We start from the raw sequence: 56,815 nt of genomic DNA, 5'->3' as shown, positions 1-56,815 counted from the left end.
CTTCACCGTCGAGCTGGAAGAGAATGAAGATGAGTATGTCGTAAAGGCGCTTCTCCCGGGTATAAAAAAAGAGCAAATTGACATCGAGGTGCTGGACAATCAGCTTGCCATCCACGTCTCCCATGCGGAACGCCTCGAATTGGAAAACAAGGAGACCAAAACCTACTCCAGAAGCGAAAAAGCAAAGCGGATGTCCCGTCTTATACCATTTTATAAACCTGTATCGGTCAAAGCGATCAAAGCGAGCTATGACAATGGACTTTTGAAAATCATTGTCCCGAAAAAAAGAGGGAAGAGAATCAATTTCTGAAAAACAATGACTGTTTCATGCAAAAAGCCTTCTGCAAATTCCGACTCCCCTAATGGCGATCGGATTGCAGAAGGCTTTTTCATGGGTATGGCGTCCGGCTGCCATCCTCTTTATACTTTAAAAATGCTTGTCAGTCCCTTTGCCATCGAGCCCACCTGATTCAGGGCGCTCACCATCTGGCCGGCAGTGTTCACCATTTTGCTCAGGTCCAAAGAGCCATCTTGCGATTTGAAGGACTGAAGAATCGAATTTCCAGGCGGCTTAATCGCGCCGGGTTTAGGATACTGGCCACCCGGGACTCCCCCTTGGAACTTCATTGCAAAGGGATGCTCAGGACCGGACTGCAGCGGGTTCTGAAACAGCTGCGGCTTGGATGACGGATAGGCATTGCTGTATGGCACATTCTGCGGAGGATAACCCCCGTACGGCATCACGGCATTGTAATTCCCAATCGGAAACCCCTGCGGATGCTGCGGATACTGCGGGAAGGGATAAGGGCCCGGCTGTGCCTGCATATATGGATTAGGAAAACCAGATCCGTATGGAGGGTTGCCATAGTATTGGTTCAAATAATGCATACGCCCAACCTCCTGACTCATTTAGTACAGCGTATGCCCAATACTGTAACTTTGTGAGGGAGCAGTGTTAATCCTCCAATAAAAGTCCATGCAGGCTTTCGAGTACATACTCCACCGATTGGATATGACTCTGAAATTTTTTCAGACTTGTTTCCGGGTAAAATGCCCTGACGGATACCATTTGAATATTCTCGGCTGTATTATGAATTTGCATCGGATACAAATTTTTCGGCCTTTTTTTCGCCAGCCATAACGAAGCGAGTTGTTCCCATTCATCTGCCGCTTCTTTTACTTTGTCGGCAAATGGCTTGACCTGCGTATAGAAATCACCCTTCTTCCCTGTTTCACGGGCCCTCTCATAATGTTCCCGCGCTTCCGTGTTATAGGAAAGCAGCTGTTCGGTCAGGCTTTTTAATTTTTGCTCTTCCACACTGGTTCACTCCTTTGTTGTTAAATGTACCATAAAATGAAAGCAGCAGCCCGCGAGCAGGCTGCTGAACCATTTCATATTACAACAAAGCGAGTACAGGGGCATCCTTCAGGGGGCGTCCCGCTTTTTGTCCCGCCGACTGTAAATTATTCTCCACTCGAAGTTCACGCTTTCTTATAGCGGAGCGGAGGTGTGCCGCTTCCCCGCCGGCTTTCTCTATAATTGCCATCTCCAGTCTATCCAGTTCGCGTTCAATCGATTCCAGTCTCTCTAAAACGTCTGTTCTTGTCATCGTCTTGCCTCCATTCCGGCTTTTATACTCTAATTCTCCTTGTTTCTCCGGTCTCCTCCCCCCTTGACAAAACTAGAACGGATTCGGCAAACAAAGTGCCCGTTCCCGCTTTATTTTTTCTCCATTCGACAAGGGTTATTTCTCCCGGTTACGGTATTGTTGCCATTCATAGAGAAGCCGGAGCTGCCTTCTCCGCTTTTCATACCATGCTGTTTTCGCAGCAGGTTCTTTCAGCGGCGGCTCCCGGAACCATTGTTCACGGATCCGAGTAGACGCGGACCAGTCATCAGTGCTTTCCATATGATGCTCGATGATCGGCACGGCCACCCGCAAATAAGGGGTGTCTCTCTTGCAGCCAGATTTGTATTTCTCATAGTCATGCCTAGATCCAGTGTGCTCATTCTTCTTGGCAAACGCGAGAAATAGCGGATGGAGAGAAGAATCGAACAGAATGCGGGCGAGCCGAAGCCCGAGATCGATCCGATTTTCTTTGTCGGCAAAACCGGTCACATTCTGGCCGTATAGCTCCCCTCGCATTGTAGGGAAAAGAACGGCATTCCACTGGATTTTTTCCTGGAGGATAAACAGCGGCGAGCGGAACACCTTTCTCTTATAATAAGGATGCTTTAGCACCGGCTCCTCGATTTTATGCTGCTCATTAATAATTAATGCGTTCATGAGCCGATCCTTCCCACCGCTTTTGTAAAAGTGCTGCCACTCCGTGTACATAAAATCGGAAATGTGAAATTTCTTCAGTAAGTGAAACAAATTGCGGTCCATTTTCGTCGAATAGTGATAGAGGAGCAATTGTGGATAGGCATCTTGAAAAATGAGCCAATTTGCCCGTTCATATGTCAGGAGCAGCTGTTTTCTTTTGCTTCGGGGAAGCAGGCTCGTGAACAAGGGAGAATACAAATCACATATATTCCAGCCCGCATTACGCGAGACCATCGAGGCTAGAAATGCCCATTTGATCTCCGGATGACGGAGAAAAAAAGAAAAATAGGCATTTGTCCGTGAAATATTATCGACATTCCGGGCAAACACTTGTTTTTTAATCAGCGAAACAACCTCTTCATCCGACAACTGTTTTCTGGAAAACATTTCCGGCACCTCCCTTGCTTCAATTGTTGCTCAACCATATGTCCGCGGGCAGTTGGACGCAGTTGGCAGACATTATGGAAACTCTTTTGACAGTGCTCTCTTTACTGGCTTATTCAAAAAAGTGGCGTTATCTCGCATAAGCAGTTATTATGTCAAACGGGCGAAACAAGCGAGGCTGGACGAGTTGCTCATTTTAAAACAAACCTAAAGACTCAGAAGGAAACTGCAACGGAGACAAGCAATCGCTCGGTGTCGTGCAGTACAAGGATGCAATGTTGCAAAAGCAAGCGGTATCCTGCATGCAAAGAAAAAAATCCCTGTTTGTTCGTATAGCGTGCGAAGGGAGCCGTTTTTTTATACTCCCCGGATGGTATGATATAATCGATCGTGTGAGGTGGAGCCACTATGGAGTTTCATTATCCGGGCGGCAAAAAATATACCGCTAAACCGGAGAAGGAAAAAAAGAGAGAAAGCAAGCCGTCTTTCGGCAAAAGGGGAATGACCCTGGAGGAGGATTTGAATGAATCGAACGCTTTTTACTTGGCGGCCGGCCTGGCAGTCATCCATAAAAAGCCGACCCCAATCCAAATTGTCCAAGTAGATTATCAGAGTCGGAGCACAGCTGTTATAAGAGAAGCCTATTTCCGCCAAGCATCAACGACGGACTACAATGGCGTATGGAACGGAAAATATATCGATTTTGAAGCGAAGGAAACACAGAGCGGGACCTCTTTCCCGTTGAAGAACTTTCACGAACACCAGATCCGCCATATGGAAAAAGTGCTCGAACAAGAGGGGATCGCTTTTGTCATCATCCGCTTCGCCAAAACAAATGAACTCTACCTCTTGGAGGCAGAAAGGCTGCTTCACTACTGGGTTCGAATGATCAAAGGCGGAAGAAAATCGATTGCAAAGCAGGAACTGGACGAGAACGCCTATCCGCTGAAATACGGCTATCAGCCGCGGATCGATTATTTACAGGCTGTTCAAAGCATCTGGTCCTAATCACAACACAGGAATTTCATAATTGAAAGTGAGGAAAACTGCATATGGCAGATCAATATAAAACGAGAGAAGAAAGGCGAAAGCAGCAGTCCAACCGCGCTCAAAAGCAAAAACCAAAGCCGAAACGCAAACGCGGCGGACTGTTCAAGAAAATTATCCTTGCCCTCTTTATCATCGGGCTTGCCGGAGTCATTGCCGGCGCAGGCGTTTTCGCTTATTATGCGAAAGATGCTCCAGATATTGACGATAAAATGCTCGCCGACCCGATCGCATCCGAAGTGCTTGATATGAACGGCAAACCGTATACGATGCTTGGATCCGAAAACCGGGACTATGTAGACTATGATGACATTCCAAAAGAAGTGGAAGACGCAGTCCTTGCAACAGAGGACGTCCGCTTCTACAAACACGGGGCAATCGATATCAGAAGGCTTGCCGGTGCCGTTCTTGCCAACGTTACGAGAGGCTTCGGCTCGGAGGGTGCCTCTACCCTGACCCAGCAGGTCGTCAAGCGCTCCTTCCTTTCCGATGAAAAGACATTGAAGCGGAAGGCGCAAGAAGCGTGGCTTGCCGTTAAGCTGGAGAAAAAGTATTCAAAACAGCAGATTTTTGAGATCTATGTGAATAAAATTTATTACGGCAACGGCATCCATGGGATCGAAACAGCTTCTAAATACTATTTCAACAAAGAGCTGAAAGACCTGACGCTGACAGAACGGGCATTTTTGGCCGGTCTCCCGCAGCGGCCGAACGGATACGACCCATATGAAAATCCGGAACTCGCCGATAAGCGGAAAGACATCGTCCTCTCTCTCATGAAGCAGCACGGAAAAATTACAGAACAGCAAATGAAAGAGGCAAAGGCCGTTTCCGTCATGGACACCCTCGTACCGGAGGACCAGAACCAGACGATTGCCTCAAAATATGACTCCTTCATTGATCAGGTAATCCGTGAAGTCGAAAAAATGGGCGACTACAATGTTTTTTCCGACGGGCTGAAGATTTATACGACAATCGATCCGGAAGCACAGGAATTTACCGATAAAATGATGCTGACAGATGAAGTGATCCAGTACCCTGATGAAAAAATGCAGGCTGGTATCGTCCTGATGGACACGAAATCCGGCGAAGTCCGTGCCATCGGCGGAAACCGCAACAAAGAAGTTAAGCGCGGACGCAACTTTGCTACCCAGCTGACGGAACGGAATCCGGGCTCGACGATCAAACCGATCCTCGACTATGGCCCGGCAATTGAATATTTGAATTGGTCAACCTATGAGCAGATTGTCGATGAACCATATAAGTACTCAAATGGCACACCGGTAAACAACTTTGACCAGAGACATCTTGGGCAGATGTCGATCAGGGAAGCACTCTACCGTTCAAGAAATATACCGGCACTGAAGGCGTTTGAAGAAGTCGGTTCCGAAAAGGCGATGGAGTTTGCGTCCAATCTCGGATTGGACCTGAAAGCCGGAGGAGATTCAGCTTCCATCGGAAGTGTCACGAATATCTCTCCGATGCAGCTGGCAGCGGCCTATGCAACATTCGGCAATAGCGGCATTTATAATGAGCCGCACACCATCACCAAAATCGTCCTCCGCGATGGGGAGACGGAAGTGAAAAATAAAGTCGCCCAAAAGTCGGCGATGAAGGATTCGACAGCCTATATGATCACCGACATGCTGAAGGACGTCCTGTCGAACAAGCAAGGCGCGACAGGCAAGCAGGCGATCATCCCAGGCCTCCCTGCCGCGGGCAAGACCGGAACGACAAACTACAGTTCCAAGGAAATAGCAGATTATAATCTGAATCAACGAACCGATGTACCGGACTCCTGGTTTGCAGGCTACACAACAAATTACTCAGTGGCCGTCTGGACCGGATACGAAAACAGAAAAACGCCGGTGTCTGGCGATGAGCAAAAAATCGCCCAGCGGATGTATCGAAGCCTGATGGAGAAGGCATCAGCCAATGTCGACACTCCTGACTTCAAGATGCCGTCCAGCGTCGTTAAGGCAGCGGTGGAAAAAGGATCGAATCCGGCAAGCAAACCGAGTGCGCATACACCGAAGGACCAGATCGTCTATGAGTTGTTCGTCGCAGGCACAGAGCCGAAGCAAGTATCGAAAAACTTCGATGAAATCGAAGCCCCTTCTGTCACCGGCGAATTCAGGCAGGCGGAAAATGAAGTGGCGTTTTCCTGGAATTATTCAGGTGATAGCGAAGAATATATTGAGTATGACGTCTCCATCACAGTGAACGGGGAAACCCATTCGCTCGGAAAGACGGATGATACCGAATATACCATCCAGAATGTCCAGCCTGGCGAGACGTATACAATTGAAGTGACCGCCCTCGTAGATGGCCAGAGGAGCAAACCAGGCAGAACGAGCGTAACTGTTCCAGATCTCATCGATGATGAAGACAACGGCAATACACCGGATGACGAAGGCATTGAAGAAGAAGATCCGGATGATGATGAAGGACAGGGAAATCCTGATATGAACAACGGCCAGCAGCCGCCGCAGGATAATAGCGGCCAGCCAAACGGTGATGGCAGTCAAGAACAGCCCGGAAACAATGGCAATCCGAATGGGAACCAAGGTGAAGGCAATTCGGGCAATAATAACGGCGGCTCCGACGCGGGCCAGGACGGAGGGCAAAGCAGCAATTCCTCTCAGAACAATGGTTCAAGGACCGGTAGAGGATCGTAACCGTACTGTGGACTAACAATAAAGCAGGAGGAGAAAAACAGCATGTTTTTCTTCTCCTGCTTTTTTCTTTGATGGGTAGTCGAGGCGGCTTACCCAATCCGTTCAGAGGCCATCGGCAATTTCTAAAATATCCCCCCTCTCTTTCATTTCATGCGAAAAGCGAATACTATATGTATCGCTGACATGGTCTATGGGATTGTCAGGAAGCACTCTTCTCTTTTTTTGCTTATAAAGAAAAACGGAGCTATCCAGACATCAGTTACCACTGACTTTCTGGACAGCCCCGTTCTATTTTAATGCTTGCCGGTTTCTTCTTTGTTTTTCATCCGCTTTTTCCCTTCCCTGCACAGTGTCAGCAAAGGGCAGACTTGGCATTGAGGGTTTTGTGCCTTGCAATGATACCTGCCGAAAAAGATCATTCGGTGGTGCGTGATCGACCATTCCTCTGCAGGAATTTTACGCATCAGCGTCTTCTCCACTTCCAGCACACTGTCCTTCCACCTGCAGAACGCAAGGCGTTTGCTTACCCTTTCCACATGCGTGTCAACGGCGATGGCCGGGACACCGAATGCGACGGAAACGACGACATTTGCCGTCTTTCTGCCGACGCCTGGAAGCTTGACAAGCTCATCCCTCTCAGCGGGAACCTCTCCGCCGTATTCATCGATCAGCATCCGGCAAAGCTTTTGGATATTCTTTGCCTTATTGCGGAACAGGCCGATCGAACGGATATCGTTTTGCAGCTCCTCAAGCGGAACGGCCAAATAATCTTCCGGTGTTTTGTATTTCTGAAAAAGCTGTTTCGTCACTTTGTTGACGAGCGCGTCTGTACATTGCGCCGATAGCGCCACGGCAATCACCAATTCGAATGGATTGCTGTGCACCAGCTCACAGTGAGCATCAGGGAACATCTTCCCCATTTCATCGAGACAAAAGCGGATCTGCTGCTTATTTAACATTTCTTCACCTGCCTTGCCTTTAAGCGATCAGACTTACTGTTCCAGCCAATTATAGAAAGGCGCCTCAGCACGCGCGGTTGTCGGCTGGACCACAGGCTGGGTTTTCTTGCGGAATTTCATACTGTGTACCCTCGCCTGCTCGATTGTCCTGACGCCATTTTTCTTCCACTCGAATAAAATCCGGTCGATATAGCGGAAATTGATTTTACCCGACAAAACCGCTTCTCTGAGGGCTGCTTTGATCAGGAGCGGATCCTGCCCGTCCTGGTCAATCCACATCGCCAGTGATTCGCATTCAATCGGCGATAGCGGCCGGCCGAATTCTTTCTCGAAAATTGTATACAGGTCGCTTTCCTCCGTCATGACAGCCTGAAGATCGGACTCCCGTTTCTCACGGTTTAGCAAATCAATCAGTTTCACCCACAACGGAGTGAGCGAATATTTTTCAAAACGGATTCCCTCTTCCGCCCCTTCTTCGATGCCGACAAGTTCCTGCTGAACCAACTTTCTCAAAATCGCAGAGCATTCTCCCGCCGTAATCGTCATCCGCTCGGAAATCTGTTCGGGGGTCGGGAAGTCCTGGCCTTTTGATTGGAAGGACACGATATGCAGGACAAGGCCCAACTCTTTTTCATTCAAGCCAAGATGCACGTATCTTTCCAGCAGCAATTGCGGAACCTGGACCGTCCCTGCCTCTATCCATGAAAGGATAAACTCCTTATCCATACCCAACACCTCCACTTTCAGTTCAATCGTTCTGACTATCCGATGGGAAAGCCACGCACTGCGCGTACGTGGCCGATGATGTTATGGATATAAGCGATTCAAAAGTCTAGGGAATGGAATTGTTTCGCGGACATGGTCTACTCCTGAAAGCCAGGCAACCGTACGCTCAAGGCCGAGACCGAAGCCCGAATGGGGAACGGCACCGAATTTGGCGATGTCCAAATACCATTGATAAGAATCGAGCGGCAGATTATGCTCTTCGATCCGTGACTTTAACAGTTCATAATCATAAATCCGTTCGGATCCGCCGATGATTTCACCGTATCCTTCCGGCGCGATCATGTCTGCACAAAGCACAACATCATCACGCTCTTTGTCCGGCTGCATGTAAAATGGCTTGATCTTCGTTGGATATTTTGTGATAAACACCGGAAGATCATAATGGTCCGCAATCGCTGTTTCATGCGGCGCCCCAAAGTCATCTCCCCATTCAATATCATTGAATCCTTCCTGATGAAGGAATTCAATCGCCTCGTCATACGAAATTCTCGGGAAAGGAGCCTTGATTTTCTCAAGCTTGGACGTATCGCGTCCAAGGCGCTCGAGTTCCAGCTTGCAATTTTTAAGAACGGACTGGGCAAGATGGGCCACATACTCTTCCTGCACCTTTAAGCTGTCCTCAAATTCATAAAACGCCATTTCCGGCTCAATCATCCAGAACTCGATCAGGTGGCGCCTTGTTTTCGATTTTTCAGCACGGAAAGTCGGTCCGAATGAAAACACTTTGCCCAGCGCCATCGCGGCGGCTTCCATGTAAAGCTGCCCGCTTTGCGACAGGAAGGCATCCTCATCGAAATATTTGGTATGGAACAGCTCAGTCGTTCCTTCAGGCGCACTGCCGGTCAAAATCGGCGGGTCGACCTTGACGAACCCGTTTTCGTTGAAAAACTCATATGTAGCGCGGATGATTTCATTTCTAATTTTCATGACCGCATGCTGGCGGCGGGAACGAAGCCATAGATGGCGGTGGTCCATCAGGAATTCGGTTCCGTGCTCTTTTGGCGTGATCGGGTAATCATGGGATTCATGGATCACTTCCAGGCCGGTTACGAGCAATTCGTATCCGAACGGTGAACGGCTGTCTTCCTGAACAGTTCCTGTCACATACATGGAAGATTCCTGGGTAACGGACTTCGCTGCCTGGAACACTTCTTCCGGCACATCGCTTTTGACGACGACGCCTTGGATAAAGCCTGTACCATCGCGAAGCTGAAGGAAGGCAATCTTCCCGCTCGAACGTTTATTGGCCAGCCAGGCACCAAGCTTTACTTCCTGGCCGACATATTTATGCACTTCTGCTATTGTCGTTTTCACTGTAAACATCCTTTCAACATCTTGCTGTCATTGACCATTATACAGGCAGCCTGTCCGATAAACAACACTTGGAGGGTAGAAGGCGCAGCTTATGGCCCCGCCTCCCTGCGCCTGAAATCCTGTTCATTGCCCGCCCTTTTCCTTTACATACCGGGCGATACGCTCGACCGCTTTCTCAAGCATTTCAAGGGATGCCGCATACGACAGGCGGATGTTATCCGGCGTGCCGAAGCTTGATCCCGGGATGACGGCGACAAGGGCTTCTTCGAGCAGCCCGCTCACGAAGCCGTCCACATCCGAGAAGCCGGATTGTTTCGCTGCTTCGCTCACATTCGGATACAGGTAAAATGCTCCTTGAGGTTTAACGCAAGTTACCCCTGGAATGGCTGTCAGTTTTTCAAAAATGATATCCAGTCTTTCCTCGAATGCCTGGCGCATCTCTTCAACGGCTGTTTGCGGACCTTCATACGCTTCAATGGCCGCATATTGTGAAGTCGTTGTCGGGTTGGATGTCGAATGGCTGGCAAGGTCGGTCATTGCTTTAATCAACGCCCCGTTTCCTGCTGCGTATCCGATTCTCCAGCCTGTCATCGAATGAGATTTCGACACGCCGTTGATGATGACGGTCGCTTCCTTCAGCTCAGGAGAAAGCTGGGCGATCGAAATGTGCTTGTTTTCACCGTAAACAAGTTTTTCATAGATTTCATCCGAGACGATGACAATATTATGCTTTAAGCAAATATCGCCAAGCGCCTGCAATTCGTCGGCATTGTACATCATGCCCGTCGGGTTGCTCGGGGAATTGATAATGATCGCCTTCGTTTTTTCCGTAATTGCCTGTTCAAGGCCTTCCGGTGTCAGTTTGAACCCGTTCTCCTCTTTCCCCTCAGCATAGACAGGCACTCCGCCGGCAAGCTTCACCTGCTCCGGATAGCTGACCCAGTAAGGAATCGGAATGATCACTTCGTCCCCTTCATTGAGGAGCACTTGGAACAATGTATAAAGGGCATGCTTTGCGCCATTGGCAATCATGATTTCAGAAGGCTTATAAGTAATGCCTTGATCTCTTTCGAACTTGGCGGCGACAGCCTTTTTCAGGGCAGGAAGTCCGCTCGCAGGCGTGTATTTTGTCTGCCCTTCCTTCATCGATCTATGCGAGGCCTCGATGATGTTGTCCGGCGTATTAAAGTCCGGCTCCCCTGCTCCAAGGCCGATAATGTCCTGTCCTTGCTCTTTCAGTTCTTTCGCTTTTGCAGTGATTGCCAGTGTAGAGGATGGTGTCAGCGCCTCAACCCGGCTTGCCAATCTAATTTCCATTGTACCCCTGCTTTCCTTATAAGTTCTCGATTTTCCGCCACCATTGGCCGGTTTCAAAATGAATATAATAATAGTTTAAACTGTCATCCTGGTCCAAGTACGAGATTTCCCAGACAGGCAGCTTTTCTTCCATGCCAAGGCGGACGGCAAGTATTTCCTTCGGGTTCTCCTCTGCTTCCAGCTTTTTTACAGCATCGTTCTCTGATATGCCATCAGAGAGTTTCTTGACGATGATCTTCCCGCTTTTTCCGGAAGGAACCCAGGCGGCATAGCCCTTACCGTCCTTGCCTTTTCCCACCAATGTGACGTAGGAGTCCTGGCCGTTATAAAAGTAGACTTTGTCGACCTTGGCCAATTCCGTCTCTTTCAGCGCGGTGCTGACCGCCTTTTTCTCGGCATCCGAAAACGGCTCCCTTGCCTTCGCATAGACAGCAACAGCACTGGCTCCTGCGAAAACAACAATGATTACGGCGATCCAAATCCATTTTTTCATGTTACATTCCTCATTACGTCCGATAGATGGTGAATATGGCGACGTCCTGCTCCTCGCGGTCAAGCGCAAGGCCGAACATCAAGTCTCTCTCTTTCAGCGTCCTGTTCAGTGCATCAACGATCTTATAAAGCTCCGGCTGATATTGAATCCGTACCGTCGAGAGCACTTCCACTTTGCTGTCCATCAATTTTCCTCCCTGCTATGAGAGCATCTGCACTCATGCTGTAAACTGTATCGCAATCAACAAATCTTCCCCTTATTATATAAGAGGCTGGGTCCTTTGTTCAATCTGATTTTCTGTGCCGGACCGGTGAACTTTTTCCGTCAGAGCCATTTTTCCATCAAATCGGCCAGCTTGTTCAGCGGACCGCGTTCAACTGGAATATCCGGGATCGAGCGGAGAAAATATTTACCATAGGAAGTCGTGTCGATTCTCCTGTCCAGCACCACGATAATGCCTCTATCCTTCTCTGAGCGAATCAGCCTGCCGAATCCTTGTTTAAAGCGGATGACCGCTTCAGGAAGCGAGTATTCCCTGAAAGCATTCTTGCCTATCTTTTGGAGTGCTTCGCTTTTCGCCTGGGCAGCAGGTTCATCGGGCGGCGAGAAAGGCAGACGCACCATGACAAGGCAGGAGAGATCTTTCCCGGGGACATCGACCCCTTCCCAGAAGCTGTTCGTCCCAAAGAGGACCGCCTTGTTGAACTGCTGGAAACTTTTTGTCAATCTTGCCCGGCTACCGCCTGTAATCCCTTGTGCCAGAAGCACATATTCATCAAGAGAGCCGCTTTCTTTCAGCAGGCTGTGCGTCTTCCTCAGCATGTCATACGACGTGAACAGGACGAGCATCCGCCCGTCGGCTGCATCAGCGAGTGCGATAATATGGTTTGCGATCGCTTCAATATACTCATCGCCGGAAGCTGACTTTATGTCCGGCATATCACTGGAGATCATCAGCTTCGCCATCGTTTTGTAGTCATATGGGGATTCAATTCTTTCCCTTATCAACGGGAGTCCTTGGAGCCCTAGCTCCTCAACCATGTAATCGAAGGAATCGCTGACCGTTAATGTCGCGGACGTCAGGATGACACTTTCTTTCTTGTGGAAAAATTCGGCCGAGAGCTTCTTTGCCGGCGAAATCGGCTGCGCATGAAGCTGCAGCGTATTCGGCAGCATTCTTGTATCGCCTTCCAGCCAGATGACGGATTCCGGCTCAGGCGAGATGATGAAGCCTTTTAAGCCCTCTCCGATGACTTTCCAATCCTTTCTGAAGCCTTGCACTTCCTCAAGCAAAGCGAGTTCGGCCATGGTCATCTTCTCGACATCGGCTCTGATCATACGTAGCCGATCCTCAACCGCTGTCAAAATGCCGCGCTGGCCGCTCAAAACGCGTTCAGCGCACATCCTGATCGCTTCCCATGACCGCTTTCTGCGGACGAAATCCGTAATGCGCACTTGCTGCTTCGGCTGTTTGAATTGGCTGCTTGCCTGCTGGTCGATGAAAACCTTGCTGATCTGCATGAACAATTCATCGACTTCCGTCTCCAAATCATGGACAGTATTTTCCAGCTCGAAAAAAGATACATCGGCTTTCAAATCTCTCGCTTTAATAATTTGTTCAAGGCGGAACAGCAGCTGACGCTTTTCATTTGTGCCGAGACGGCCAATCAAATATTTAATATTGCTGTATTCCAGCTGCCTGCCTAGGCCTTTCTGGGCAGCGGTCCTAAGCTGGTGCGCCTCGTCAATGACCGCACGCCGGTATATCGGCAGCAGCTGGTCCTCGCTTTCCATATCACGCAAAAGCATTGCATGGTTGGTAATGACGATATCCGATCGCAACGCCCGCTTCCTGGCATGGGCATAAAAGTCCCTCGTCTGCCACGGGTCCTTCACTTTGGCGTCAAAGCTTCCGTCATGCTTCATCCTCTGGCGGAACAAATTGCCTCCTCCTGAGAAGTTCAGCTCATCCATATCGCCCGTTTCCGTATCTAAAAGCCAAACGAGGAGCTGCATGCTCGCAAGGACGCTGTCATAATTGCACTCCAAGTCCTTCAGCGCCTGTTCAAACTTCAGAAGCGAAATGTAATTGCTTCTCCCTTTCAGGATCGAGGCCCTGAACGAAAAAGGCAGCAGTGACTGCAGCTTTTCAATTTCATTGTTCATCAACTGTTCTTGCATTTGGATTGTGTATGTACTGATCACGACCGGCTCTTTTGTAGAAACGGCATAATAGACGGCCGGCAGCAAGTAGCCGAATGACTTGCCGATCCCGGTCCCGGCTTCAATGATCGCATGTCGGTCCATATTGAACGCGTTATAAACTGTATCCATCAGTTTTAGCTGTCCGTCCCGATGCTGATAGCCGGCAAGACTTTCAAACAACTTGTCTTTTCCTTCAGCAGACACAGGGTATTCCGCCACTTCAGCCGATGGCGTATCCGGAAACTCGCTTTTCGTCTTGAGCGCGATGCCGCGATACACTTCCAAATAGTCCGGGAGCTTATCAAGCTTTTTTCTATTATTTTGCAGCAAGGACTCGAAAATCAAGTGGATGTCGCTCTTCATATGAATCGCAAGTTCCGATAATTTTTCGAGTGTCACCATCGGCAGTCCTCCCGCCCGGTCGATCAAAAGCAAGAGAAGCTCTGCCGTGACAAGCGCATCGCTGTCGGCCTGGTGCGGATTAACATGCGACAACTCGAGCCCCTCCGATAACTCGGACAGCTTGAAGCTCGGAGATTGCGGCATCATGATTTTTGCGAATTCCACTGTATCGATCGTATCCAGTTCAGGAAGATCACACCCTGCAGCCTTCATCTCGCTCTGTAAAAAGCCGAGATCGAATGAAACATTGTGGGCAACGAATACCGCATCCTTAAGCAATTCCTGCATCGTTGGTGCAATCTCTGAAAAAGAGGGCGCATCCGCGACCATCCCATCGGATATGCCTGTCAATTCCTCGATGAACAAAGGAATCTGCACACCGGGATTGACAAAGGTTGTATACTGGCCAGCGATGGTACCGTCGACAATCGTGACGGCTGACAGCTGGATGATTTTATCGCCCTTGTAATGTGCATTGCCGGTCGTTTCCAGATCTACCACTACAAATTTACGTGACACCTTCTTCACACCTTTAAAAAAACAAAGCACTCGGCTGTTTTTTTCTTATTCAATCGCTCACCCCAATTGTATCATATCCCCTTTTCAATCCACTACAAATCAGCTAAAAAGGATTTGGGCAAATAACCTGTGACACAAAACTGAACAGCTCCGTCCAGAATGATATGACTGCAAGAAAATAATATTCTGAATAAATTATTATTGTTCACTTTACAACAGTGTGCGTCATACACTATAGTGAATACAGGAGATGATCACATGACAGATGCAAACGAACATATTGAAAAAATGATGCTGGAATTGCGGCGCGGCACCATTACAATCGGGGTCCTTAGCCAGTTATCAGAGCCTCAATATGGATATTCACTTGTGAAGATGCTTGGGGATAATGGCATCCAAGTTGAGCCGGGAACCCTTTACCCGCTTTTAAGAAGACTCGAGAAGCAGGGGTTGCTGAAGAGTGAGTGGGATACAGATGTGGCGCGGCCGCGGAAGTACTACGTATTAAGTGAAACTGGGCATGAAGTGTATCGGCTTTTATGCGTTGAATGGGAAGGAATCGTAAAGAGTTTGGACCACATAATCAACCGAAAAGGGGACGGAGAAAATGGAGTGGATTGAAAGATATGTTTACGATGTTACTCGAAGATTGCCGCAATCACAGAGGGAAGATGTAGAAAAGGAACTAAAGAGTTTAATTGCCGATATGCTGGATGAACGTGCTGGAGACGGGGAAGTAACAGAATCGCATATTGAAGAGGTTTTGCTGGAATTGGGCAATCCTGCGAAACTGGCGAAGCAGTACAGCGGAAAAAACAAGTATGTGATTGGACCAGTATTAATTGATCCCTATATGACGGTGCTTAAAATATCTCTACTCACTATGCTTATCGGCATGGGTATTGGATTTGTCATCAAAGTCTATACAGATCCAATTCATGTGATTGATCATTTTGTAAGTTTTATCGTGGAAGCGATCGTGTCGAGTATTCCTATAGGAATTGGCTGGGTAACGCTGGTATTTGGTTTGATAGAGTATTTTGGAAACATCAATGAACAAAAGTTTCCTTTTCAGAATGATTGGAAATTAGCTGACCTTCCGACTCTTCCGGATGCCAAAAGACAATTCAATCGCTCTGAACCGATTGCGGGTATTGTGTTTTTAATATTGCTCTTCATGATGTTTTCAAGTAAATATTTTGGAATCTTTGCTATTCATAATGGCGAGCTTGCTACAGTCATCCCATTTTTAAACAAAGAAACCATGTTAACATCGATGCCGGCGATCATTCTTATATTGGGTTTTGGTATTTTAAAAGAAGCGTTAAAGCTCGTATATGGACGATGGACAAAAAAATTGGTTTTGTACTCGACGATTATGAATGCGATTTCGATGGCAATTGTAATCTTGATGATGATCCAGTCGTCGTTTTGGAACCCGAATTTTATGAAGGAATTGTCGCAAGTCTATACTATTTCGGTTGGCAGCGATCAATACGAAACAATCCGAATGATTTGGGACACGTCCACTAAATTGTTTGTCGTCTCCCTGCTCATCGGGTTGGTTTGGGATATGATTAGCGGATTTTTTAAGATGCGCAAATCGGAGATGTAAAATGGTTCCGGTCTACTGGTTATTAACATAGAAAAAAGCTGCCCGGTCCGCCAAATTACAGCAGTCCGGACAGCGATCGCAAGCTTTGTCACGTGTAGATAGTCGCCTCAGGCTCATACGAAATCATTTCAACAATCTTATTGCCTTCGCCCATAAGCGCCACTTTCGGCTTGTGGTCTGCCACATTTTCCTCAGCGACGAGTGCATAGGAAACGATGATGACGATATCGCCAGGCTGAACGAGTCTCGCTGCCGCTCCATTCAGGCAGACAACGCCGGATCCCCGCTCCCCTTCAATAATATACGTCTCCAATCTAGCGCCATTGTTATTGTTAACAATCTGCACCTTCTCATTGGGCAGCATATCGACGGCATCGAGGATATCCCTGTCGATCGTGATGCTGCCGACATAATTCAAATTCGCCTCGGTCACCTGCGCCCGATGGATTTTTCCGTTCATCATTGTTCTGAACATACAGATTCCCCCTGAATCTTAAATCTCGATGATGATATTGTCGATCAATCTTGCCTTTGAAAATTTCACAGCTGCCGCAATCAAAATCTTTCCTTCCAGCCTGCTGATGCTTTCCAACCCCGGATAACTGAGCACCTCTGCGTAATCTACTTCGCCGCCTGTTGTCTCGCCGATCCTTCTGCGCAATGTTTCCGCAATCGCAGCCGCTGACCGTTCCCCTTTTTCGATTTCTTCCTTCACTTCCGTAAGGGAACGGAAAAGATTAGGTGCTTTTTCCCGTTCTTCCGGAGTCAAATAGACATTTCGCGAGCTTTTCGCCAGTCCGTCGCTTTCTCGGACCGTTTCAACACCGACAAGCTCCAGCGGGAAGTTTAAGCTCGTGACAAGCCCTTCAATCACTGCTACTTGCTGTGCATCCTTCAAACCGAAATACGCCCGGTCCGGCATCATGATGTGGAAGAGCTTTGTCAAAACGGTTACGACGCCGTCAAAATGTCCAGGCCTGCTTTTTCCGCAAAGCACGCCGGTCCGTGCCGACGCAGCGATCGTTACGGTCGCAGGATTCGGGTACATCTCTTCAGGTGCCGGATGGAAAAGACAGTCAACTCCCGCTTTTTCCGCGAGCTCCGCATCCCGCCCAAAATCACGCGGATACGCTTCAAAATCTTCATTCGGCCCAAATTGGAGAGGGTTGACGAAGATGCTCATGAACACGAGATCATTTTCCTCTTTCGCCTTCTTGACAAGGGTAAGATGGCCCTCATGCAAATACCCCATCGTTGGTACAAAGCCGATCGTTTTCCCTGCTTTTTTCGCTTTTATTGCTTCTTGCTGCATCGCAAAGACGCCATTAATAATTTCCACGGTCATTTTCCCCCATATAATAAAGCGAGCTCTTCTTCCTTCATCGTGAACGTATGTTTTTCTTCAGGAAAGACGCCGCCTCTCACTTCACTCACATATTGCCTGATGCCATCTTCCATAATGGTACCGACATCAACGTATTTTTTAACGAATTTCGGCACCCTGTCGACTCCAAAGCTGAGCAGGTCATGGTAAACGAGCACCTGGCCGTCCGTTTCCGCTCCGGCACCGATCCCGATCGTCGGAATGGACAAGCGGGAGCTGATTTCCGCTGCCAGCTGCCGCGGAATGCATTCAAGCACCAATGCAAATGCGCCGGCCCTTTCACATGCCAGTGCATCTTCAAGCAGCCGCTGTGCCGCTTCGCTCGTTTTCCCCTGCACTTTATAGCCGCCGAGCACGCCGGCAGTCTGTGGAGTGAGACCAAGATGGGCAACGACCGGTACACCCGCCGCTGTCAGTGCTGAAATTGTTCCAAGCACATCGCCCGCTCCTTCTACCTTCACTGCATGGGCTCCGCCGTCTTGCATCAGCTTTCTGGCAGACTGCATCGCTTCAGCAATGCTGATATGGTACGTCATGAACGGAAGATCAGCGACAATGAATGTATCACGTGCGCCCCGCTTGACCGCTTTTGTATGGTGGACCATGTCTTCAATGGTCACCGGTACAGTCGAATCATAGCCAAGAACGACCATGCCGAGCGAATCGCCGACGAGAATCATATCGACTCCCGCCTTTTCGGCGAGTTTTGCCTGCGGGAAATCATACGCCGTCAGCATGACGATCTTTTCACCCGCCGATTTCATCTTTGCAAAATCAGTTGTTTGAATCACGTTTCCTTCCTCCTTTTCAGTTAGAGGAGACGAATGTCCGAGCTATTCGGCTGGACAAGAATAAAAGAGACCTTCCCCAAAAAAGGCAGAAGGTCTCTGTCGCAGCTTCGATACTCGTTTCGGCCCTCTGTCCCAGTCCTATCGCGGATCAAGGCAGAATAAAATTAGTCATTGTTTTCACACGCAGGTGCAGTTCATCTGATACTGCCCACCATGATTATAGCAAAAGCGAACGTCTGTGACCATCAATTCATGTCAATGTCTGCCGAATAAATCCGATGGATTTCCCCTTCATCGTCTTCGATTAAAAGTACGCCCTCTTCCGTTATACCCATTGCTCTCCCGGTAATTTCCCCTCTGATTGTTCTTGCCGTGATCCTTTTGCCAATGCTTGCCGCATAGCTTTCCCAGATCAGCTTGATCGGCGTGAAACCTTTCTCTATGTATAAATCGTAGTATTTCTCAAAATAACGCAAAAAATGACGGACGATTTCAGCCCGGTCCACTTTATGGCCGCTTTCGAGGAAAAGGGAGGTGGCGATATTTCGGACTTCGGGCGGGAAATCATCCTCCTCCTGGTTGATGTTCATCCCGACACCAATCACTAAAAAGTGGATATGATCCGCTTCGCCGCTCATTTCCGTTAAAATGCCGGTGATTTTTTTCCCATTAAGCAAAATATCATTCGGCCATTTGATCGCAGCCGAAATGCCTGTCACGTCTTCGATCGCTTTGACGATTGCAACCGCTGCAATCAGCGTGAACTGAGGGGCCTGCTGGGGCTGCAGCCTGGGCCGGATGATCAGGCTCATCCAGATGCCTTTCTGTTTTCTCGAGTGCCAGCGCCTCGCCATTCTTCCCCTTCCGCCGGTCTGTTCCTCTGCAATCACAAGCATCCCCTCAGGAGCACCATTTTGTGCCAGCTCATGTGCCACGGTTTGAGTCGAGGTGACCGTTTCATGATAGCGGACGGATTTCCCGAGTCTTTTCGTCTGCAAATCATGTGTGATTTCCTCTTCTTTCAGACGATCAGGCGAAAACAGAAGCTTATACCCTTTTTTTCTTACTGCCTCGATAGCATATCCTTCTTCTCTCAGTTCCTCGATATGCTTCCAGACCGCGGTTCTCGAGCAGCCGAGTGCATCTGCCAGCGTCTGCCCGGACAAGTATGCGCCATTTGCATCTTTAAGAGAGGCGATTAATCGTCTCCGAATTGAAACTGGCAAGATTCCAGCCACCTCCTGATTTCTTCCTTCTCATTCGCAAGGCTGCCGTTGGCAACCTGCTTTTCTATTTCTATAAGTGAAGCACTCACCCATGGTCCCGCTTTTTTCCCCGACCAGCGGATGATCTCTCCTCCAGAAACGGCCAAATCGCTCCGATCGGCGATCGGCAAACCGCCGGCAAGGGCATTTAGCCTAACCACTGCTTCCGGATCAAAGACACGCTTCAGCGTTTGGGCTATTATTTCTGCACTTTTTGCCTGTTCAAGGCCGTTCTGGTATAGAACATATGGCGTCCAATCATGTTCAAGTCGCCAGCGGACGAGCATCGACAGGCTTGCAAGCCGCTTCACCTTTTTCATCGGCATTTTCCATTTTTTCAGCAGCTCGGCCGGATCGGGATCTTCCGACAACACGAGCGCACACCCCCATACTTCCGGTTCCGATAACTGGGTAACACGGAGCTCCAGCATTTTTTTCAGAAGTCCTGTTTCGGAAAATAGGGACGGCAAATAACAGTGGAGGCCGGTATTGAGCAGGAAGGATAGGCCTTGAGCCTTTTCCATTCCATCCAGCAGCTTCACCATTTCGGCGGTGATCCGTTCCACTGCTATATGGCCGAGCAGATGGGCATGATTCTCCATCGCCGACAAGGTCTCGCCTTCTAGCCGGAAACCGAGCTGGCTGACGAATCTTGCCGCCCTCATCAGCCGGAGAGCGTCTTCCTGGAAGCGCTCATCCGCACTGCCAACCGTTCGGATAATGCGGGAGGCGATGTCCTCTCGACCGCCGTAAGGATCGATATAACGGCCGCTCTGATCCATTGCGATCGCATTCATCGTGAAATCCCTCCGCTTCAGATCCTCCTCTACCGAGCGGATGAAGGAAACAGATTCGGGCCTTCGGTATTCCACGTACTCCGATTCCTCCCGGAAGGTCGTTACCTCATACCCCTCGCCCCCATGGATGACGAGAACCGTGCCATGCTCAATCCCTACATCGACCGTTGCATGGAAAAGCGACTTTATTTCTTGTGGGGTGGCAGAAGTAGCAATGTCGACATCATGGATTTCTCGGCCCATAATGCTGTCTCTCACCGATCCGCCGACAAAATAGGCCTCAAATCCGGATGCTTCGATTTTTTCAATGATGGGCAATGCTTTTTTAAATAATTCGTTCATGCAGCCCGCCTGCCTTATCTTCCTAATAATCTTTCATATATCCGTTCATACTGCGAAACGATAGCACTGGAATGGAATCTTTCATTTGGAGTCGCCTCGGCATGGGCGGACATCTCCCGGTGCAGCTTGTCATCCGTCAAGAGCTTGATCACCTTATAAGCTGTGCCATGGTTGTCGCCAAGCTCGCCGAGGTATCCGTTCCAGCCGTTCTCAATCACTTCCGGGATGCCGCCAACTCTCGTTCCGATGCAAGGCACGCCGCAGGCCATCGCCTCAAGTGCGACAAGCCCGAAACTTTCTTTTTCCGAAAGGAGAAGCATTACATCGCTGATCGAGTACAGTTCCTCCAAATGTGACTGTTTGCCAAGGAAGACCACCTTATCGGCAATCCCCTTCTCTTTTGCCAGTTCTTCAGCGGCTGCCCGGTCGGGTCCGTCTCCTGCAAGGAGCAGCTTGGCAGGAACGGCTTCTGCCACTTTTTCAAAAACGGAAATAATGTCCGGCACACGTTTGACTGCGCGGAAGTTGGATACGTGAATCAACACTTTTTCGTTTTCGGCGATCCCGTATTTCTCCTTCAGTCCGGGTGCATCAACCTTCCGGTATACGCGCTCATCGACGAAGTTCGGAACGACCTCGATATCGCGTCCGACAGAAAGCATTTCCTCCGTCTGGACGGCCAATGCATGCGACACCGCCGTGACGCTGTCCGACTGGCTGATGCCATATTTAATCGCTTCAGCGAGAGTCGGGTCGTATCCAAGCACCGTAATATCCGTTCCATGGAGGGTTGTCACGATTTTCACATCCGTTCCCGCCATTGACTTCGCCAAAATGGCACAGACGGCATGGGGGACGGCGTAATGTACATGAAGTATATCGAGTTTCTCTTTTTTTATCGTTTCCGCCATTTTGCTTGCGAGCGCAATATCGTACGGAGGATATTGGAAGACCGAATACTGGTTGACGCTCACCTGGTGAAAAAAGATCCGGTTGTGCAGCGTGTTTAGCCTAAAAGGAATGTCAGATGTGATGAAATGAACATAATGTCCTTTCTCAGCGAGCAGCTTCCCAAGTTCTGAAGCTACGACGCCGGACCCGCCAACTGTCGGGTAGCAGGTAATTCCGATCCGGAGGCTCATAATTTCCCACCAAAAAGATCCTGATCGAGAAGCAGGACCTGATTCGATTTGAACCCCTCAGCATACAGCACGCCTGCATCTTTTCCGAATAGTCTTTCCCTCGCTTTTATTCCGCTGATATACTCTTCGGTCAATGGCGTGGAAACTCCGGATTCACCGGGCGAGAACTGCGTTTCATATGCCGCAAGAGACTCGATCTTCTTACCGATTGTTCCGCTGATGTCCACGGCGAAATCGGGTTCGGCATGACCGTTGATAAAGTACCGGAACAGCTTTTCCGGTCTGTGCGGCCCCCTTCCTGAGGGCAATTCATATTTCCTGATTGCCGCAGAGAAGAAAGCTTCTCCGACGAGCGCCCCGCAATTGCCATGGTCAGGATGCCGGTCTTTTGAAAATGGAGCGAAAACCAGTGCCGGCCGGTACTTCCTGATGACTTCCACCACTTTCCGGATGTTTTCTGCGGTAAGATACAGCCCGCGATCGGGAATGTCCAGCGTCACTCTTTCCGCAACACCGAGAATTTCCGCCGACTTGGCCGCTTCACGTTTCCTCGATTCCACATCGCCGTTCGAAGACAACTCCGCTTCTGTCAAATCGCAGATCACGACTTTCTTGCCTTCGGCTGCCCATTTGGCAATCGAGCCGCCCATTCCAATTTCCACATCATCCGCATGTGCTCCGAACGCAAGCACGTCTATGCTGTCAACCATTTCATCACCTGATTCCTAATCCAAAATATGTTCAAGCCCGTATACGAGCGTTTGCAAATTCATGACGGTTTCTACCGAAACTTTCACCCCGGACATGAATGAGCCGCGGTGATATGAGTCATGGCGGATCGTCAATGTCTGTCCGTCCGCTCCAAACAATACTTGCTGGTGCGCAACCAATCCAGGCAGCCTGACGCTGTGGATCCGCATTCCTTCAAAATCTGCGCCGCGCGCTCCGGGAATCGTTTCTTCTTCTTTCTCATGCCCCTGTTTTGCCGGTTCGCGATTTTCCGAAATCATCTCTGCCGTTTTCACTGCCGTCCCGGATGGGGCGTCCAGCTTCTGATCATGATGCATCTCAATAATCTCCACATTAGAGAAATACTTCGCTGCCATCTGCGAAAATTTCATCATCAAAATGGCGCCTATCGCGAAGTTCGGCGCGATAATGCAGCCAAGCCCTTTTTCTTCCGAAAGCGTTTTTAGTTCTTCCAGCTGATCTTTCGTAAATCCAGTCGTTCCCACAACCGGGCGAATGCCGTTCTGCAGGGCCGTTTTCGTATGTATATAACCGGTTTCCGGCTTTGTCAGATCGATCAAGACATCTGCCTCCATCTCACGGAAACACTTTTCTGCATCTGTATAAATCGGCACATCGACCGAGCTGAATCCGTCAATCTCCGACAGCTTCATTCCTTCATAACGGCGGTCAAGCACAGCGACAAGCTCAAAATTTGCTGTTTCCTGCACGAGTTGTACCGCTTCTTTCCCCATTTTGCCGCGCGGCCCGGCGATGATGATCCGAATTGTTTTTTCCATATGCACTCACCCTTTATTTTTTTGTCCATCTATCTTTGTCACGGGTTGAAAACTTCTCCATAACGAGGTCATGGGAAGTCTGCAAGTCGATGCCTAAAGAATTCGCAAGGCAGATAATGACGAACAGCACGTCGCCGATCTCTTCCTCGATTGCTTTCTCAGCCTCCGTCGACTTTTTAGGTTTCTCCCCGTATTGATGATTCACTTCACGGGCCAGTTCTCCCACTTCTTCTGTAATCCTAGCCAGCATGGCGAGCGGGCTGAAATAACCTTCCTTGAACTGTCCGATATACTCGTCAACTTCCTGCTGCATTTCTTTCATCGTTTTTTCCGCTTTCATGTACATCCCGCCTTTTCACTTATGTTAGCGAATTCCGTTTTTTTATACAAATGATTTTGCTTTTCTGCCAAGGTTGCGACTTATTTGCCAACGCGGTTATAATAATTGGGGCCCGCTATGGCGGCGGACTGTCTCGCTGTTCTGTCAGTTTGAGGTTTCACTCCGGGTGAACGGGGCAGAATGTAAGGGAATGTACAGCGAATGAGATAGCTTTACTCTTGGACGAAAGGTACGTTGATATGTACCAAATACCGGCTGGCATAAGAAAAGAGACCGGTCCGGTTCCAGCGCATACTCAATTAGGGAGGTCGGCAAATGATATTTGGCCTGAAACTTAAAAATCTTTTCTTTATTCTTTTGGGGTCCGCTATTTTCGCATTTGGGCTCGTCCATTTTAACATGCAGAACAACTTGGCAGAAGGCGGGTTTACAGGGATTACACTGCTTTTATATTTCCTGTTTAAAATCGATCCATCGATCTCAAACCTGGTCCTTAACATCCCGCTCTTCTTCGTCGGCTGGAAGCTGCTCGGAAAAAAGCCGTTTCTCTATACCGTGTTTGGGACGGTCTCCGTTTCCGTCTTCCTTTTCATCTTCCAGCGTTACCACTTTACCATCTCACTTGACGGGGATCTGTTTTTGGCCGCTCTTTTCGCCGGTGTGTTCATCGGGATCGGGCTCGGTATCATTTTCCGGTTCGGGGGTACGACCGGCGGTGTCGATATTATCGCCCGTCTAGCCAACAAGTATAAAGGGATTCCGATGGGGCGGACGATGTTCATGTTCGACGCCGTCGTCATTACCGTCTCCTTGCTGACGTACCTGGACCATAAGGAAGCAATGTACACGCTCGTCGCCGTCTTTGTCGGTGCTAGGGTTGTCGATTTCATGCAGGAAGGCGCCTACGCGGCAAAAGGCGCACTCATCATCTCGGAAAAGCACCACAATGAAATCGCGGATGAAATCCTGTCAAAAATGAATCGAGGCGTCACGGTTCTCCAGGGACGAGGCTCTTTTACAAAAAGTTCAAAAGAGGTCCTGTACTGCGTCGTTGCCCGAAATCAAATCGTCGATTTGAAGCGGATTGTCAATACGGTTGATCCCCATGCTTTCGTTTCCGTTTTCACCGTACATGACGTCATGGGCGAAGGCTTTACGCTCGATGAAAACAAAATTCCTTATGATGTATGAAAAACCGGAGGAGAAAAACGAATCGTTTTTCTCCTCCGGTTTTTTGCAATCATTTAATATAAAGCCCGGTAATTTGATCATTTGCGTCGAATGTGATCGTATAGATCCGCTTCTCCTTGCTATAAGCAGAGACAAGAACGACGACGAAATTTCCATCCTTCTCTTCAACCGATGCTTTGTCGGTTTTTTCAAATTCACCTGATCCTTCGATTACAGGCTCAAGTTCAGCCATTTGTTCTTCAGAAAGTCCCTTTTTCATTTGGTCATTAAACAAGGCATGGACTGAGGCGTAATCTCCCTTATTCAACGAGGCAACGACTTCTTCCGCCTTGCCTATATAGCGGTCAGAAGTGGCTTGATCCAACTTTTTCCCTCCGCAAGCCGTTAGCAGTGCGAGGCAGAGAATGGCAACGAACAGACTTTGAAGTTTTTTCATTGAGGCACCTCCTTTCGATTGCTTACGAACCCATAAATCAAGACAGCGACTGCCGTAATAGCTAGAATGGACTCGATTATAGCCAAACTGTGTTCACGCGGGAAAATGAATGGAACGATCCCGACCATCGCATCGACTCCCCCGTGAATGAGAATCGCGACCACCGTATAGCGGAGCTTTCCCAGACGAATCCCCCTTAGGATGATGAGAGTGAGCCCGATGTGAAGCATCATGGCGAAAAACCGTTCGATTCCCCCTATAAGGAATAAATCGCTTTGGCTAAGCGCGGCAGCGGAGAAAAGAAGTACGGCAGCCTGGATTCCTAAGAGCAACACCGCCTCAATGCCCCCATGCCCAAAACCGAACAGAAATCCGGACAGTGAATCCCTTTGTTTCATCACATACCGCATGAGGAGGAAACGGGCAACGCCTTCAAACAGTCCTGCCGACAGTCCCAACAAGATTGAAAACGCGATCGGGTGAAGTATGCTGAACATTGTGTAACTCGTGCTCTGAGCGTCCAAATAACGGAGCAACGGCAGGCGCAAGAGCAGCTGGGAGACACTAAAAGCGACCATCCCAAGCAGAAACGGCGACAGCCGCTTTTTATACAGTGCCAGCAACAGCCCGATCACCAATGCAACTATGATACCTATCATCCGCAACGACTCCTTCGCTAGTATTCTATCGGCAAAGATAGCCCGCAGCGATTCTTTTTTCATAATCGGTCATGATTTCATCGTAAGTGGTACTTTTTTCAACATCAGTGTTTGCGTGAAATAAGGATGCTGAACATCTGTCTCAAGCGAGGCGTTGTCCGCCTTGTCGACAATCCGCTTCAACGACAGCAATCCGTATCCGCGCCCGATCCCCTTATTCGAATATCGCTCTGTATACAGCTTGTTTAAATCGATCAGTCGATCGCTGCAGCTATTCCGGACGATAAAGAAGCTGGACGTTTCGGTTTCAAACAAGGCAATTTGGATAAGCTTTTCCTCGGTAAGAGCCGCCTCGTCCATTGCATTGTCCAGCAAAATGGACAGGGCGCGAACAAAGGACACTGCCGGCATTGGAATCGCGTCCACGTCCTTCGGTATATCGATTTCCACATGCAATCCCCTTTGCAGCGCATCCATCGTCTTGACGATCAGCACACTTTTCACCTCAGGAATTTGGACACGTGACAGTTTCGTGACCACAAGATCCCCATTGTCGGTCACCCTTGAGGTAGGAGCGATGACGCTGTAATAGACTTGTTCGATTTGCGTGATGTCCCCTTGGCGTATCCCTTCTTCAAGTGACAGCAGTACATTGGCATAATCATGGCGGAAACCCGCCAATTCCTCATGCAAATGTTCAAGTTTTCTGACATAGGCGAGCAGTTCACGGTCCGAGCGGGCACGCTCCCTTTCGACCGCATGCTCCTTCGATAAATGCGAGCTGATCATGACAATCAGCAGCAAAACAAAAAACAGGATATAGGCAGCAATGTAACTGGCCTGGCCATATGTTTCATGGATGTCAGCCAGCAGCGACAAAGATGGCGTAGTCAAAATCAGCTCCAAGCCGAATCCGATACAAAGAAGTATGTAAGTGATGAAAAAAAGCGGGCCTTCCAGAAAGTCAGCGACTGCCCTAATTTGTTTTCGCAACAAGAGTACAGCAGCAAAAATAATGACGGACACAATACAATGGATCAAGCTTCCCGTCCATAGGTATAAATTAAGCGGTGACTGCATGAACAACCAGAACCCGAGCTCCATAATCGCCATCTTGACAAATGTGATGCCGACCATGCTCATTAAAGCAAAAAAGAGATTGCGGCTGATGGGCAGCCCTTCCTTCATGAAACCGAGGCTGAGCAGAAAAAGCAGAAGCAAGATTGTGTTGAATTCAGGATAGCCTGTCACAATCACGACAACACCGAGCAGAATGGTGAACACGATGCCAAGCATGGCGACCATCGTATGAGAGAGCCGCCGGTAGTGGATTGACTCGACGAAGACGACGATATGCGTGATGCCGACGAGAACAACCGCCACGATATCATAAAGATTCATTCATGACTCCCCCTTCAGCACAGCCCTGACTTTTCTGGCCAGGCGACGGGAAACCGGGACGCGCTGCCCGCTTCTCATGATCACCTCACGGCTCACGGCATCGTAGGAAGCCATCAGCATCGTATTTACCACATATGATTGATGGCATCGGAGCAGCCGAGAATCAAGCGCCTCCATCTCTTTCAGCGTCCCATAAAAATGGACGACCCGATCACCGGCAGATAGCGCGAGCCGGTGAGGTTCCGCCGTCATGATATAGTCCACCTGCTGGAACGGCATGCGGATAGTCGCATGGTCGGTATCAACAATAAAGTCATCAGCAGGTGCATCGCATTCATTTCTTTGTTTATAATAAAGCAAACATTGTTCGATCAGCCGAGCCTGCTCTTCAAACGGCAAGCCTTTATCAATAAAGGTGAAAGCAGAAACCATATAACGGTACGAAATCGGGGCAAGCTCAGAATGGGTCGTGACGAAAACGATAATGCCCGCCGAATCCAGCTTGCGAATCTCCTGCGCCAGTTCGAGTCCTTTTCGTTCGCTGTCTTTTATTTCAATGTCGAGAAAATAAATCGGCACCTTTGCCGACCGTGGGATTCGCTCCAGCAAGCGCTCTCCTTTGCTCGTTACTTCAATGAAATCGTACGGCACATCCTGGTCGCTGCAAATCTCCTCCACCAGCCGACGCAAACGCTCCGCCTGTACAATCTGGTCTTCCAAAATAAAAATGCTGATGGCCCCCACCCCATTTCTAATGTCTCTCTACATAAAACAGGTGGATAAAAACTGCTTGTTTTTATCCACCATAAAAGATGTTCTGTACATCGAATAGGCCGCGATTCCCTATGGATGATCTGACAACAGCTTTTCTAGCCTATGTATGAATAACACAAACTAAAAACGCACAGCGGTGTTGCAGGCGCCAGCTGGCTTATCGCTTTTATCCCAGTGGCTTGCCATTCAGAGAAACAGAGCCTCCAGAAAAATGGAATGCCAATCAAAAGCCTTTTCTAAAGAAAAGAGCTGGCCCGAAAATCAGTTTTCACTGACTTCCAGGACAGCTCCGGTTTTATTCTTCTCTTGTTACATTCGTAAAGATCAAGATCAAGCGGAGCAGTTCAAGTACAGCTACTGCTGCAGCTGCAACATAGGTCATGGCTGCTGCGTTCAGCACCTTTCTTGCACTTCGCTCTTCTTCATTGTTGATCAGGCCGAGTGTGACAATCTGGTCCATCGCTCTATTTGAAGCATTGAACTCGACTGGCAATGTGACGACCTGAAACAGAACGCCGACCGCCATCAGGATAATCCCGATCAGGAGCAAGCCTCTCATCGAGCTGACGAGAATACCGATCATGATGAAGATCCATGCGGCATTGGAGCTGATATTGGCGACAGGAACGAGCGCATGGCGGAAACGAAGTGCCGCGTACGCTTCCTTGTCCTGGATTGCGTGGCCGACTTCATGGGCAGCAACCGCAATGCCTGCAACCGAATGCTTATGGTAATTATCCGTTGAAAGATTAACAGTCTTTGTTATCGGATTGTAGTGATCACTCAGAACTCCCCTTGTCTCCCTCACGGCTACGTTATGCAGTCCGTTGGCATCAAGGATCCTGCGGGCGGCTTCAGCTCCGCTCATGCCGGCAGTTGTCGGTACCTTTGCATACTTGGTATATGTGCTTTTGACCTTCATCTGTGCCCAGATCGGGATGATGATGATAATCGCTAGGTATATGAAGTAACTCCCCAATTCCAACCCTCCACCTTCTATATTACTCCTATTTTACAAAAGATTTTACTGGTGGTCAATCATTCGGACTTCTGCCAGGGCTTTGTTTTTTCTGCCCGCGATATTTCCGCCAGCCGACATAGGACAGTGTACTGACGATAATGCTGCCCGTCATAAAGATTACCCACCAGATGGAAGGATCAAGCTCGTCTTTCTTGCTTTCTAGAAAAAGACTGCGCAAATCCGCTTCGACGGCGTCCAGTTCAGCGGCCCAGCCATCCTCATTGTAATTCATCCTGTATTTGTCGAGGAAGGTCATCTTGGAATCGAGCTTCTGCACTTCCTGGACGGATACCGAAAGCTTCAAGCTCGGCTGGATGACAGAGTAGGTCGAGAAAAATTCATTCAAGTCCCGGTTGTAGGCCTGTCCATTTCCTTCCATTGCCGAATTCTTCACTTGTTGGAAAGCAGCAATGACAGCGTCCTCCATTTCTGCCCAGAGCGGCTGGTGGTTTGATTGGAGCGCATCGGTGGCTAGCCGGAGCGCGGATACTTTGCGGATCCGCTCTTTCGGATCCATCGAGGTGTTTTTCAATGCTTTTTCAGCATCGTAATGCGCAAGCGACAGCACCCTTAATTCATCCATTGAAAAGGGCCGGTTCAGCACCGCATGCTTGGAAAAAACATCAGCATATTGCCCCAGCAGCCGAAATGCCTCTTCGTAATCGCCCGACCTCGTTGACTGCAGCGCTTGGTCGGATAACCCGTCAAGCTGAGCGACCGCCGGCTCGGTCTCTTGTTCAGCTGTCACTGCGACGCCGGAAAAAAGCATATTTACAAACAGAAGGAAAATGATATGAGTTTTCATTCCGGTCCCTCCCCATCTACAGTTAAAATGTATGAAAAGGAGGACAAGAATAGACCGGACTCGGTCTGAAAGATGAAGAGGAAATCTATCAATGCCTAATTGTGCAAAATGAGCCGCAAATGAGTAATTATTGTTTTATAAGATACCGTTTTTCCTAACAGTACGCTGTTTGAATTTGTGAAGTAATACACATAGTTTTTCGGAAGCATGAAATAGAAGAAGACGCCATTTGCTTTCTTCCATTTCATGCTTCAGCAGCAATCTTATAAAACATAGACTTAATAAAACACGATCTCCCTCTGTTTCCACCGCCTGGACAAAAGTGTAACCGTGATGCAGGCGATGCTGAGCCAGAATGTGAAGTACCCGATCTGCGGTATGTATGATTCCAGTCCAGGATAACGCGGGTATTGAAAAAAGACGTAATCGATCACATCGTTATGCAGTGTCCAGGCAGCAGCAGCCAAAACATGCCACAGCTTCATTCGGTAATACGGAGAATAGAGAATGGCCTGAACAGCCATCGCGCCATGCGAGACCATCAGCATATAGCCTTGCCACGGCAAGTCGCCGGTCACGGCCAGTGTCAATATATTCATTACCACTGCCCAGATGCCGTATTTGATGAGGGTGATCATAGCAAGCGCCTCAAACAGAGGCCAATTCCTCTTCAGCAAAAATGCGATGATGACAAACATAAAAAATAGGCTTGCCGTCGGACTGTCCGGCACAAACGGAATAAAGTACCAGGGGGTATCTTTCAGCTGCCATCCATACCAGTCGTATCCATAAATTGTTCCTGCCGTATTTACAATGAGCAGCAGCCAAAGAAAACGGCGGTCAGTCAAATACCCATATAGCAGATTCATTTAGTCGGCCAGCCTTCCTATAAAGAATGGGATGAAGAAACAACAGCAAAAATTCTGCTTTGTCCTGGAATATAGGAAAAGCCGGTATCAAATACCGGCTTTTCAGAATGCCTGGATGCCAGGCGGATTATTCGCTTTTCAGCTCAGAAATGTATTGTGCCAGCTTGTCAAGATCCTCGTCGGAACCTTCATACTGCCCTGGAGGCATGTTTCCGATTCCTTCGTGTGCGATTTTCTTGATCTCATCAGGAGATAAGCCAGTATCTACAAGACTCGGAGCAATTGGGGGCTGTCCGGCAAGATTTTCGCCATGGCAATTGATACAGGATTGGCCGGCGTATACTTTGTATCCTTCAGCCTCTTTATCCACTTCAATTTCATGCGTGATCTTCCCTTGCTGTTCAGCTGCTGCCCAGTCATGCATATCAACTGCTTCCCAAGTCAAATAGAAGACGGCAGCGAAAGCAAGCAGCATAAATCCTGTCGCGAACGGACGCTTGGATGCACGGCGCTCAGGCCCTTTGTCGATGAACGGAGCGAGCAATAACCCTCCGAACGCCAGTCCAGGAATAACGAGCGCACCGATCAAGCTGTACGGACCGGAAGCATACGTGTATTTCAGCATTTGGTAAAGAAATAAGAAATACCAGTCAGGCAGCGGGATATAGCCCGTATCCGTCGGATCGGCGATCCTTTCAAGCGGAGGATGCTCTGCCACTGTTAAACATAAGAACCCAATGAGGAAAACAGCACCAACCAGCCATTCCTTCAGCAAGAAGTCTGGCCAGAACGCTTCTGTTTTGCCTGGGTATTCGGAATAGTCCTTTGGAACATTCGGCTTCCGCTGTGCGGGTACACGGGAGTCGCCGACAAACTTCATTCCTTTTCCACGATGCATGTTGTCCCCTCCTTTTATAAAGTCATGTAATCGCGAAAGTCGATTTTATAGCGGGCCAGAAATCCCTTGTCTGCGGATCATGATAAAGTGTGCCGCCATCAGTGCCATCAAGGCAGCCGGCAGGAAGAACACGTGGATCGCGAAGAATCGGGTCAATGTCTGGGCACCGACGATGGTCGGATCACCCGCGATCAATGTCTTGACTGCTGTACCGATCAGCGGTACGGATTCGACAATCTCCAATGTTACTTTCGTAGCGAACAAAGCTTTCATATCCCATGGAAGCAGGTAGCCTGTCAGACCAAGGGCAAGCATAACGAAAAAGATAAGTACTCCGACGACCCAGTTTAGCTCGCGCGGTGCTTTATAAGCCCCTTGGAAAAATACACGCAGCGTATGTAGGAACATCATCACGATAACAAGACTTGCTCCCCAGTGGTGCATACCGCGGACGATCTGTCCGAAAGCAACCTGGTTCTGGAGATAGTATACGGATTCCCAAGCGTTCTTGATATCCGGCACATAATACATCGTAAGGAACATACCGGACAGGATTTGGATGACAGTAATGAAGAATGTCAATCCGCCAAAGCAGTAAACAAAGGCAGAAAAATGGTGTGCTGGGTTAACATGCTCCGGCACCTCATGGTCTGCAATGTCTCTCCATATCGGCGTAATATCCAAACGCTCATCAATCCAGTCATACATTTTGTTAAGCATTCATTACGCCTCCTTTACTTTCTTACAAATGGATTTTCTTCCGGCGTTCCAAGCATCAGGAAGCCGTCTTTTTCGCTGGTTGGATAAGCATCCAGCGGCTTTGTCGGCGGTGTGTTCGGAACGTTCTTGCCATTCTTCTCGTATAGTCCGCCGTGGCACGGGCAGTAAAACATTTCCTTGTGCTTGTCGTTTGTATTCCAGTCGACTGTGCAGCCAAGATGTTTACATACCGGAGAAAGCGCCACCACTTCACCTTTGTCATCCTTGTACACCCATGCAGTCTGAGTTACGTCTGAAGTGTACCATGCATCTTTCTGTTCATATGTGAAATCGACGCGGACAGGTTCATTCGTTAAATCGGCAATTTTTTGTTTGGTCATTTTAAAATCACCGGCCGCTCTAACTTGCAAAACTGGATCGACAGCGAACCGAAGCATTGGCATCAGCATTCCAGCCGCCATGAAACCACCCACACCAGTGAGCGTATAGCTAAGGAATTGACGTCTCGTAACAGGATTTTTGCTCATCCTTTTCCCCCCTCTATCAGTAAGGTAAGTCCAAAAGGACCTATTTATGCACATTCAACAAACTAGGACATAATTATGATATATCAATAACCTGCAGAGGTCAATAATATACATGTCCAAACCTTGTCAACTATGTGGCTAATTTGTAGACGCTTCGCCCTGCCACGCTTGGAGGATTGACGGCATCAGCTTCTTCACTTGTTCATCCATGACGGTATGCCTCATGTCCTCATTCATATCCTGGAGCGGTACGGACGGCATATAAAAGAGCGAGCCCTCTAAAGGGACATCCTTCCATACGGGATCAGATGTTACATAGAACGGGAAGGAAATGCCATTTTCCGACAAGTTTTGCTTCCATTGAGCGAGGTCAGATGCAAGCTTGTCCACATCCGTTCCCGAAACATACGCATAAGGCGGCAAAAGCAGCAGCCGTCCCTTGAACTGGCGCTCCAAATGCAGAGCGAGCCGGTTCGTGAAATCTCCCTGCTCCGCCGACCGTCTAGCTTTTTCTCCGAGGCTGACGGGCAAGAGCGGGATGACAGCGGTATCCATATATTCTTTTTCCTTCATAAAAGTTTCAATATCCTTCTCATTCCACTTCAATTTTATTCCCTCCAATCATCGGTTGTCATCTGCCATTCTACCATGAGCGGACGACAATTCGAAAAAAATACCCTCGGGAAAATCAGGACACTGAAAAAGTCTATATCGGAACCCGAAATGGGACGATTCCTCATTCTCGGTTTTTCACTTTGAACGGCGGATCTGCGTTCCACTGGATTCCGCTGCATTTAAAAGTTCCATTCCCATCTCAAAATCCCAATCCTTTCTGTGTACTGATCTTAAGAATAAACCGGTGGCACTTGCCTTGATCTCAAATCAGGAAACCCTCAATCAGAGTACCTCTCTCGACATTTATGACCTCGTCGTACCGAAGGACAACACGCTACGCCAGATAAATGGTGTATTGATTTTCCCTGCATCCTCGACGAATTTAAAGCGAAATACAATCTGGATAACGGGCGGAATGCGATTCCTCTCATCCGGATGGTCAAGTACCTGCTTCTAAAATTGAGCTGCGATTTCTGATTAAGGCACTGACTACTACCCATGAGACGGTAATGTTTAAGGAACTCGTAAGAGAGAGGTCCAAGGTTGAAACGAAAAAAGCGAGCTGAAACTTCCGTACGAGTACAAAACAGCCTGGTCTTCAGGATTATTTTCAAGCCAACGCTGGATCTTGACGAAATGATATACGTAAAGAACATGCCTCTTTTGAATAAGGTTTGGTAACTCATTGCGCAAAAGACAGTGATCCTTCCTGTTTTTGTATTGGAAAGGCCCATTGTTCTTGTAAGCTTGCTTAGTCGTTGCTTGGAGTGGAGAGGCCGACTCTCGGAAGGGCTTTGCCCTTCCTTCGTGAGATGCCTTTCAAGGGAGCTGTTTCTGTGTCATGCGGGACTAGCTTGGTTTTGAGATCCCGCAAAGCGCGAAGCGACTGAGGCAGACGATAACGCGACGTCCTGTCGCATCGCCTGCATGACCAACGTCCTGTGGGCCCGAAACTCAAGCAGCCCCACGGAAAGCAACCGGAACCGGAAAGCCCAGTAATTTTCACTGACTTTGATATGCGCCCCTTCTTCTCATGTAGAAAGCATATTTCATATAAATCTCATGTTTTTCAATGACCTCGGAAAGAGACTTTTACACACAAAAAAGGCCGGAAATAATTCCGGCCCTCGTTTCCTCTGCCAAGCTACTTTGTTTGTGTTTCAAGGTCTTTCAGCCTCGCTGAAAGTGTAAGGAATGCTTGTTCATTCCCTTCGTCCAGCGACTGGTCGATTGCCGCCAGTAATTTGTCTTTATGGAAGGTGCGGATGCTTTCCACAAGGAACTGCTCAGCAAGCGCCTTGTCTTTATCGTTGAGGTAGAGATTCTTTTGCAGAAACGGATTTTCCTCAAGTACAGCCGCGTATTGGGCGGATCGCTGTGATGAGCGGAAATTGAGCTGAATGTAGATATCTTCGTCCCGGTTCAACCGGATGTCATGGAAGGATTTTTCCGCATCCGTCGTCATGATATTCTCTTTGTAAAAGCGGAACGGCACGTCCTTTGTACAGTGCGTTGACATGATCAGCCCTCTCGGACAGCATTGGGCTTCTTCCACAAAATGAACCTTTTCCATCAACAGATCATGACTCATCAAGTAATTCAAGATCCAGACGGATTCCCGCCGCTTCAGCTGATAGCGATTCAAAAACCAGCGGATAAAGTCTTTCTTCTCGTTGACAGATACAGGGGTAGTCATCTTTTTCCCTCCTCTGCGAAGATTAATTAGTCCACTTCCTCCAGCCTTTCAAGCAGCTCCGACCATTCCTCATGATACGGCTCCAGTTCTGAAAGGCGCTTAAAGATCGCATGCGCTTTTTCCCGTTGCCCGTCTTCCAGCAGGAAATAGCCGTAGTCCTTCAGAAACTCTTTGTGGTCTTTGAAAGCATTATATGCAAGCTCGTACCCTTTTGATGCCTCTTCGAACCTATCGAGCTGCTGCAGGCTGTATGCTTCATCCCAAAGGAACTGCGGTTCTCCCAGCTCGCCAAGCTTCAGTTCGGCCGCTGTTTCCGCCAATTCCTCGTATTTTTCCTGATGCAGCAAAAGATTATTCAATGTAAGGGCCGCTTCGATATACTCAGGGTCAAGTGCGAGTGCCTGTCTGAAGTATTCTTCCGCCGTATCTGGATCTCCTGCTTTCAAAGATAATTTTCCCGTATAAAGGAAAAGCTCCTTGTTATAGCGGTCCAGTTCGATGCCTTCCTTGGCGGCTTTCAGCGCTTCATCGACTTCTTCCAGATGTTCGTGGCATTTTGCCAAGTACAAATAGAGAGGATGATAGTCGGGATCCATGTCCTTCAGCTCATGGAATTGGCGTATCGCCCGTTCATAGTTTTCCGTTTGATAGAGTGTAAGGGCATATCCAAACAAATCATTAATGTCCGGATGCTCCTTCACCGCTTTTTCGTAATACGGGAGGGATTCCTCAAACGCCCCGCCTGCGCTTAGCGCCTCCGCCATTCGGGAGTTCAGGCTCGTGCCTGCAATCGTTGTTTCGCCTGCCTCGATCAGCTGACCAAAATACCGGGATGATTCCAGAAAGCGTCCTTGTGACATAAGCAGTTCACCAAGCGCATAATCAATGACCGGCTCGTCACCGGCTAACTTTTTGGCAGCAAGCAACTTTTGCTCGCTGACCTCGAAAAGCCCTTGCATTTGATACAAATCCGCTTGGATCAGCAATGCTGCCGGATAATTCGGATCCTCTGGAGTGATCGTTTCCAGTAGAGGGAAGGCACTCTCCTCATCATCCAGATCAATTAGCACCTCTGCGAGAAGCAGCTTGAGCTCCCCTTCTCCCGGATGCCTGCTGATCAATTGTTCATATAGCTGCCTCGCTTCGTCAAGGAATCCGTAAGCTGCCAGGTCTTCCGCCAGTGTGTACTGCTGCTCATCAGAGCTGGAAGCCAGCACTTTCCGGAAGGATTCCTCGGCTTTGTCCATTTTCTGTTCTTCTATATAGCGGATCATTTGCTGTGCGTCGTTCATATCCGTCTTCCTTTCTCTATTAAACAAACAAGGCTGTCTTCGTGATGTAGATTTCTTCACCGCTGCCCGGCCTGAAGATCGCCTGTCCCCCGATCGAGTTGAATCTTCCTTTATCAACAGAAATAACGGGCTCAGGAGAGAAGGCAGCCGGAACGGACACATCTCCATCGCCTTTCCAATAGAGATTATAACTTACTTCGCCGCCTGCCCGCAAAATTCCTCTTTTCGGATAAAGTCCGATTTTTCTCAAAAGGGAGGCTGAAATCGGAACGCCTTCCACTAACGGCTCGGGATGAAAAGGGAGCTTTTCTTGTTCCATTCTCTTGCACCAGCTTTTCAATAGCCGCTTCAGCCTTGTCCGCCCTTCTTGGGGTTCAAGGACCGGAATGAAGACTGGATTATACGGATAGGAGGCCTCTCGCAGCCATCCCCAGGGGAGCGCGGACAAGTCGTTCTCATGGCTGATGCGGACAAAGATGAGAGGGATTTTTGATCTTTTGCAAATGCGGATGAGCGAGGGGGTAAGCAAACGCGCGGGTATTTGCACGCCGAACAAAAAGTCGATCGGGCAATTAAGAAGCCGGGTCCTTGCCCGGTTCAATTCCCTCTCGAACTCGCTCTCATATTGGATGGAAAATGGGATAATAGCAAGGTTGCAGCCTCGCTTAAGAAATTCTTCGGAGAATAGGCTTTTGAAGCGGGGGAAGGGCATGTCCTGAATTACCCGGTAAAAAATATGGGCAGGAGTCAGAAAAAAATGGCTGACGTCCATCCGCATACAGGTCATATGCAGAAAAGACGGAGCGATTGCCCGGATCTCATTCCTATCGACGAGGAATGAGGCGGCCATCGTTCTACCTTCCTGCACAATTGTCGCATTGTCTATGATATACATTATCACCCAGCACCCCTTTTCGCTGCATATTGCTTGTTAAGACAAGCCTATGTTGCGAAAAGAGGGAACATGATGATTATCGGCCGTTTTCTATCAGTTGACGGTAAATGGCCTCAAGTTTGGCCATTGGCACTTCCTTAAGAACCGGCCGGCCAATTTCCTCCAATAGCACGAATCGAGGATGGCTGTTGACTGCCTTTTTGTCTCTTTCCATGATCGGCTGCAGAACAGAAAACGTAAAGCGATCATCTGGCACAAGATCATAGCCGAGCGAAGCGATCCAGCGGCGGAATCCCGCAATCGGAAAATCGAACCCGAGCTGATCCCGGCTTACCTCCAAGGCATACACCATCCCGATCATCACCGCTTCGCCATGCGTATAGACACCATAGCCGAATGCCGATTCGACCGCATGGCCGAGTGTATGGCCAAAGTTAAGATAGGCACGGACATTTGATTCTTTTTCATCCTGCGCAACGATGGCTGCCTTCACCTGTATGCCGCGCTGCAGGATAAAAGCGAGCCGCTCTTCGTCCAATGCGGAGAGGTCTGTCACATCTCTCATCAAAACATCAAGCAGTTCAGAATCGCCGATCAACGCATGTTTGACCGCCTCGGCAAAGCCGGAGCGGATCTCTTCTTCGGGAAGCGTGGCCAAAAAGCGAGTATCATAGATCACGGCATCCGGCTGGTGGAAGGCACCGACCATGTTTTTGCCAAGGGGGTGGTTGATCCCCGTCTTCCCTCCAACCGCACTGTCATGGGCGAGGATGGTAGTCGGCACTTGGATGAACGGTATGCCGCGCATATAGGACGCCGCCGTGAAGCCCGCCAAGTCCCCTATCGCCCCACCGCCGAATGCAAGAATGCAAGAATGCCGGTCAAGCCCCGATTCGAGGGCGTATGTGAGACAGCTCTCATACACCGAGAAGCTTTTCGCCTCTTCTCCGGCCGGCACCGTCAGATACTCTACTTTCTGGGAAAGGCCTGCCAGCGCATCTTTCAGTTTATCGAGATGCAGACGCCCGACATTTTCATCCGTGATCACAAACAGTTTTGTATAGCCCTTTTCCCGGATGAGCGGCGCAAGGCCTGAGAGCGCATCATTTCCAATCTGCACTAAATATTCTTTTGACGACGTATGTATCGGAATGTTCATCTTTCCAGCCCCTTTCAATCGTTCAAGATTTTTTATAAAAGAAGGTGTCCTCCACTTCCAGTCCATATTGCGCTGGGTTGAAAATTTGCTCGGTGCTGCCGACAAACAGGACCCCGCCCTTCCTGAGCGAAGCAGAGAACTTTTTATACAAGCCGTCTTTTGCCTCTTCGGTAAAATAAATAAGGACGTTGCGGCAAACAATCAGGTCGAAATCATTATCAAACCGGTCGGCAAGCAGGTTCGTCTTGCGGAACGTTACCGTATTCTTAATGTCTTGGTGCAATTCATACACCATCCCGTCCTTTTTAAAATACTTCTTTTTCAGCGGCTCGGGCATTTCCGCAAGGCTCCGCTCATGGTAAAGGCCCTTTTTCGCCGTTTTGATCACCTGCTCGTCGATATCTGTCGCCAGGATTGAAACTTGACTTAACGGGACATGATTTGCAAGCAGCATGGCCAGTGTGTATGGCTCCTCGCCGGTAGAACAAGCGGAGCTCCAGATTTTCAGCTTTTTTCTTTCTTTCAGCAATCGCGGGAGGATTTGCTGATCCAGCACGTCCCATCTGCCGCGGTTGCGAAAAAATTCGGTCACATTGATCGTCATCCGGTTGAGGAATTCTTCCATGAGAGCGGTATCTTTTGCAAGCGCATCATAAAAATCGGCAAAAGAACGGTACCCCTTTTTCTCGTAAAGGGAAGTGAGCCGTCTCTTCATCTGTGCCTCTTTATAGAGTGAGAGGTTGATCCCCGTCTTCCCATGAATCTTATCAATAAACTGCACATAGTCTATGCTCATTTTCTCTGTCTCCTATCAATCTTCATTCTTTCAGTATAACGGAAAAGGGCAAAGGTTTGCGCGGAAAATAGGAAAAAATGCAAAACAAAAACGCCCGCAAAAATGCAGGCGTTTTCAAAAGTTCTTAGTAAATCCAGCTATTGTTGATTTTTGAGTATTCAACGAGCTCTTCTTCTTTGAAGAACAGGCCAATTTCCCTAACAGCGCTTTCAGGCGAGTCAGAGCCGTGGATGATGTTTTTGCTGACAGTCAAACCGTAGTCGCCGCGAATCGTTCCAGGCGCCGCATCTTTCGGGTTTGTCGCTCCCATCATTTGGCGTGCACTAGCAATCACGTTATCTCCTTGCCAGACCATCGCAAACACAGGGCCGGAAGTAATGAATTCAACCAATTCTCCGAAGAATGGGCGCTCTTTATGTTCGCCATAGTGCTGCTCAGCCAGCTCCTGGGAAATGTTCATCAATTTTGCGCCCACCAGCTGGAAGCCTTTTTCTTCGAAGCGTGATACGATGCTTCCGATTCGTTCTCTTTGTACGCCGTCAGGTTTTACCATTAAAAATGTTTTTTCCATATGTAATCACTCCTGCCAAAGGTTCGGGCTTTTTTCAGACAGCCCAAAAAAATAATACCATTGATTGCCTTCCTTGGCAAACCTGTCTATTAATAGGACCGTTTGCCGATGAAATTGGCGATTTCAATCAATGATTTTTTTGCCCGTCCCTCAGGGAGGTGCTGAATGGCCGCTAAGCCTTTTTCCAGATAGCGGGTGCTGATTCCGTATGATTGTTCAATTGCACCTGATTCCTTAATCATTTTGATGACGGCTGCCATCTCTTCCTTTGAAGTCATTTCATTGACTTTCTCGATTTCTTGGCGTATGTACTCATTTTTCATTGCAAACAGTGCAGGAAGGGTAATATTGCCCTGGCGGAGATCTTCTCCGGCGGGCTTGCCCAATTCTTTTTCGGTTGCCGTGAAATCAAGGATGTCATCAGTGATTTGATATGCCATCCCCAGATAATAGCCGAACCGGTAAAGGGAATCATACACGTCTTCCTCCGCATCCGCAGATATCGCGCCAATTTTGCAGCTGACCGCAATCAGGAGGGCGGTCTTTCGTTTGATTCGGCGCAAATAATCCCTCAGCGACTGGTCAAAGCGGTATTTGTCCTTAATCTGCTCGACCTCGCCGAGACAGACTTCGACAATGGCGCGGGACAATGTCTGGTGGGCGAGCGGATTGTCGATCTTTGTCATATAATCAAGCGACCTGGCGAGAATGTAATCGCCTGTATACATGGCAATCCGATTGTTCCACGTATGATTGATCGTCGGCTGCCCCCGCCGCATCGCTGCTTGATCGATCACGTCGTCATGGACGAGCGAAGCCATATGGATCAGTTCGAGTGCGACGGCCGCATGCTTTACCGTCTGGAGGTCGTATTCGCCAAATTTCGCCGAAAGCAGGACAAATATCGGCCGGATCCTCTTCCCGCCTGCCTTCAAAAGTTGAACGGAGGCCTGTTGGAGCAGCTCGACATCCGAATGGATCGCCCTTTCCAATTCCTGTTCAATCACGTTAAAATCGGTTTTTAAATTGGAGTATAGCATTTTTAGTTTCATCTTTTTTCCACCCGGCTATTATTTCTCTTTGATTCCGATATGAGCCGCTGCCGCTCCTCCGCTGAAGGACTTGTACATCACATCCTTGAACCCTGCTTTCCAGAACATTTGAGCCAGCTCGTCCATGCCGGGAAATTCCCGTGCCGATTCTTGGAGCCATGAATATTCAGAATAACTCTTTGCGAACACTTTGCCGAACACAGGCATGATATAACGGAAGTAAAGCTCGAACAACTGCTTGTATCCCGGCATAGTCGGTTGGGATGTCTCAAGGCAGACTGCCATGCCGCCTGGTTTGATCACCCTATGCATTTCCTGTAGAACGGTCATATAATCCGGGACGTTCCTCAAGCCGAACCCGATTGTCGCATAATCGAATGTATTGTCGTCAAATGGAAGCTCCATTGCGTTGCCGTGAATGAGCTCGACCCTCTCGAGCCCTTCATCCCGCATTTTCTGCTCTGCCACCGACAGCATGTTTTTGCTGAAATCCAGGCCAATGACCCTGCCCTCGGGTCCGGCTGCATCTGCGAGGGCAACCGTCCAGTCTCCCGTTCCGCAGCAGATGTCGATCGCCGAGTCCCCCGGTTGGACATCCATTTTTTTCATCGTCGCTTTTCTCCAGCTTTTGTGCTGCTGAAAGCTGATAATCGAGTTCATCCGATCATATTGGCCGGAAATACTTTCGAAGACGTTGTGCACGCGCTCTTCTTTTGGCTGCATTGTTATCTTTCCCCCGTTCTCAGTCTGCGCTTTGCCGTGTACGGCTCAAGTTCATCCATGAACCGGCCGGAAAGCAAGGCAGGCAATTGCAGGCCTGCGCTTAATTCCCGCTCGATTCTTTCCATCATTTTGCCGATCTGCGCCAAGATGAACTGTTCCGCCTGTATTTTTCCATTAATCGCCGATTCTGTTCCTTCCGACTTCTCAGCACGGGATAAGATGTCAGCAAGACCATCAAGAAAAAGAGAGGAATCGTTCCTTGTCCCTTTTTTGAGCTCGGCATGCATCCTTTTGACGAATAAGAAGTCTGTGAAAACATCAACAAAGCCATATGCTTGGAAATGGATGCAAAAGTTTTCCAAGATGGCTGTTTCGATTTTTTTATAGTTTTGCATGTACATTTCCGGATTCCGGATCTTCCCCTGCCAGGCAATGATTTTTCGCTCATTGATATTCTGGATGGCCTCGGCAAGTGTCTTGATCAGATGGATATCATCCGATCCGGCAAGCATCCCATAATACTGGCCGCTGAGAAAATCACCGGCGAGCACAAGCAGCTGCCGCTGTTTAAGCGTAGCCTGCGGATCATTCACCATCTCATGGGTTTCAAGTGCAATCTGGACGAGCATCGCCGCAGCGGCTGCCGCTTGGCGTTCTTCGTAGTGGAGCGATGAGCCTTCCATGGCTGCCGACATCATCAAGATCAGATCTTCATCAACAACTGGAGATTCAATATAGTTTTTTACATAGGGAAGATTGCTCTTTTTTTCAATGCACTCTTTAATTGAATCCACTAGATGTTTCTGATCTTTTGCAGCCATGTCAATAGTCCTCATTTCCTCTGCTCAATTTAAATACGATTCATAAATGCCGTCACAATTATATCATAATGCTCTTCATTTAGGACATCTCCCAACCCGAAAAAAGGGAAATTAGTCTTTGTCCTTGCCCTTACTCTCCATTTCACCGAACGAGGTGATGATTTTGGCATCGCCGCGCACTTTGATTGCAGACGTATGCTCCGTGAATTGTGCAATGAGCACTTCGCCTTCGTCCAGCTTTTCGGAGTGATGGAATTTCGTATCGGATCCTCTCGTCAATCCGATTACATTAACGCCATCTTTTAAAGCTCTGATCATTACAAAATCCGATCCTTTACCCGCTGTCATTGCCATGCCTCCCTTTTTTGCCTTTGTTTCATCGCCTTATTGCTTGATCAGTGAGAGTACCTCGTTTCTCGCCTGCCTGTCGTTCGCGAAGGCGCCTCTGACTGCAGAAGTGACCGTCTTCGATCCCGGCTTTTTCACCCCACGCATCGTCATGCACATATGCTCCGCTTCGATGATGACCATAACGCCAAGGGGTTCCAGCTTCCGCATCATCGTGTCGGCAACAGTCGAAGTAATGCGTTCCTGCAACTGCGGCCTTGCCGCCACCGTCTCAACCGCCCTGGCAAGCTTGCTGAGCCCCGCTACACGCCCATTGCGCGGGATATAGGCAACATGCGCCTTTCCAAAGAAGGGAACAAGATGGTGCTCGCACATCGAATAAAATGGGATGTCTTTCACGAGTACCAGCTCCTCATGCTCCTCCCCGAATATCGTTTCGAAATATTCATCCGCGGATTTGTTCATCCCAGAAAAAACTTCCTCATACATTTTTGCCACGCGTTTTGGCGTATCGAGAAGCCCTTCTCTGTCTGGATCCTCTCCGATCGCTTCCAAGATCATCCGTACAGCCTTCTCGATTTGCGGCCGATTGAATTCTGCCATGTTCTTCCCTCCGAGTATTCGTCACCTTTATTCGCTCTGTCCATTCTAGCATACGTCTTAATAGGACAAAAAGGAACTGCCTATATGGCAGTCCCTTCTTAGTACGCTAGAAGAATGTATGTATTTATTTTACAGCATCTTTCAGCGCTTTACCTGGTTTGAACGCAGGAACCTTGCTTGCAGCGATCTCGATCTCCTTGCCTGTCTGCGGGTTGCGGCCTTTACGCGCTGCACGCTCGCGGACTTCAAAGTTTCCGAAACCGATTAGAGCAACTTTATCACCGTTTGCCAACGCGTCTTGGATTGACTGGAAAACAGCATCAACCGCCTTCGTTGCGTCTTTCTTGGAAAGTTCCGCAGCTTCAGCTACAGAATTGATAAGTTCAGTTTTGTTCATACCATTCACCTCCTCCCAAAATTGGATCATGTTTGTTTGGACACGTTATTACATTTGTGAACAAATGAATGGATTTCTAAACATCATATATGTCAGAAACCTTGAAAATCGCCGTAATACCAAGCCTTACAGCAATTCTGTTTAAAAGATTATCATAATAAATTTGCGTTAGCAAGAATAAAAGGCTAAAAACAGGAAATGGCGCCGCTGCAATTGCAGTCCGCGCCTTTTTTCCTTGTTTTTTCTCTTTAGCAAGCCTTTATTTATGCTCTATAAAATGATGGCGATCAAGCCGCCCGACCCTTCATTGATGATCCGCTCAAGCGTTTCTTTCAATTTGTATCTCGCATTCTCCGGCATCATTGCAATTTTTGCCTGGATTCCTTCTCTGACAAGCGAGCTGAGGCTTCTGCCGAAAATGTCCGAATTCCAGATGGAAAGCGGATCGTCCTCGAAGTCTTGCATCAAGTAACGAACAAGCTCCTCACTCTGCTTTTCCGTACCGATGATCGGGGCGAATTCCGACTCCACGTCCACTTTGATCATATGGATCGACGGGGCAACCGCCTTCAGCCTGACGCCGAATCGTGCACCCTGGCGGATGATTTCCGGCTCATCCAGGCTCATGTCAGCAAGCGACGGTGCGGCGATGCCGTATCCTGTCTGCTTCACCATCGTCAGGGCATCGGAAATCTGGTCATACTCCCTTTTCGCATCCGCAAAGTCCTGCATTAACTCCAGCAGGTGATCCTTGCCCCTAACTTCAACGCCGACAATCTCTTTCAGCACCTCATCGTATAGCTCATCCGGCGCAAAAAGATCGATCTCTGCCACTCCCTGACCCATGTCAACTCCGGCAAGCCCGGCATTTTCGATAAAATCATACTCAAAAAACTGCTGGACGACGCGATCCACATCCCGGAGCCGTTTGATGTCCTTGACGGTCTCTTTTACCGCCTCCTGGTAGCTGCCGCGGAGCCAGTGATTTTCCTTTAGCGACATGACCCAGCTCGGAAGGTTTACATTCACCTCGAGGACCGGGAATTCATATAATGCTTCACGGAGGACACTCAGTACGTCAGCCTCGCGCATGCTTTCGACCGACATTGACAGAATGGGAATGTCATATTTTTTCTCAAGCTCGTTGCGCAGTGCTTCCGTTTCCGGATGATACGGGCGGGCAGAGTTGATGACCATGATGAATGGCTTTCCTACCTCTTTTAGCTCCTCTATCACTCTCTCTTCCGCCTCGACGTAATCTTTACGCGGAATCTCACCGATTGAGCCGTCCGTCGTGACGACGACCCCAAGGACAGAGTGTTCCTGAATCACTTTCCGCGTGCCGATTTCGGCAGCTTCATGGAAAGAGATTGGTTCTTCAAACCATGGAGTATTAATCATCCGCGGCCCATTTTCGTCTTCATACCCTTTTGCGCCGGGGACAGTGTATCCGACACAGTCGACCAGCCTAACATTCACTTCAAGCCCGTCTTCCACCTGAATGGCAACGGCCTGATTCGGCACGAACTTCGGCTCGGTCGTCATGATCGTCTTGCCTGCGGCGCTCTGCGGCAATTCATCCTGGGCCCTCGCACGGTCAGCCTCGCTTTTAATATTCGGCAGCACCGCCAGCTCCATGAATTTTTTTATAAACGTGGATTTGCCTGTCCTGACTGCCCCTACTACTCCCAGATAAATGTCCCCGCCCGTTCTTTCAGCAATATCTTTGAAAATATCCACCTTTTCCAAGAGATTCCCTCCTATCGTTAAGTTCAGAGGACGACAAACAAGAACAATATATTGTTTATGATGTTGTCCGATTCTTATGTGACTGAATAATAAAAAATCCTTCTTCCACATTATATTGAGTGGAAGAAGGATTATTCCTATTTCGCCATGAAGATCGGCTCATTCTTTTCGTTGACCGTATACGGCAGAGAATAGGCCGGAACGATCGGTGATTCTTCATATAAGATTTTTCTAATGTCGTCCCCAGGCTTGAAAGAGTGTTCTTTCTCCTGAAGGGCCTTGTAAAGGTCGCTGCTATAGTCGACTACGATATCCCCCTGGCCTGTAATGACAAGCGGCAGGTTGTTCTGCGTGTATGGAGAGACGATATACGGCTCCTCTTTGTAGCCGATTTTTTTGTAGTCAAGCGAATAAACATTTTCCGCGAGCTGCTCCTTGAACGGAGGATAGCCTTGTGCGTTAATCCTGATCCGGATTTCCCTGATCTTTTCGGCGATCCTCAGGTCAAATACTTTCACAGCGGGCTTCGTTTCCACGTCAATCAGGACATACTGGAACACACCGCCACTTTCAAAAGCGTTGCCCGGGGCCGATGCGATAAATTGCGGGGCAAGCCGTGAAAAATCAACAGGATAGCGAATGAAAATCGGTGTATCTGCTTCCCTCGTTTTGATCGGCAGGATTCCCCCATTCGCTTCCTGGAACTTTTCTACCGCCGTCTGGACGGATTGAACTTGCTCCTCATACGGTATTTTGTTTTCCGCTCTGTTTTCCTGAGGATACATGCAGCCTGAAAGCAGAAGCATGAATCCGCCAAGCAGCAAAGCACTCATGATCTTCCTCATTGTCTGGACACCTTTCTTTCCGCCTTCTTCAACGTTCAGCTTTACGGGCCACTGTCAGAAAGTCGGCCCCGAAAGAACGACATAAAGCATCAGCAAGGCACCGATGATCATCATGATCCAGGCGAGCAACGCCGTGATGCCCTTTAAAATACCTTTTTTTAATTTGAACCTGCTTATGTAGATCGCACCCATCGCAAGGGCAAGAAGTCCCATGGAAGCGATTGATACCCACATTTTGAACATGGACAGAGACATGCCTGTTCCTCCCCCTCCTACTAATTCCAGCACTTATTATACCATTTCACAAGTGCAGGGGTGATTGGAATTATTACAAAACTGCGGATTGTTCACCAAGCTTCCGCCTTTCGGGCAGGGACGGGCGTCCAAGACGCAAAAAATAATGAAGCAGGGGAAGCGCCCCCGCTTCATTATCAAATGACAATCGTCACCCAGCCCTTCGTTTTAAGCAAATTGTCTTCGGCGTAGTATATGCCGGTAGTGAGACGAACGCATCGTCTCTTGCCTATAGGTCACTGCTGTTCGAGCCTTTCGCTTAAAATGTCTACCAAATCTTCCATTTCATGCGTCTTCAGCCTTGCCATCAGCTGATCTACAGCCTGCTTCGCATTGACGTCTTCAAACAGGATTTGGTAGAGAATATCGGCGATCGGCATCTGGGTATCAAACTTTTCGGCAAGCTGGTGTGCCGCCTTCGTCGTCCGCACCCCTTCTACAACCATCCCCATGTTTTTGAGGACTCCTTCAAGATTCTCACCTTTTCCAAGCAAATTGCCCGCGCGCCAATTACGCGAATGGACACTCGTGCACGTAACAATCAGGTCGCCGATACCGGTAAGACCGGAGAACGTGAGCGGATTCGCACCCATCTTCGTCCCGAGACGTGAAATCTCAGCAAGTCCTCTTGTGATCAGTGCCGCCTTGGCGTTGTCGCCGTACCCGAGACCATCGGAGATTCCAGCAGCCAAGGCAATAATGTTTTTCAGCGCACCGCCGATTTCCACGCCGATCAGATCCGGATTGGTATAAACCCGGAAGTTTGAATTCATGAACAGGTCCTGAGCCTTCTCCGCCGCCCTCATGTTCTTCGAGGAGACAGTCACTGTTGTCGGATGCCGCAAGCTGACTTCCTCTGCATGACTTGGCCCTGATAGGACAACGACATCCTCCAGCACAGGCTCAGGTACCTCCTGCTCAATAATTTCCGAGATTCTCAGCAGAGTATCCGGCTCGATCCCTTTGCTCACATGAATGAACGTCAGCGGCTCTTTCCGGATCTCGACGATTTTTTTCATCATTTCTCTCATCGCCTTCGTCGGAACGGCAATGACTGCCGTTTCAACTCCGTCCAGTGAGGAGATTAAGGAGGTATAGGCGGTAATGTTCACTGGCAGCTCGATGCCCGGCAAGTATTTTTCATTTGTATGTTGGTCATTGATTTCCCTGCATTGGTCCTCGTTCCGAGTCCATAAACGGACGTCATGGCCGTTGTCAGCCAGGACGATCGCCAGAGCTGTTCCCCAGCTCCCGGCTCCAATCACGGAGACTTTTTGTGCATTCGTCATCTTTTCACCCTCTTGGAATATTTTTCGGATGCGATGGTTTTTATCCCGCTTAAACAGCCTGTTCCCACCCGCTTCAGAAATTCATGAAAAAGCTGGCGGGTGAGGATTTCAACAGGCATCCCAAGCACGATTCGTTCAACGAACAATCTATGGGGAATTAAACCCCGGACGATTGACGCCTCCCTTTATTTCCGCTGTCTCGTCAATATTTTTATCGGGGTGCCTTCAAAGCCGAAAGCGTTCCGGATCTGGTTTTGGAGGAAGCGCTCATAAGAAAAATGCATGATTTCCGGATCATTGACGAACACGACGAATGTCGGCGGCTTGACCGCGACCTGTGTCGTATAATAAATCTTCAGCCTGCGCCCTTTATCGCTCGGAGCAGGGTTCATCGCTGCCGCATCCGTGATCACTTCGTTCAGAATGCTTGACTGAACGCGGAGTGAGTGGTTTTCGCTCACCATCTGGATGACCGGCATCAGGTTGGTCACCCGCTTGCCTGTTTTTGCAGAAAGGAAGACGATCGGCGCATAGTCGAGGAATAAAAAGTGTTCGCGGATCTGCTCTTCGAACTTGCGCATCGTTTTTTCATCCTTTTCCACAGCGTCCCATTTGTTCACTGCGATGACGACCGCACGTCCTGCCTCATGGGCATAGCCGGCAATCTTCTTGTCCTGCTCAAGGATCCCTTCCTCACCGTTGAGGACAACAACGACAACGTCGGAACGTTCAATTGCTTTCAAGGCGCGAAGCACACTGTATTTTTCCGTGCTTTCATACACCTTGCCTTTCTTCCTCATTCCGGCGGTATCAATAATGTTGTATTTCTGCCCGTCAAATTCATAAGCAGAGTCAATTGCATCGCGGGTTGTGCCAGCAATATCACTGACGATAACCCTCTCTTCGCCAAGCAGCGCATTCACAAGCGAAGATTTGCCGACGTTCGGCCGTCCGATCAGGCTGAAGCGGATGACATCGTCTTCCACCTGGTCATCTTCGATACGAGGGAAGTTTTTCACCACTTCATCAAGAAGGTCGCCAAGCCCGAGTCCATGTGAACCCGAAATCGGGAACGGTTCTCCGAAACCAAGCGCATAGAAATCGTAAATATCCGCCCGCATTTCCGGGTTGTCCACTTTGTTGACGGCCAGAACAACAGGCTTTTTCGAGCGGTAGAGGATTTTCGCCACCTCTTCATCAGCGCTGGTCACGCCTTCCCTGCTGCTGGTGATAAAAATCATTACATCTGCTTCCTGGATTGCGATTTCCGCCTGCTGCCTGATTTCTTCCAGGAACGGGGCATCGCCGATCTCAATACCGCCAGTGTCAATAACATTGAACTCATGTGTCAGCCACTCGCCTCCGCCATAAATCCGGTCACGTGTCACACCTGGTGTATCTTCGACGATTGAAATCCGTTCTCCGACAATCCGGTTAAAGATTGTTGATTTCCCTACGTTCGGCCTGCCTACAATCGCTACTGTTGGTTTTGCCATATCCATCACTCACTTTTATTTCATTAATGTATTTGTCAATAGAGAGCATCCGGCACTTCTGCCATGCTTGCCGTCAAAAAATCCATTTTCACTCCATAGTATCATAATTTTTTTGCAAAAGGCAAAAAGAACATGAAATTCAGGCCTTGTTCCTTATGTTTACTTATACACTTTGTGACGGTTGCCGCCAAATGCCATTTCCGCGAGCCGCCCAGCGAGATGGACCGCAGTCTGGGCAAAAAGAGTCGTGGCGATCATATCCATCACCTGCCCGGAGCCGACTTTCGGTTCCATGATTACGCGTGAAAAAAGACTGGCAAAAAGTGTTTCCCCCTGCAACAGGACGAGGACAACAAAAACGAGCCGGGATAGGAGTGAACGGGGGAAAAACAAATAAGAGAAGACGAATAAACTAAATACAATAATCCAGCTTGGGTCAATAATGAGGATGACCGGGTCATACAGGGCCGCAAATTGAAAGCCGGTATAGCCGAACATCCCCGTTATTACGGTAAAGATGATATAAAACTTTTTGCCTGTCGGCAACATTGCAATGAAGCTCCAGCAAAGGATGGCAAGCAAAAAAGCGGATGCTGAAAACGCAAATCCCGAAACCTTTAATTCGACCGGAAACAAAATGATCAGCAGCAGAGCGAGCAAACAGCCCGGCCTCCTGAGCCGGTTGTCTCTGCCAACAATAAAATAGCCATAAATCCAGGCAGCCCACACCGTCAATAAATAATATCCGCCTTCCATTCCTGTCACCCTCCTTTCCTTTACCCATTATGGTAAAAGAAAAAAGAGTTTAATCACGAAAGAGCAAATAAGCCCCCCGATCTGTGGCGGGGGGCGTAACAAGCATCTTATTTATTAAAATCTTTCAGCTGGTCGCCAATCATGTCGCTCAATGAAAATCCTTTTGATTCTTCAGGGAGTTCATAATCATCGTTTTGCGCATATGGCTGTTCTTCCAGCTCCTTCATGCTCAACGACAGGCGCTGCTCACTTTCATTCGCATCCAGGACCTTCACTTTGACTGTCTGGCCTTCCTCAAGCACTTCATGCGGTGTACCGATATGCTTATGGGAGATTTGCGAAATGTGGACAAGGCCTTCTACTCCAGGGAATACTTCGACGAATGCGCCAAAGGAAACGAGACGTTTGACCGTTCCTTCAAGAACCGTGCCTCTTGGCGCCTTTTCTGCGATATTTTCCCATGGCCCAGGCAATGTTTCCTTGATGGACAAGGAAATGCGCTCGTTGTCTTTGTCGACAGAAAGCACCTTGACCTTAACTTTTTCCCCTTCCGCCACGACGTCGGATGGCTTGTCGACATGCTGATGGGACAATTGGGAGATATGGACAAGGCCATCGACCCCGCCGATATCGACAAATGCTCCAAAATCAGTCAAACGCTGTACTGTGCCATCCAGAACCTGGCCGGCTTCAAGCTTCTCAAGCAAGCCTTGTTTCTCTTTGCTCTTCTCATCTTCCACCACAGCGCGATGGGACAGGATCAGGCGGTTTTTCTCGCGGTCAAGTTCCACAATCTTAAAAGAAAGTGTTCTGCCCTGGTAATCTGAGAAATCCTCTACAAAGTAATCCTCAACCAACGACGCCGGTACAAAGCCTCGAACACCAAGGTCGACAACGAGGCCGCCTTTTACGACTTCACTAACTTCCGCGTCAAATACTTCGCCGCTTTCGAATGACTTTTCAAGTGTCTCCCAAGCTTTTTCAGCATCAACTTTGCGTTTCGAAAGAACAAGCAGCTCTTCCTCTACTTTTGTAACGATGAGATCAAGCACATCGCCGACACTTACTGCATCGTCCGCTTTTTCAATATGGAGGCTGGAAAGTTCGCTGATCGGAATGATTCCGTCAATCTTGCTTCCCTCCACATCAACAAGAACCTGCTTTTCTTCAATCTTCGTCACAGTTCCTTTTACTTTGTCTCCCTCGGAGAATGTTTTCATCTCAAAATTGTTCATTTGATCCTCTGACATATGTACTCCTCCTGTCCGGCATTGTAAATGGTTTTGCAAGGAAGGTGATCCTGTATTGGAAGGTTCAGATAAATCCTCACATAATTCCAAAAAGTTGTCTTTGTATAAACTTCTTATAAATAAACATATTTGTCAAGCATTTGCTTTCAGCCCTTGTGTGCGTCATGCAACTTCCGGATTTCCTCCATGATGACCTCGGTTGCGATTTCAGCAGAGGCTCGCTCCGCTCTCAGTTTCGAGAAATCAATCGGCGGACCGTACACGACCTTGAGCCTCCTCAGCGGCTTATAAGGACCGATAATGGCACAGGGCACAACGCTTGCATCCGACCGGAGCGCAAAAAAACCTGCCCCTGCAAGTCCTTTCCCTATTTCTCCGGTTTTACTCCTCGTTCCTTCTGGAAAAAGGCCAACGACTCTTCCTTCCTTCAGGTACTTTAGGCCCGTTCGCAGCGCTTCACGGTCGCTCATCCCCCGTTTAACAGGAAAGGCGTTAATGTTTTCCATTAATGTCTTCCCGAACTTGTTGCTGAAAAGCTCGGCCTTTGCCATGAAATGGACTGGGCGGGGAGCCGTAAAACCTACGACCGGCGGGTCAAGGTTATCGATATGGTTTGTGCATAAGAGCACTCCGCCTTCTTTTGGAAAATGCTCCAGCCCAATGACCTGGATTCTGTAAAATGGTTTCAGTATCCCTTTTACGATTGATCTAGCAAATTCATAAAAAGCCATTCCCTTCGATCCTTTCCATCGCCAATTCATAAATCTTCTGGACGACTTCTTCAATCGTCAAATCAGAAGCATCGACCTCAATTGCATCGTCCGCTTTTCTCAGCGGTGAAACTGCCCTTTCCGAATCAAGCTTGTCCCTTTGCTTGATTTCCTCAAGCAGGACGGAAAGATCGGAGGCAAATCCTTTTCTTACATTTTCCGCATAGCGCCGTTCTGCACGGACAGCCGCACTGGCAAGCAGGAAAATTTTCAGCTCGGCTTCAGGCAGCACCCTCGTGCCAATGTCCCTGCCGTCCATCACAATCCCGCCGGCCCGGCCCATCAGCTGCTGGCGGCGAACCAACTCGTCGCGGATCTTTCCGTGTGCCGCAACGATGGATACAGAATTGGTCACTTCCGGCCCTCTGATCGCCTTGCTGACATCTTCGCCGTCCATGTAGACAAGCTGAAGCGGACCTTCTTTCTTCAATTCGATAACAGTATCCATCAATAGTCCGATCAGCTTCTGTTCATCATCCAAGCCAACACCGTGCAGGATCGCTTTATAAGTGATGGCGCGATACATCGCTCCAGTGTCCACATACACGTACCCAAGCCGCTCTGCTACTATTTTCGACACAGTGCTCTTTCCGGCAGCCGCTGGCCCGTCAATCGCAATGCTAATCTTCTCTTTAGCCATTTACCCTCACCCGTTCACCAATAATCTTCCAAAAAACTACTCCATCATTTTAACACAAAAGTCCTTTTTTCGCTCATTGCTTGAAACGGGGAAATGGCACATGATGCAACAGTCAACGGCTGACTGGACCGCCGGCCTCCAGTTTCTCCTCGGGCTGCTGTCCGGCCGTCCCTTCATACAGATGGATCCTGTTCAGATATGGGGCAGGCTTGGAGTTCAGGACAAAGAGCTGGACGACGACGACCATCAGCAAATGGATGACAGCAAGCTTGAATATGATCCTCTCAATCCTTATCATTCGAATCCTCCCTTTTTCCGTAGTATCCGGCAAAAAGGGAAATCTATGCAGGATGGCCAAATTCCGGACGATCCCTTTATTGCTTTTTACGCAGTTCCAGCTGGCGCTCAAAGCAAAAACGGATGAGCTGCTGCTGCTGTTCTTCATCTAAATCCAGAAATTGAAGGGATGCAAGTTTCATGCTGCCTTTTTCAAAAACCCTTATTACCCTGCAAGTAACCTTCAAATAAGAATATTTTTGCTGCATTGGCAGAACAATGTACGCCTCCCCGGCTTCCCTGCTCTCAAGTTCGACATTTTTCGGAAGAACCGCTGCACAACCGCCCGCACTTACATCATACGTAATGGTTGTCAGTTTTTCGCCCGTATCAGGAAAATGGAGTGCGATGTCAGCGGCCGAAACGACTCTAACGAACTCCCGGCGCTGAATTTTGAACAGTTGGTCATCTCCCGGATAGGAGAGCATGGTCATCGGGATATTGCGTTTCACACGGCCTGTAACTTCCGATTCGAAAAAGTAGGCACTACTGGATGAATCGCCTGCAAAATGTACGGATAACTTTTTTCCTGCCGGCAGAAAGGCTGTCCGGTTCGTCTCCACCCTCACCGGGTATTGAATGAAAATCGTCTCATCTTCCAAATCAACGACTTTTGTCTTGTATCTTTCGACTTCTTCGACATTTTCGATTTCAATCATTAATTCCATCCCGATTTTTACCATCATTGTGTACACTTCCTAATCTATAAAGTAAGAAACTTGATGTGTATGCTCTTTATCCAGCGATTTTCCTGAAATAACAGCTGGATGCCTCACCATATAGCGGGCAGGCTCTCAAACTAATTCTGTGTCATGCGCACAGCGGTAGAGAAAACCGACGGCCGGTAAGTTGTGTATCATGCTGATCCACAAAAATACGCCCAGCCCCTGGTTCCATTATCTCATGGTTTTTCCAATTCTTCCATATAAGAAAAAGCCGGTGAAGGGGGTCTAGCCCCTTCACCGGCTCAAACTGCCAGATCATACATTGTTTCAGCGTTTTGCAGACGCTCGATTTTTTCTTCCGTTCCGTCTTTAGCATTGATGAAAATGCGGAACGTATCGTCACCAAGTGTGCCGAGGAATTCATGGCAGAGCACTTCATTGCCGAGCTCATTTTCAACGACGGCAAGGTTTTCATCCATGATCTTCACCTTCGGGGAAATGAATTCTCTCGCCTCTTTCGCCGAAAGCTTCTGCGCCGGCAAAGCACGTGAATCCTTTCCTCTTACATAATCAGAGGCCGCAAGCCCGACAACCTGTCCATTATCCAAGGCCACTTTCACTTGGATTGATTCCGAGTAAATCGTTACACCGTCCTGAACGGGCGCAAAGGAAATGAGGCCCATCGTGTCATATTGCACGCTGTCCAATACCTTTAGGTTTTTATACCCATTTTTCGCTAAAAACTTTTCCGCACTTCCTGCAGCTTCATGCAGGCTGATGTTCTGTTTTCCAAGATTGCGGTGGAGCATATACCAGATCGGGTGACCTCCGACCTTCGTCAAGTCCATTGTTGCTTGTTCACCGTTTTTTCCTTCCAGGGAAACGCTGTAAAATTCAAAACCAGCGCCCTTGTGATTTTCACTGATTGTTTGCCCTGCAACATTCTGCAGCCCCGATAGCTTTTTCGCTTGGGCGAGTCCCTGCTCTTTTGTAATCTTGTCTCCCTTCAGGTTTTTGAAACTTTCATCCCGTTTTTGAAAGCTGACGACAGCGGGGTTTTCCATATCCGTCTGATCATAGCTGCCGACCCGCTTTTCCACTGTCTGGAAGCCGTCAACGATTGTGTTGTCCATTTTTTCATTGCCCGCAGCCATAGCGAGATCAACATCCATCCAGCGAAGGTTCTTTGCCAGCACTTGATGCTGCAGTTTTCTTAGTTCGGTCCGCAATTCGCTGCTCTGGCTATACATCGTTTTCAGCTGGTTGTATTCCTTGTCGGACAGCGGTTCATTCTTCAAATCACGGACCGCGGTCCTGTAACTGAAGTTCCCGATATTCGACAGAAATTCCTCTGTCTTGTTAAAAGGCATGAGGGAGAGCGGAAGCTGACCAACTTCTGTCCGGGCATCGGATGTGATGCGCCAAACATCGGCCAGCTGCGGTGACAATGTTTTGTTCGAGTTCATTGCCAATGCGGTGCCGATTTTATCATGGAGTGTATCCATATGGTACGCCAAATTATGAAACGCCCGCTGATAGTTATTTTCGGTATGAATCATCACTGCTTCTTTTTTCTTATTTTCATTGTAGCCCCAGTAAGCCGTACCCGCGACTGCGATAGCCAATATAGCGATCATTACATTTCTTACCATCTGTCGATTCGCCTCCTCTACTTGCAAAAAATATGGTTGCCGATCGTCTTAATCTGCGGCCTCGTCCAAATCCACGCACTTGTTGCAGTCTGTGGATTGAAATAATAAAGTGCATTTCCGGATGGATCCCAGCCATTGATAGCATCAAGAACAGCCTTCGTCGATTGCTCGTTCGGCTCAAGCCAGATTTGTCCGTCGGCAACCGCGGTGAACGCGCCAGGCTCAAAGACGACCCCAGAGACGGTGTTCGGGAAGGAGGCGCTTTCGATCCGGTTCAAAATGACAGCTGCAACGGCAACCTGTCCTTCATACGGTTCACCTCGCGCTTCGCCGTGAACGGCATTGGAGAGCAATTTGATATCATTCTGGGAATATCCCCGCGGCGTATTGACGGCTTTATTATTCGACTTTGATGCATTCTTGTTTACATCCGACCCGCCGTAATGGGTAAATTGCTTCCCCTTTCTGATGTTATCCTCCACATAGTTTTTATCGTATTTAGATGCATTTGCAAGCTTCTGCTTCGTGTTCCCGCCTGCCAATCCATCTGGCTTCATGCCGAATGCCTCCTGGAAATTGCGAAGCGCCCAGTATGTGGACCAGCCGAATACCCCGTCAATATTTCCCTTATAGTAGCCAAGGTATTGGAGCCTTGCCTGCAATTCAATTACATCATCGCCGGTCGCACCTCTTTGGATGACCTGGTCGGAAAAGGCGAACGTCCGCCCTCCTTCGGCCCCCGAGAAGGCTGCGGCGACAATTAGAGCGACAAGCACCAGTTTGAACAAAATACGCTGTTTCATAGCTGCACCTCCATAACTAGTTCATTTATAACGCTATTGTCTGCAAGGGAACCGTATTTATTCATGTCGGTTTGATTCGGTGCCAGACAATTTGTCTATGTCGTTCCACTCCTTATGCTCACTCGGAAAGGCCACACCATCGACAGAAGAAGCCACGCTTCCTCTTCTCACTTTGACGTCCCCCTAACTGAAAGATGAAAGCCAAATAAAAAAAGAGACGGTATTCTAAAGTGGTACCTGTAGGTAGGACACTCGAAAAAAAGAGTGTTCAACCTGCAGGTGCTTTTTATATACTTGAAATTAAGAATATGGGATTAGGGGATAACATGAGCAAAGTAACTTTTTCGTCCGAACAGGTAAGTGCA

General features: G+C 48.7%; 62 protein-coding genes and 1 pseudogene (1 of these 63 cut by a window edge). 7 read left to right on the top strand and 56 right to left on the bottom strand.

Features of this window, described 5'->3' with window-relative positions:
• Positions 1–310, top strand: partial view of an Hsp20/alpha crystallin family protein gene (locus AC0TWI_RS06800; RefSeq protein WP_488125587.1) — the 3' portion only. 164 nt of this gene lie to the left of the window's left edge; 310 of the gene's 474 nt are visible here — the last part of the coding sequence; the start codon falls outside the window, past its left edge; its stop codon occupies positions 308–310.
• Between the two features lie 110 nt (positions 311–420).
• Here the strand turns inward: AC0TWI_RS06800 and AC0TWI_RS06795 are convergent, their stop codons facing one another.
• The 4 genes from AC0TWI_RS06795 to AC0TWI_RS06780 form a co-directional block, all read right to left on the bottom strand.
• Entirely contained in the window at positions 421–888 is a 468-nt protein-coding gene (locus tag AC0TWI_RS06795; protein WP_488125586.1) for a YppG family protein, read from the bottom strand.
• Positions 889–955: 67 nt separating this feature from the next.
• A complete protein-coding gene (locus AC0TWI_RS06790; RefSeq protein ID WP_488125585.1) occupies positions 956–1,318 on the bottom strand; it encodes a YppE family protein in 363 nt (120 codons plus the stop codon).
• 79 nt (positions 1,319–1,397) lie between these two features.
• On the bottom strand, positions 1,398–1,610 hold the full coding sequence (locus tag AC0TWI_RS06785) for a hypothetical protein (RefSeq protein WP_488125584.1): 213 nt from the start codon (positions 1,608–1,610) through the stop codon (positions 1,398–1,400).
• 135 nt (positions 1,611–1,745) lie between these two features.
• Positions 1,746–2,714 carry a DUF2515 family protein gene (locus AC0TWI_RS06780; protein WP_488125583.1) on the bottom strand — a complete coding sequence of 323 codons (969 nt, stop codon included), beginning with the start codon at positions 2,712–2,714 and terminating at the stop codon, positions 1,746–1,748.
• A 405-nt stretch (positions 2,715–3,119) separates the two neighbouring features.
• Here AC0TWI_RS06780 and recU point away from each other — a divergent pair, with 405 nt between their 5' ends.
• Both recU and AC0TWI_RS06770 read left to right on the top strand, forming a co-directional pair.
• Positions 3,120–3,719, top strand: a complete 600-nt coding sequence (recU, locus tag AC0TWI_RS06775) for a Holliday junction resolvase RecU (protein WP_488125582.1) — start codon at positions 3,120–3,122, stop codon at positions 3,717–3,719.
• Positions 3,720–3,763: 44 nt separating this feature from the next.
• Positions 3,764–6,436 (top strand): PBP1A family penicillin-binding protein, encoded by a 2,673-nt coding sequence (locus AC0TWI_RS06770; protein ID WP_488125581.1) that lies wholly within the window; start codon positions 3,764–3,766, stop codon positions 6,434–6,436.
• 293 nt (positions 6,437–6,729) lie between these two features.
• Here AC0TWI_RS06770 and nth read toward each other — a convergent pair whose 3' ends face one another.
• The 7 genes from nth to dinG all read right to left on the bottom strand — a co-directional run bounded on the left by nth (position 6,730) and on the right by dinG (position 14,431).
• Positions 6,730–7,395: an endonuclease III gene (nth, locus tag AC0TWI_RS06765; RefSeq protein ID WP_488125580.1), complete on the bottom strand. Its 666-nt coding sequence runs from the start codon at positions 7,393–7,395 to the stop codon at positions 6,730–6,732.
• Between the two features lie 33 nt (positions 7,396–7,428).
• Positions 7,429–8,121: a DnaD domain-containing protein gene (locus AC0TWI_RS06760; RefSeq protein ID WP_488125579.1), complete on the bottom strand. Its 693-nt coding sequence runs from the start codon at positions 8,119–8,121 to the stop codon at positions 7,429–7,431.
• Between the two features lie 81 nt (positions 8,122–8,202).
• On the bottom strand, positions 8,203–9,495 hold the full coding sequence (asnS, locus tag AC0TWI_RS06755) for an asparagine--tRNA ligase (RefSeq protein WP_488125578.1): 1,293 nt from the start codon (positions 9,493–9,495) through the stop codon (positions 8,203–8,205).
• Positions 9,496–9,618: 123 nt separating this feature from the next.
• Positions 9,619–10,812 carry a pyridoxal phosphate-dependent aminotransferase gene (locus tag AC0TWI_RS06750; protein WP_488125577.1) on the bottom strand — a complete coding sequence of 398 codons (1,194 nt, stop codon included), beginning with the start codon at positions 10,810–10,812 and terminating at the stop codon, positions 9,619–9,621.
• Between the two features lie 16 nt (positions 10,813–10,828).
• Positions 10,829–11,305: a cell wall elongation regulator TseB-like domain-containing protein gene (locus AC0TWI_RS06745; protein ID WP_488125576.1), complete on the bottom strand. Its 477-nt coding sequence runs from the start codon at positions 11,303–11,305 to the stop codon at positions 10,829–10,831.
• 13 nt (positions 11,306–11,318) lie between these two features.
• Positions 11,319–11,489, bottom strand: a complete 171-nt coding sequence (locus tag AC0TWI_RS06740) for a YpmA family protein (protein WP_488125575.1) — start codon at positions 11,487–11,489, stop codon at positions 11,319–11,321.
• A 140-nt stretch (positions 11,490–11,629) separates the two neighbouring features.
• Positions 11,630–14,431 (bottom strand): ATP-dependent DNA helicase DinG, encoded by a 2,802-nt coding sequence (gene dinG / locus AC0TWI_RS06735; RefSeq protein ID WP_488125574.1) that lies wholly within the window; start codon positions 14,429–14,431, stop codon positions 11,630–11,632.
• A gap of 258 nt (positions 14,432–14,689) precedes the next feature.
• Between dinG and AC0TWI_RS06730 the strand changes: the two genes are divergently transcribed.
• Positions 14,690–15,052, top strand: coding sequence for a PadR family transcriptional regulator (locus AC0TWI_RS06730; protein WP_488125573.1), 363 nt, complete (start codon positions 14,690–14,692; stop codon positions 15,050–15,052).
• Positions 15,039–16,046 (top strand): HAAS signaling domain-containing protein, encoded by a 1,008-nt coding sequence (locus AC0TWI_RS06725; protein ID WP_488125572.1) that lies wholly within the window; start codon positions 15,039–15,041, stop codon positions 16,044–16,046. The genes AC0TWI_RS06730 and AC0TWI_RS06725 overlap by 14 nt, the downstream gene beginning before the upstream one ends.
• 88 nt (positions 16,047–16,134) lie before the next feature.
• On the opposite strand, the gene panD is transcribed toward AC0TWI_RS06725, so the two are convergent.
• The 9 genes from panD to AC0TWI_RS06680 form a co-directional block, all read right to left on the bottom strand.
• Positions 16,135–16,521 (bottom strand): aspartate 1-decarboxylase, encoded by a 387-nt coding sequence (gene panD / locus AC0TWI_RS06720; protein WP_488125571.1) that lies wholly within the window; start codon positions 16,519–16,521, stop codon positions 16,135–16,137.
• Positions 16,522–16,539: 18 nt separating this feature from the next.
• Positions 16,540–17,385, bottom strand: coding sequence for a pantoate--beta-alanine ligase (gene panC / locus AC0TWI_RS06715; protein WP_488125570.1), 846 nt, complete (start codon positions 17,383–17,385; stop codon positions 16,540–16,542).
• Positions 17,386–17,387: 2 nt separating this feature from the next.
• Positions 17,388–18,221 carry a 3-methyl-2-oxobutanoate hydroxymethyltransferase gene (gene panB, locus AC0TWI_RS06710; protein WP_488125569.1) on the bottom strand — a complete coding sequence of 278 codons (834 nt, stop codon included), beginning with the start codon at positions 18,219–18,221 and terminating at the stop codon, positions 17,388–17,390.
• Positions 18,222–18,466: 245 nt separating this feature from the next.
• Positions 18,467–19,447 carry a biotin--[acetyl-CoA-carboxylase] ligase gene (locus AC0TWI_RS06705; RefSeq protein WP_488125568.1) on the bottom strand — a complete coding sequence of 327 codons (981 nt, stop codon included), beginning with the start codon at positions 19,445–19,447 and terminating at the stop codon, positions 18,467–18,469.
• Positions 19,420–20,625, bottom strand: a complete 1,206-nt coding sequence (locus AC0TWI_RS06700; protein WP_488125567.1) for a CCA tRNA nucleotidyltransferase — start codon at positions 20,623–20,625, stop codon at positions 19,420–19,422. The genes AC0TWI_RS06705 and AC0TWI_RS06700 overlap by 28 nt, the downstream gene beginning before the upstream one ends.
• A 14-nt stretch (positions 20,626–20,639) precedes the next feature.
• The gene (bshA, locus tag AC0TWI_RS06695; RefSeq protein ID WP_488125566.1) at positions 20,640–21,767 is read right to left on the bottom strand and encodes an N-acetyl-alpha-D-glucosaminyl L-malate synthase BshA; all 1,128 of its coding nucleotides are present in this window, start codon (positions 21,765–21,767) and stop codon (positions 20,640–20,642) included.
• The gene (gene bshB1, locus AC0TWI_RS06690) at positions 21,764–22,477 is read right to left on the bottom strand and encodes a bacillithiol biosynthesis deacetylase BshB1 (protein ID WP_488125565.1); all 714 of its coding nucleotides are present in this window, start codon (positions 22,475–22,477) and stop codon (positions 21,764–21,766) included. Before bshB1 ends, bshA begins: the two co-directional genes overlap by 4 nt.
• 15 nt (positions 22,478–22,492) lie before the next feature.
• On the bottom strand, positions 22,493–23,296 hold the full coding sequence (gene dapB, locus AC0TWI_RS06685; RefSeq protein WP_488125564.1) for a 4-hydroxy-tetrahydrodipicolinate reductase: 804 nt from the start codon (positions 23,294–23,296) through the stop codon (positions 22,493–22,495).
• Between the two features lie 13 nt (positions 23,297–23,309).
• Complete coding sequence (locus AC0TWI_RS06680) at positions 23,310–23,636, bottom strand: nucleotide pyrophosphohydrolase (protein ID WP_488125563.1); 327 nt, start codon at positions 23,634–23,636, stop codon at positions 23,310–23,312.
• A 315-nt stretch (positions 23,637–23,951) separates the two neighbouring features.
• Between AC0TWI_RS06680 and AC0TWI_RS06675 the strand changes: the two genes are divergently transcribed.
• A complete protein-coding gene (locus AC0TWI_RS06675) occupies positions 23,952–24,827 on the top strand; it encodes a YitT family protein (protein WP_488125562.1) in 876 nt (291 codons plus the stop codon).
• A gap of 49 nt (positions 24,828–24,876) precedes the next feature.
• Here AC0TWI_RS06675 and AC0TWI_RS06670 read toward each other — a convergent pair whose 3' ends face one another.
• From AC0TWI_RS06670 to AC0TWI_RS06620, 11 genes are all read right to left on the bottom strand, one after another.
• Positions 24,877–25,263, bottom strand: coding sequence for a DUF3887 domain-containing protein (locus tag AC0TWI_RS06670; RefSeq protein WP_488125561.1), 387 nt, complete (start codon positions 25,261–25,263; stop codon positions 24,877–24,879).
• Positions 25,260–25,922 carry a YhfC family glutamic-type intramembrane protease gene (locus AC0TWI_RS06665; protein WP_488125560.1) on the bottom strand — a complete coding sequence of 221 codons (663 nt, stop codon included), beginning with the start codon at positions 25,920–25,922 and terminating at the stop codon, positions 25,260–25,262. The genes AC0TWI_RS06670 and AC0TWI_RS06665 overlap by 4 nt, the downstream gene beginning before the upstream one ends.
• A 69-nt stretch (positions 25,923–25,991) precedes the next feature.
• Positions 25,992–27,323 carry a GHKL domain-containing protein gene (locus AC0TWI_RS06660; RefSeq protein WP_488125559.1) on the bottom strand — a complete coding sequence of 444 codons (1,332 nt, stop codon included), beginning with the start codon at positions 27,321–27,323 and terminating at the stop codon, positions 25,992–25,994.
• Positions 27,324–28,058 carry a response regulator transcription factor gene (locus AC0TWI_RS06655; RefSeq protein WP_488125595.1) on the bottom strand — a complete coding sequence of 245 codons (735 nt, stop codon included), beginning with the start codon at positions 28,056–28,058 and terminating at the stop codon, positions 27,324–27,326.
• Positions 28,059–28,392: 334 nt separating this feature from the next.
• The gene (locus AC0TWI_RS06650; protein WP_488125558.1) at positions 28,393–29,076 is read right to left on the bottom strand and encodes a zinc metallopeptidase; all 684 of its coding nucleotides are present in this window, start codon (positions 29,074–29,076) and stop codon (positions 28,393–28,395) included.
• Between the two features lie 55 nt (positions 29,077–29,131).
• Complete coding sequence (gene ypjB, locus AC0TWI_RS06645) at positions 29,132–29,923, bottom strand: sporulation protein YpjB (RefSeq protein ID WP_488125557.1); 792 nt, start codon at positions 29,921–29,923, stop codon at positions 29,132–29,134.
• A 278-nt stretch (positions 29,924–30,201) separates the two neighbouring features.
• Positions 30,202–30,792, bottom strand: a complete 591-nt coding sequence (gene lhaT, locus AC0TWI_RS06640; protein ID WP_488125556.1) for a lipoprotein heptaprenylglyceryl N-acetyltransferase LhaT — start codon at positions 30,790–30,792, stop codon at positions 30,202–30,204.
• Between the two features lie 127 nt (positions 30,793–30,919).
• Positions 30,920–31,690, bottom strand: a complete 771-nt coding sequence (locus AC0TWI_RS06635) for a c-type cytochrome (RefSeq protein ID WP_488125555.1) — start codon at positions 31,688–31,690, stop codon at positions 30,920–30,922.
• 45 nt (positions 31,691–31,735) lie between these two features.
• Complete coding sequence (qcrB, locus tag AC0TWI_RS06630) at positions 31,736–32,410, bottom strand: menaquinol-cytochrome c reductase cytochrome b subunit (protein ID WP_488125554.1); 675 nt, start codon at positions 32,408–32,410, stop codon at positions 31,736–31,738.
• 14 nt (positions 32,411–32,424) lie between these two features.
• On the bottom strand, positions 32,425–32,937 hold the full coding sequence (locus tag AC0TWI_RS06625; protein WP_488125553.1) for a QcrA and Rieske domain-containing protein: 513 nt from the start codon (positions 32,935–32,937) through the stop codon (positions 32,425–32,427).
• 138 nt (positions 32,938–33,075) lie between these two features.
• Entirely contained in the window at positions 33,076–33,543 is a 468-nt protein-coding gene (locus AC0TWI_RS06620) for a YpiF family protein (protein WP_488125552.1), read from the bottom strand.
• Positions 33,544–33,808: 265 nt separating this feature from the next.
• Here AC0TWI_RS06620 and AC0TWI_RS06615 point away from each other — a divergent pair.
• A pseudogene (locus tag AC0TWI_RS06615) lies at positions 33,809–34,011 on the top strand (transposase); the annotation flags it as partial.
• Between the two features lie 685 nt (positions 34,012–34,696).
• Here the strand turns inward: AC0TWI_RS06615 and AC0TWI_RS06610 are convergent.
• From AC0TWI_RS06610 to sleB, 25 genes are all read right to left on the bottom strand, one after another.
• Positions 34,697–35,248, bottom strand: coding sequence for a ReoY family proteolytic degradation factor (locus AC0TWI_RS06610; RefSeq protein WP_488125551.1), 552 nt, complete (start codon positions 35,246–35,248; stop codon positions 34,697–34,699).
• Positions 35,249–35,274: 26 nt separating this feature from the next.
• Positions 35,275–36,540 carry a tetratricopeptide repeat protein gene (locus tag AC0TWI_RS06605; protein ID WP_488125550.1) on the bottom strand — a complete coding sequence of 422 codons (1,266 nt, stop codon included), beginning with the start codon at positions 36,538–36,540 and terminating at the stop codon, positions 35,275–35,277.
• Positions 36,541–36,559: 19 nt separating this feature from the next.
• A complete protein-coding gene (locus AC0TWI_RS06600; RefSeq protein ID WP_488125549.1) occupies positions 36,560–37,435 on the bottom strand; it encodes a hypothetical protein in 876 nt (291 codons plus the stop codon).
• Between the two features lie 76 nt (positions 37,436–37,511).
• Positions 37,512–38,594 carry a 3-dehydroquinate synthase gene (gene aroB, locus AC0TWI_RS06595; protein ID WP_488125548.1) on the bottom strand — a complete coding sequence of 361 codons (1,083 nt, stop codon included), beginning with the start codon at positions 38,592–38,594 and terminating at the stop codon, positions 37,512–37,514.
• 22 nt (positions 38,595–38,616) lie between these two features.
• A complete protein-coding gene (locus AC0TWI_RS06590) occupies positions 38,617–39,390 on the bottom strand; it encodes a CheR family methyltransferase (protein WP_488125547.1) in 774 nt (257 codons plus the stop codon).
• A gap of 124 nt (positions 39,391–39,514) precedes the next feature.
• Entirely contained in the window at positions 39,515–39,961 is a 447-nt protein-coding gene (ndk, locus tag AC0TWI_RS06585; RefSeq protein WP_488125546.1) for a nucleoside-diphosphate kinase, read from the bottom strand.
• 89 nt (positions 39,962–40,050) lie between these two features.
• Positions 40,051–41,013: a heptaprenyl diphosphate synthase component II gene (gene hepT, locus AC0TWI_RS06580; RefSeq protein WP_488125545.1), complete on the bottom strand. Its 963-nt coding sequence runs from the start codon at positions 41,011–41,013 to the stop codon at positions 40,051–40,053.
• A gap of 18 nt (positions 41,014–41,031) precedes the next feature.
• Positions 41,032–41,736, bottom strand: coding sequence for a demethylmenaquinone methyltransferase (locus tag AC0TWI_RS06575; protein WP_488125544.1), 705 nt, complete (start codon positions 41,734–41,736; stop codon positions 41,032–41,034).
• Between the two features lie 2 nt (positions 41,737–41,738).
• On the bottom strand, positions 41,739–42,557 hold the full coding sequence (locus AC0TWI_RS06570; RefSeq protein ID WP_488125543.1) for a heptaprenyl diphosphate synthase component 1: 819 nt from the start codon (positions 42,555–42,557) through the stop codon (positions 41,739–41,741).
• Between the two features lie 111 nt (positions 42,558–42,668).
• Entirely contained in the window at positions 42,669–42,905 is a 237-nt protein-coding gene (mtrB, locus tag AC0TWI_RS06565; RefSeq protein WP_488125542.1) for a trp RNA-binding attenuation protein MtrB, read from the bottom strand.
• Positions 42,906–42,941: 36 nt separating this feature from the next.
• The gene (gene folE, locus AC0TWI_RS06560; protein WP_488125541.1) at positions 42,942–43,508 is read right to left on the bottom strand and encodes a GTP cyclohydrolase I FolE; all 567 of its coding nucleotides are present in this window, start codon (positions 43,506–43,508) and stop codon (positions 42,942–42,944) included.
• 124 nt (positions 43,509–43,632) lie between these two features.
• Positions 43,633–43,905, bottom strand: a complete 273-nt coding sequence (locus tag AC0TWI_RS06555) for an HU family DNA-binding protein (protein WP_488125540.1) — start codon at positions 43,903–43,905, stop codon at positions 43,633–43,635.
• A gap of 270 nt (positions 43,906–44,175) precedes the next feature.
• A complete protein-coding gene (gene spoIVA, locus AC0TWI_RS06550; protein ID WP_488125539.1) occupies positions 44,176–45,654 on the bottom strand; it encodes a stage IV sporulation protein A in 1,479 nt (492 codons plus the stop codon).
• Between the two features lie 137 nt (positions 45,655–45,791).
• On the bottom strand, positions 45,792–46,499 hold the full coding sequence (locus AC0TWI_RS06545) for a hypothetical protein (RefSeq protein ID WP_488125538.1): 708 nt from the start codon (positions 46,497–46,499) through the stop codon (positions 45,792–45,794).
• Between the two features lie 54 nt (positions 46,500–46,553).
• On the bottom strand, positions 46,554–46,754 hold the full coding sequence (locus AC0TWI_RS06540; protein ID WP_488125537.1) for a DUF2768 domain-containing protein: 201 nt from the start codon (positions 46,752–46,754) through the stop codon (positions 46,554–46,556).
• Between the two features lie 275 nt (positions 46,755–47,029).
• Positions 47,030–48,082 (bottom strand): NAD(P)H-dependent glycerol-3-phosphate dehydrogenase, encoded by a 1,053-nt coding sequence (locus AC0TWI_RS06535; RefSeq protein WP_488125536.1) that lies wholly within the window; start codon positions 48,080–48,082, stop codon positions 47,030–47,032.
• A 185-nt stretch (positions 48,083–48,267) separates the two neighbouring features.
• Complete coding sequence (gene der / locus AC0TWI_RS06530; protein ID WP_488125535.1) at positions 48,268–49,578, bottom strand: ribosome biogenesis GTPase Der; 1,311 nt, start codon at positions 49,576–49,578, stop codon at positions 48,268–48,270.
• Positions 49,579–49,737: 159 nt separating this feature from the next.
• Positions 49,738–50,334, bottom strand: coding sequence for a YphA family membrane protein (locus AC0TWI_RS06525; protein ID WP_488125534.1), 597 nt, complete (start codon positions 50,332–50,334; stop codon positions 49,738–49,740).
• Between the two features lie 107 nt (positions 50,335–50,441).
• Positions 50,442–51,584, bottom strand: a complete 1,143-nt coding sequence (gene rpsA / locus AC0TWI_RS06520; protein ID WP_488125533.1) for a 30S ribosomal protein S1 — start codon at positions 51,582–51,584, stop codon at positions 50,442–50,444.
• A 146-nt stretch (positions 51,585–51,730) separates the two neighbouring features.
• Positions 51,731–52,315, bottom strand: a complete 585-nt coding sequence (locus AC0TWI_RS06515) for a lysophospholipid acyltransferase family protein (RefSeq protein WP_488125532.1) — start codon at positions 52,313–52,315, stop codon at positions 51,731–51,733.
• Positions 52,302–52,994 (bottom strand): (d)CMP kinase, encoded by a 693-nt coding sequence (gene cmk / locus AC0TWI_RS06510; protein WP_488125531.1) that lies wholly within the window; start codon positions 52,992–52,994, stop codon positions 52,302–52,304. Before cmk ends, AC0TWI_RS06515 begins: the two co-directional genes overlap by 14 nt.
• A 112-nt stretch (positions 52,995–53,106) precedes the next feature.
• A complete protein-coding gene (locus tag AC0TWI_RS06505) occupies positions 53,107–53,292 on the bottom strand; it encodes a DUF5359 family protein (RefSeq protein ID WP_488125530.1) in 186 nt (61 codons plus the stop codon).
• A 76-nt stretch (positions 53,293–53,368) separates the two neighbouring features.
• Positions 53,369–54,016 (bottom strand): flagellar brake protein, encoded by a 648-nt coding sequence (locus AC0TWI_RS06500; protein WP_488125529.1) that lies wholly within the window; start codon positions 54,014–54,016, stop codon positions 53,369–53,371.
• A 281-nt stretch (positions 54,017–54,297) separates the two neighbouring features.
• Positions 54,298–55,647 (bottom strand): germination protein YpeB, encoded by a 1,350-nt coding sequence (gene ypeB, locus AC0TWI_RS06495; protein WP_488125528.1) that lies wholly within the window; start codon positions 55,645–55,647, stop codon positions 54,298–54,300.
• 17 nt (positions 55,648–55,664) lie between these two features.
• Positions 55,665–56,450, bottom strand: a complete 786-nt coding sequence (gene sleB / locus AC0TWI_RS06490) for a spore cortex-lytic enzyme (RefSeq protein ID WP_488125527.1) — start codon at positions 56,448–56,450, stop codon at positions 55,665–55,667.
• Positions 56,451–56,815 lie beyond the last annotated feature (365 nt).

It is taken from the genome of Lederbergia sp. B243.17 (assembly GCF_057657925.1).
Note: the sequence above shows the minus strand (reverse complement) of the source record. Positions and strands in the feature narration are given on the sequence as shown.

Excerpts from the sequence above, each read along its gene's own strand:
- AC0TWI_RS06795 (WP_488125586.1), bottom strand. The coding sequence starts at position 888 with ATGCATTATTTGAACCAATACTATGGCAACCCTCCATACGGATCTGGT.
- AC0TWI_RS06785 (WP_488125584.1), bottom strand. The coding sequence starts at position 1,610 with ATGACAAGAACAGACGTTTTAGAGAGACTGGAATCGATTGAACGCGAA.
- AC0TWI_RS06780 (WP_488125583.1), bottom strand. The coding sequence starts at position 2,714 with ATGTTTTCCAGAAAACAGTTGTCGGATGAAGAGGTTGTTTCGCTGATT.
- recU (WP_488125582.1), top strand. The coding sequence starts at position 3,120 with ATGGAGTTTCATTATCCGGGCGGCAAAAAATATACCGCTAAACCGGAG.
- AC0TWI_RS06770 (WP_488125581.1), top strand. The coding sequence starts at position 3,764 with ATGGCAGATCAATATAAAACGAGAGAAGAAAGGCGAAAGCAGCAGTCC.
- nth (WP_488125580.1), bottom strand. The coding sequence starts at position 7,395 with ATGTTAAATAAGCAGCAGATCCGCTTTTGTCTCGATGAAATGGGGAAG.
- AC0TWI_RS06760 (WP_488125579.1), bottom strand. The coding sequence starts at position 8,121 with ATGGATAAGGAGTTTATCCTTTCATGGATAGAGGCAGGGACGGTCCAG.
- AC0TWI_RS06750 (WP_488125577.1), bottom strand. The coding sequence starts at position 10,812 with ATGGAAATTAGATTGGCAAGCCGGGTTGAGGCGCTGACACCATCCTCT.
- AC0TWI_RS06745 (WP_488125576.1), bottom strand. The coding sequence starts at position 11,305 with ATGAAAAAATGGATTTGGATCGCCGTAATCATTGTTGTTTTCGCAGGA.
- AC0TWI_RS06740 (WP_488125575.1), bottom strand. The coding sequence starts at position 11,489 with ATGGACAGCAAAGTGGAAGTGCTCTCGACGGTACGGATTCAATATCAG.
- AC0TWI_RS06730 (WP_488125573.1), top strand. The coding sequence starts at position 14,690 with ATGACAGATGCAAACGAACATATTGAAAAAATGATGCTGGAATTGCGG.
- AC0TWI_RS06725 (WP_488125572.1), top strand. The coding sequence starts at position 15,039 with ATGGAGTGGATTGAAAGATATGTTTACGATGTTACTCGAAGATTGCCG.
- panD (WP_488125571.1), bottom strand. The coding sequence starts at position 16,521 with ATGTTCAGAACAATGATGAACGGAAAAATCCATCGGGCGCAGGTGACC.
- AC0TWI_RS06700 (WP_488125567.1), bottom strand. The coding sequence starts at position 20,625 with ATGAACGAATTATTTAAAAAAGCATTGCCCATCATTGAAAAAATCGAA.
- bshA (WP_488125566.1), bottom strand. The coding sequence starts at position 21,767 with ATGAGCCTCCGGATCGGAATTACCTGCTACCCGACAGTTGGCGGGTCC.
- bshB1 (WP_488125565.1), bottom strand. The coding sequence starts at position 22,477 with ATGGTTGACAGCATAGACGTGCTTGCGTTCGGAGCACATGCGGATGAT.
- dapB (WP_488125564.1), bottom strand. The coding sequence starts at position 23,296 with ATGGAAAAAACAATTCGGATCATCATCGCCGGGCCGCGCGGCAAAATG.
- AC0TWI_RS06680 (WP_488125563.1), bottom strand. The coding sequence starts at position 23,636 with ATGAAAGCGGAAAAAACGATGAAAGAAATGCAGCAGGAAGTTGACGAG.
- AC0TWI_RS06675 (WP_488125562.1), top strand. The coding sequence starts at position 23,952 with ATGATATTTGGCCTGAAACTTAAAAATCTTTTCTTTATTCTTTTGGGG.
- AC0TWI_RS06670 (WP_488125561.1), bottom strand. The coding sequence starts at position 25,263 with ATGAAAAAACTTCAAAGTCTGTTCGTTGCCATTCTCTGCCTCGCACTG.
- AC0TWI_RS06665 (WP_488125560.1), bottom strand. The coding sequence starts at position 25,922 with ATGATAGGTATCATAGTTGCATTGGTGATCGGGCTGTTGCTGGCACTG.
- AC0TWI_RS06660 (WP_488125559.1), bottom strand. The coding sequence starts at position 27,323 with ATGAATCTTTATGATATCGTGGCGGTTGTTCTCGTCGGCATCACGCAT.
- ypjB (WP_488125557.1), bottom strand. The coding sequence starts at position 29,923 with ATGAAAACTCATATCATTTTCCTTCTGTTTGTAAATATGCTTTTTTCC.
- lhaT (WP_488125556.1), bottom strand. The coding sequence starts at position 30,792 with ATGAATCTGCTATATGGGTATTTGACTGACCGCCGTTTTCTTTGGCTG.
- AC0TWI_RS06635 (WP_488125555.1), bottom strand. The coding sequence starts at position 31,690 with ATGCATCGTGGAAAAGGAATGAAGTTTGTCGGCGACTCCCGTGTACCC.
- qcrB (WP_488125554.1), bottom strand. The coding sequence starts at position 32,410 with ATGCTTAACAAAATGTATGACTGGATTGATGAGCGTTTGGATATTACG.
- AC0TWI_RS06625 (WP_488125553.1), bottom strand. The coding sequence starts at position 32,937 with ATGAGCAAAAATCCTGTTACGAGACGTCAATTCCTTAGCTATACGCTC.
- AC0TWI_RS06610 (WP_488125551.1), bottom strand. The coding sequence starts at position 35,248 with ATGACTACCCCTGTATCTGTCAACGAGAAGAAAGACTTTATCCGCTGG.
- AC0TWI_RS06605 (WP_488125550.1), bottom strand. The coding sequence starts at position 36,540 with ATGAACGACGCACAGCAAATGATCCGCTATATAGAAGAACAGAAAATG.
- AC0TWI_RS06600 (WP_488125549.1), bottom strand. The coding sequence starts at position 37,435 with ATGTATATCATAGACAATGCGACAATTGTGCAGGAAGGTAGAACGATG.
- aroB (WP_488125548.1), bottom strand. The coding sequence starts at position 38,594 with ATGAACATTCCGATACATACGTCGTCAAAAGAATATTTAGTGCAGATT.
- AC0TWI_RS06590 (WP_488125547.1), bottom strand. The coding sequence starts at position 39,390 with ATGAGCATAGACTATGTGCAGTTTATTGATAAGATTCATGGGAAGACG.
- ndk (WP_488125546.1), bottom strand. The coding sequence starts at position 39,961 with ATGGAAAAAACATTTTTAATGGTAAAACCTGACGGCGTACAAAGAGAA.
- hepT (WP_488125545.1), bottom strand. The coding sequence starts at position 41,013 with ATGAAACTAAAAATGCTATACTCCAATTTAAAAACCGATTTTAACGTG.
- AC0TWI_RS06575 (WP_488125544.1), bottom strand. The coding sequence starts at position 41,736 with ATGCAGCCAAAAGAAGAGCGCGTGCACAACGTCTTCGAAAGTATTTCC.
- AC0TWI_RS06570 (WP_488125543.1), bottom strand. The coding sequence starts at position 42,557 with ATGGCTGCAAAAGATCAGAAACATCTAGTGGATTCAATTAAAGAGTGC.
- mtrB (WP_488125542.1), bottom strand. The coding sequence starts at position 42,905 with ATGACAGCGGGTAAAGGATCGGATTTTGTAATGATCAGAGCTTTAAAA.
- folE (WP_488125541.1), bottom strand. The coding sequence starts at position 43,508 with ATGGCAGAATTCAATCGGCCGCAAATCGAGAAGGCTGTACGGATGATC.
- AC0TWI_RS06555 (WP_488125540.1), bottom strand. The coding sequence starts at position 43,905 with ATGAACAAAACTGAACTTATCAATTCTGTAGCTGAAGCTGCGGAACTT.
- AC0TWI_RS06545 (WP_488125538.1), bottom strand. The coding sequence starts at position 46,499 with ATGAGGAAGATCATGAGTGCTTTGCTGCTTGGCGGATTCATGCTTCTG.
- AC0TWI_RS06540 (WP_488125537.1), bottom strand. The coding sequence starts at position 46,754 with ATGTCTCTGTCCATGTTCAAAATGTGGGTATCAATCGCTTCCATGGGA.
- AC0TWI_RS06535 (WP_488125536.1), bottom strand. The coding sequence starts at position 48,082 with ATGACGAATGCACAAAAAGTCTCCGTGATTGGAGCCGGGAGCTGGGGA.
- der (WP_488125535.1), bottom strand. The coding sequence starts at position 49,578 with ATGGCAAAACCAACAGTAGCGATTGTAGGCAGGCCGAACGTAGGGAAA.
- AC0TWI_RS06525 (WP_488125534.1), bottom strand. The coding sequence starts at position 50,334 with ATGGAAGGCGGATATTATTTATTGACGGTGTGGGCTGCCTGGATTTAT.
- rpsA (WP_488125533.1), bottom strand. The coding sequence starts at position 51,584 with ATGTCAGAGGATCAAATGAACAATTTTGAGATGAAAACATTCTCCGAG.
- AC0TWI_RS06515 (WP_488125532.1), bottom strand. The coding sequence starts at position 52,315 with ATGGCTTTTTATGAATTTGCTAGATCAATCGTAAAAGGGATACTGAAA.
- cmk (WP_488125531.1), bottom strand. The coding sequence starts at position 52,994 with ATGGCTAAAGAGAAGATTAGCATTGCGATTGACGGGCCAGCGGCTGCC.
- AC0TWI_RS06505 (WP_488125530.1), bottom strand. The coding sequence starts at position 53,292 with ATGATAAGGATTGAGAGGATCATATTCAAGCTTGCTGTCATCCATTTG.
- AC0TWI_RS06500 (WP_488125529.1), bottom strand. The coding sequence starts at position 54,016 with ATGATGGTAAAAATCGGGATGGAATTAATGATTGAAATCGAAAATGTC.
- ypeB (WP_488125528.1), bottom strand. The coding sequence starts at position 55,647 with ATGGTAAGAAATGTAATGATCGCTATATTGGCTATCGCAGTCGCGGGT.
- sleB (WP_488125527.1), bottom strand. The coding sequence starts at position 56,450 with ATGAAACAGCGTATTTTGTTCAAACTGGTGCTTGTCGCTCTAATTGTC.